Genomic DNA, 57,671 nt, shown 5'->3' with positions numbered 1-57,671 from the left:
CGAAAGTCATCGACGTCGATCCGGAGATCATGCTCACCTATGTCATCCAGCGCCGCGGCCGCACCCAGAACTGGGGCATCGCGGTCTTCGAGCGCATGATCCGCCAAGGACAGGCCACCGGCACGATCCGCGACGGTGACGCCGCCGCGATGGCCCACACCGTCCTCCTGCTCTGCCAGTCGTGGCTTATCTCCGCGCCCATCATGGCAGGCCCACCGACGCTCGACGCCCTCCGCGCCGAGCAGATCGACCTGCTCGCCCGCTACCTCGCCCCCAGCTAGGGCCAAGCCCACGCGCTAGGGCGACCGCAGTCGCGCGTCCAGCACAGGCAAGGCTCCCGGACCCGCGCCGCTATCGCGGCCCGACCGCATGACAGCCTCAAGCCGCGCAAGGCCGATCCCCTGCTCCACCGCATCCGCGATCGCATCGAGCTGGGCCTCCCGGGCCGCGTCCACCGAGGTACTAGCCGACACCCGGAAGCCACGCATCCCGCGGCACCGCGCCACCTCCTGCAGGAACGCGCGGCGGAACTCATCATTGTCGAGCAGGCCATGCCAATGAGTGCCCCAGCAGGCTCCCTTCGCGCTGCCCTCGCCCCCCGCAGCGGTGTCCAGCAGTGGCGCTTCGCTATTGCGCGCTACCCGACCGTGGTGGATCTCGTAGCCACGCACGTCGATGCCCCGCCCTACCGCGCTGCCGCGCCCCTCGGGGCGCTCGAGCACCTTCTCCCGCGCGAACTCGGTCACCACATCGAGCAGTGCTAGCCCCGCCACCGGACCCTGGGTGCCGGACTCCACCGGATCGACGATTGCGCTTCCTAGCATCTGGTAGCCGCCGCAGATGCCCAGGATCGGACCGCCCGCCGCTGCTCGCGCTTGCACAGCACGGTCGAGGCCACGCTCGCGCAGCCAGCGAAGATCATCGACCGTCGCCTTGCTGCCTGGCAGCACCACGAGGTCCGCGGCCAGCACCGAACCGGGATCGTCGACCCACCGCACGACCACGCCCGGCTCGCACGCCAATGCCTCCACATCGGTCGCGTTCGACACCCGCGGCAGCCGGATCGCCGCCACCGATAACCACTCGTCACCGATCGGGGGCAACGCCATGCCCACAACCCGACCGACCTGGCTGCCCAGCGAATCCTCCGCGTCGAGCCACACATCGTTCAGGAACGGCACCGTTCCCAGGACCGGGCGCCCGGTCAGCTGCTCCACCGCCTCGAGGCCGGGCCGCAGCAAGCCCGGATCACCACGGAACTTGTTCACGATGAAGCCCGCCAGGCGTTGCTGGTCAGCAGCGGAGAGTACCGCTAGCGTGCCCACGAAGTGCGCCAGCACTCCACCGCGGTCGATGTCGCCCACCACCACGACGGGCAGGCCGGCCGCCTCGGCGAGGCCCATGTTCGCCACATCGGAATGGCGGAGGTTCATCTCGGCCGGCGAGCCCGCGCCCTCGCACACCACGATGTCGAACTCCTCGCGCAGGCCGCGCAGCGTCTCGGCGGCGACATCGCGCAACCAGGCGCGGCGCGCGACATAGTCACCGGCCATCACCATTCCCTCGGCGCGGCCATGGATGACAAGCTGCGAGCGCCGATCAGACCCCGGCTTGAGCAGGATCGGATTGAACCGCGTGCTGGGCTCGAGACCGCACGCCCGCGCCTGCAGCGCCTGCGCCCGGCCAATCTCGCCGCCGTCGAGGGTGACGAACGAATTGTTCGACATGTTCTGCGCCTTGAACGGCGCCACCGCGACGCCCTGCCGCGCCCAGGCCCGGCACAATCCCGCCACGATCAGGCTCTTGCCCGCATCGGAAGTGGTTCCCGCGACCAGCAGCGCCCCCGAGGGACGCGTGGAGCTCACGCCGAGGGGAGCGTCAGTACCTCGGCCCCGGTATCGGTGACCACCAGCGAGTGTTCGAACTGCGCCGACCACTGGCGATCCTTCGTCACCACGGTCCAGCCGTCGTTCCAGATCTCATGCTCGATGCCGCCGAGGTTGATCATCGGCTCGATCGTGAACGTCATGCCCGGCTCGAGCACGGTCTCCACGGTGGGATCGTCGTAGTGCAGCACCACGAGGCCGTTGTGGAACGTCGGGCCGACGCCGTGACCGGTGAACGCGCGCACCGTCCCGTAGCCGAAGCGGCTCGCGTAGGACTCGATGACCCGCCCCACCACGTTGAGCTGGCGCCCTGGCTTGACCGCCTTGATCGCCCGGTCCAGCGCCGCCTTGGTCCGCTCGACGAGCAGGCGATGCTCCTCGGAGACATTGCCAGCGAAGAACGTGACGCATGTATCGCCGTGCACGTCACCGATGTAGGCGGTCACGTCGATCTTGACGATGTCCCCATCCTCGATCACCGTGGAGTCCGGGATGCCGTGGCAGATCACCTCGTTGAGCGAGGTGCAGCAGGACTTCTGGAATCCCCGGTAGCCCAGCGTCGACGGATAGGCGCCGTGGTCGCACAGGTACTCGTGCACGACGGCATCGAGCGCATCGGTGGTGACGCCGGGCTCGACCAGCTTGCCCGCCTCCACGATCGAATCGGCGGCGATGCGTCCCGCGATCCGCATCTTCTCGATCACCTCGGGCGTCTGCACCCACGGCTCATGGCCTTCCTTGGCTGTCTTCCGCCAGGCGTACTCGGGGCGGGTGATCGAGGCGGGCACCTCACGGATCGGCGAGAGGGTTCCAGGCTGCAAGGCAGTGCGGGTCGACATGCTAACGAGGGTAATGGGCGCGCGGTGCCGATGCGAGGAGCAGGGTGCCTGCTAGTCCACCAGCACCGTCGCGAAAGTGGCGACCTGCTGGAATCCGACCTTCGCGTACATCGTGCGCGCGGCCCGGTTGTAGCTGTTCACATACAGGCTCGCGATGCGCCCGGATCTCGCGATGGACTGCGCGATCGCTGCTGTTCCGGCCGCGCCGAGGCCACATCCGCGATAGTCGGGGTGCACCCATACGCCGTGGATCTGGCCCACCCGGTGCGACATCGAGCCGACCTCGGCCTTGAACACCACTTCATCGCCTTCGAAGCGCACCCATGCCCGGCCTGACTCGATCAGGCCCTGGATGCGGTAGCGATAGGAGCGACCGCCATCGTGGGCCAAGGGATCCACGCCGACCTCTTCGATGAACATGCGCACGGCGGCATCAAGATACGGCTCGAGCTCGTCCTTGCGTGCTCGTCGCGTGAAGGGATCGGACTGGCAGCGCGGGGGGCCGGGCAGGGCCAGCATGGGCTGCTCGTCGCGGATCTCGCGCGGCGCGCCCCACTCGCTCTCGAGCTGCTCCCACAGCGGCAGCACCAGGTCAGCGCGACCCACCAGCGAGGAGCACATGCGTGGGCCCCGGCAGGCGCGGTCCGCGAAGAACCGCATGTCGGTCTCGTCGCCGCGCAGCGGAATCAGGTTGACGCCGGAGAAGCAGAGGGATTCCTCGGGCCGGCCCCGGCTCCAGAGCTCGCCACGCAGGAACCGCGGATCCACCCCGAACTCCTCGATGCGCGCGGCGACCATGCAGCTTGCGATCGGGTCGTTGTCGAGCGCGCGCAGCACCGCTGAGGTATCACGCAACCCCAGGGGACGGGCACCCAGCAACTTCAGCACAACTCAAGATTGCCACGAGAAAGGGGTCCAGCGGTACCCCGTTTGGGGGGCAAGAACGAAAAAAGGGAAACTAGACCGTGCCGGGGCCGTGATGCGCCCGCGATCAGCGGCTCCGTGATCGGCGCCTCAGCTGACCGTCACGACCGGCCCACCGTCGCCGCTCCCCTCGGTTTCCTCGGCGATGCGCATCGCTTCCTCGATCAGGGTCTCCACGATCTTCGCCTCGGGAACAGTCTTGATGACCTTGCCCTTGACAAAGATCTGGCCCTTGCCATTGCCGGAGGCGACACCAAGATCCGCCTCGCGTGCCTCGCCGGGCCCGTTGACCACGCAGCCCATCACCGCGACCCGCAGCGGGATATCCATGCCCTCGAGCCCCGCGGTGACCTCGTCGGCGAGCGTATACACATCCACCTGCGCGCGGCCACACGACGGGCAGGAGACGATCTCGAGCTTGCGCGGCCGCAGGTTCAGCGATTGCAGGATCTGGTTGCCGACCTTGACCTCCTCCACGGGAGGCGCGGACAACGACACGCGGATCGTATCGCCGATGCCCCGCGAGAGCAGCGCACCGAACGCCACCGCCGACTTGATGGTCCCCTGGAAGGCCGGGCCAGCCTCGGTCACCCCGAGATGCAACGGGTAGTCGCACTGCTCGGCGAGCAGCTCGTACGCACGCACCATCACGATGGGGTCATTGTGCTTCACGGAGATCTTGATGTCGCCGAAGCCGTGCTCCTCGAACAGGCCCGCTTCCCACAGGGCCGATTCGACGAGCGCCTCCGGCGTGGCCTTGCCGTACTTGCCGAGAATGCGCGGGTCCAGCGAGCCAGCGTTCACGCCAATGCGGATGGGGATGCCCGCATCGCCAGCAGCCTTCGCTACCTCCTTGACGCGACCATCGAACTCCTTGATGTTGCCCGGGTTCACCCGCACCGCCGCGCAGCCCGCGTCGATCGCGGAGAAGATGTAGCGCGGCTGGAAGTGGATGTCAGCGATCACGGGGATCTGGCTCTTCCGCGCGATCTCGGCGAGCGCGTCCGCATCCTCCTGGCGCGGGCACGCGACCCGCACGATGTCGCATCCCGACGCCGTGAGCTCCGCGATCTGCTGCAGGGTCGCGTTGACGTCATGCGTCTTGGTGGTGGTCATCGACTGCACCGAGACCGGGTGATCGCTGCCGACGCCGACCGAGCCGACCATGAGTTGCCGGGTGCGGCGACGGGTCGCAAGGACCTCGACCGGGCCCGCGGGCATACCGAGGCCGATCGCATTGGTGGTTCCGGCCGAGCTCGTGCCTGTCACAACAAACCTTCCTTCAACGTCTCGCGCCCCTGCTGGGCCTTCATCAGAGGCAGGGGATGTGGCTGAGGTCCTGCCACTAGAACAATCTGATCGGGTTGACGATGTCGGCGGTGATGGTGAGAAGCATAACCGCGCCGCCGAGCAGCATCACGGTGAACGTGATCGGCAACAGCTTGGTGTAGTCGACCGGGGCGCCGTTGGGCTTGCCCATCATGCGCCGGATGCGGTTGCGGATCGACTCGTAGATGGTGACCGCGATATGCCCGCCGTCGAGCGGAAGCAGCGGCAGCAGGTTGAACAGGCCGATGAAGAAGTTCAGGCTCGCGAGCAGCAGGATGAATACTTCCCACAGGCCACGCTCCGCGACCTCCCCGCCGATGCGGCTCGCGCCGACCACGCTGATCGGGGTGTCCGGATCGCGATCCTCCCCCATGATCGACCGCACCACCGCGGGCATGCGCTCGGGGATCCTTAGCATCGCATCCCAGGTGAGCACCGCCATATCGCCGGTGAACGCGACGGAGGCGGGGAACGCCGGCAGCACGCCCAATGGCTCGGGCGGGTCCAAGCGTCCTGCTCCGACACCGATCGCGCTGACTGACTCCGGCCGCGCCTGCTCCACGGACTGGCCTGGCTCGATCACATAGCGCTGCGCGGGCTCCACCTGCACGGGGAAGTCAAGGCGCTGCTCGCCGCGCTCCACCGTCACCGTGATGACGCCCTCCGCGGGCTGCACCAGCCGCACCAGCTCGCCGAAATCGGCCACTGGCTGTCCATCCACCGCGACGATGAGATCCCCCGGCTCGATGCCAGCTTCCTCGGCCGGACCGGTGCCCGAGCATTCCGAGACACCTCCCGGCACCCACCGGCCCTCCGCGTCCTGCCGCGGCGGCTCCTGCGACGACGCCACGCAACCGACCTCGCCCACCACCGCGCTCGACGACAGCATGAGGTTTGGCAGGCCCCAGCCCAGCGCCAGCACCACCACCAGCACGAAGCCGAACACAAAGTTGCCCATCGGGCCGCCCAGCATCACCACCAGGCGCTTCCAAGTGGCTTGCTTGTACATGGCCCGCTCATGCTCGTCCGGCTCCAGCTCATCGAGAGCCGTCATCCCCGCGATGTCGCAGAAGCCGCCTGCCGGGATGGCCTTGAGCCCGTACTCCGTCTCCCCGCGCCTCCACGAGAACACCGTCGGGCCAAATCCGATGAAATACCGGCGCACCTTCATGCCGAACGCCTTGGCAGTGAGGAAATGGCCATACTCGTGCAGCGCGATCGACAAGCCAATGCCGAGCGCGAACAAGGTCACGCCAAACGCAAACATCATGAGCGGGCTACATCCTCCTGGGCGATGAGCTCACGGGCACGGGCACGGGCCCAGCCCTCCGCGGCGAGCACATCCTCGACCGTCAACGGCGCCACCGACCATTCGTCCGCGGCCGCGAGCACCTCCTCCACGATACGGACGATCCGGGGAAAACGCAGACCCGCAGTGAGGAACGCCGCAGCAGCCTCCTCGTTCGCCGCGTTATACACCGCTGTCGAGCAGCCTCCCGCCATCCCGGCCTCGCGCGCGAGACGCACCGCCGGAAAGACCTCATCATCGAGCGGCTCGAACGTCCACGACGAGGCCTCCGCGAAATCAAGCCGCGGCGCAGCGCCCGCCACCCGGTCAGGCCAGCCCAGCGCCAGCGCGATCGGCAGCCGCATGCTCGGCGGGCTCGCTTGCGCGATCGTGGATCCATCGACGAACGTGACCATCGAATGCACGATCGACTGCGGATGCACCACCACGTCGATCTGCTCGTATGGCACGCCGAACAGCAGGTGCGTCTCGATGAGCTCCAGGCCCTTGTTCACCAGGGTCGCCGAGTTCAGCGTGTTCATCGGCCCCATCGACCACGTCGGATGCGCCCCCGCCTGCTCCGGCGTCACCGGCTCGAGCCGCTCGGCCGACCAGCCGCGGAACGGCCCGCCCGATGCGGTCAGCACGATTCGGTCCACCTCGCTGCCCGTGCCCGACCGCAAGCACTGCGCCATTGCTGAATGCTCCGAATCAACCGGTACGAGCTGTCCCGGCGCGGCGGCGCCGAGCACCAGCGATCCACCGGCCACCAGGGATTCCTTGTTGGCCAGCGCGAGCCGCGCGCCCGTGCCCAGCGCCGCCAGCGTCGGCCGCAGGCCCAGCGAGCCCACCAGAGCGTTCACCACTACATCCGCCTCGACGGACTCCACGAGGTCCGTGACAGCCCCCTCGCCGCTCCGCACGCCGTCGACGCCGAGCCTTTCCGCAGCCGCTACCGACGCCACCGCGACCCGGTGCCCCGGCAAGCCCGTCGCCACGATCTGCCGTCGCAGCAGCTCCACGTTGCCGCCCCCCGCCGCGAGGCCCACCACCTCGAACCGCCCCGGGTTCTCCGCGATCACCTCCAGGGCCTGCGTGCCGATCGAGCCAGTGCTGCCAAGGAGAAGAACACGAGTCGGTGAGGTCACCCCGCCATTGTCGCCGATGGCCGTGCTCCCCCGCACCATGCCGTGCCGCGCGTGCCGCGACAGCAACCCCTCCCGGATGGCCCCGCGCGCGATGTGTCACGATAAGCTCAGTGGACCGCGCGTTCCTGGGGCAGGCCCAGGCCGCGTGAGCGTTCAGGCGATCAGGAGGAATCACGGTGGCCAGCACAGAAATCGACCCAGGCCTCGACCGCGCCATCGCGCGATCAAAGGTTGACCCGCAGGACGAGCCCTCCGTGGGCTGGGGCTGGCACGGCGAGTTCCCCGCCGCGTTCCAGGCCGTGGGCTGGCTCTTCACGTTCATGGTGTTCGCCTACCTCATCGGCAACCACGAGGGCGCTGTCGAGAACATCTTCATCATCGGCACCGGCGTCACCATCGCCATCCTGCTCATCAAGTACAACATCGACTCGCGCAAGGCCAAGCGGCGCTAGAGAAGGTCGAGGCCTGCACTCGCGTGCGGGTCCAGGGCGACTGACACCCATAGCGCACCGATCCCACGGATCTCCCATAGCTGCCACCGAAATCTCGGTGGCAGCTATGCGCTTTGCTCACGGGAGCGGACCAAGGGTGGCAGCTATGCGAAGGGCTAGCTGACACTGCCCAAGGGTGGCGCGTCAGTGGCGAACCACCCGGATCCGGGCCTCAGCCTTCCGCAGCGAGCTGTCCGCAGGCCGCCGCGATCTCCTGGCCACGGGTATCGCGCACCGTGCACGGCACGCCCTGCGCCTGCACCCGCCGCACGAACTCGGCCTCGGCCGCCTTCGGGCTCGCATCCCACTTGCTGCCCGGCGTCGGGTTCAGCGGGATGACGTTGACGTGCACGAACTGCCCCAGCGCCTTGTGCAGCTTCTTGCCCAGCAGGTCCGCGCGCCACGGCTGATCGTTGATATCGCGGATCAACGCGTACTCGATCGAGACACGGCGCCCGGTCTGGTCTGCGTAGTACCGGGCAGCCTCGAGCACTTCAGCCACCGACCAGCGGTTGTTCACGGGAACGAGAGTGTCGCGCAGCTCATCGTCAGGCGTGTGCAGCGACACCGCGAGCGTGACGCTGAGGCCCTCGTCGGCAAGCTTGCGGATGGCCGGGGCCAGTCCAACGGTCGAGACCGTCACATTGCGCTGGGAAAGCCCGAGCCCGCGCGGGGCAGGATCAGTGATGCGTCGCACGGCGGCGAGCACGCGCTTGTAGTTCGCGAGCGGCTCCCCCATGCCCATGAAAACGACGTTCGAGAGCCGACCGGGACTGCTGCCGACCTCGCCGTCGCGCATCGCGGCCGCTGCGGCCCGCACCTGATCGACGATCTCGGCAGTGGAGAGGTTCCGATCGAGCCCGGCCTGGCCGGTCGCGCAGAACGGGCAGGCCATCCCGCATCCAGCCTGGCTGGAGATGCACACCGTGGCACGATCGCGATAGCGCATCAGGACGCTCTCGAGGAGCGTGCCGTCGTGGGCCTTCCACAAGGTCTTCCGCGTCTCCCCGCGATCGCACGCGAGGTGCCGGACCGGTTCGAGCAGCGGCGGGAACAGGGCCTCGGCCACGGTCGCGCGGGCCGCGGCGGGAAGATCGGTCATCGCGTGCGGATCCGCATCGAGGCGACCATAGTAGTGGCGCGCGATCTGGTCAGCGCGGAAGGGCGGCAGGCCCAGCTCCGCGATGGCAGACTTGCGCTCCGCGGGATCAAGATCGGCGAAGTGCCGCGGCGGGATCCCGCGGCGCGGTGCGGTAAAGACAAGAGGAATGTTCGCAGGCATGACCAGACCAGTGTCCCACGGATCTCCAGGAACTCCGAACTAGTGCGCTTGCTGGCCAAATCAGCCATGATCAATACATGGCATCAAAATCTACGGACCCGTCACCGCAGGAGCCGGTTTCCCGCTCCCAGGATCCGGTAGCGGAGCCATCATCGCACCGCTCCGGCTCCAAGTCCTCCTCGCCCACCTCGAGCGCTTCGAGTGCTAAGGACACCCCCACCACCACGTCCTCGGCATCGAGCGCTGCGACGTCATCGACCTCGGCGCACCAGGAGAAGCCGGGCAAGAAGCAGCCCAAGCAGGCGCTGCCTCATTCCCGCGCTGGCTCCTGGTGGACCTCGCTGATCATCGGCGCGGCACTGCTGATCGTGCTCCTGGTATTCATCCTGCAGAACCTCGACACGCAGACCATCCACATCCTGGTGTGGCAGATGGACATGCCCGTCGGCGTGGCATTGCTCGGCGCCGCGATCCTGGGCGTATTGATCACCGCCACCATTGGTGGGATCAGGATCATGCAGCTACGACGACAAGCACGCAAGGGCTTGCGCTAGCCGCATCCCCCGGGCACGGGGCTGGCGCGCCTGCACCGGCGCGCCAGCCCCGGGTGCTCCGATCCACTACGGTCCACCGCTCTGGATCCGCGGCTTGCGGAGCGAGTGGACCCGGTATCGCACGGGCATGCGCGTGCCCATGACCTGATGCCGCGCCAGGCTAGCCACGCGGGGGCTGAACTCGATGGCGAGGACCGCCTCGAGGTCCGCGCGTGAACCGAAGGCCCACTCGGTGTCGACCCGCACGAGCTCGAAGCCCTGGCGATCGAAAAACGCCTCCACCGCTTGCGGGTCGTAGCGGGGCAGGTCCGCGCGCATCCATTCGCCGTAGCGACCGGCCGTCGCGTCGAGGTCCACGATGAGCAAGCAACCACCCGGCACAAGGACTCGCAATGCTTCCCTGATGCCGGGCTCGCAGCCTGGACCGAAGAAGTAGGCAGTGCGCGCGTGCACGATGTCGGCACTGGCGTCCGGCAAGGGAAGATCATCGGCCCGGCCGCGGAGAACAGCCACGTTGCCCAGGGCTGAGGCTCGCGCGCGGGCCGCCTCGACGAGCGGAGGGTGCGGCTCGATGCCGGTGACCGCGCGGGCGTGCTCGCTGAACCGGGGCAGGTGGAAGCCTGTGCCGCATCCGATGTCAACGATGTGTGCCCCGTGCCAGCGAGCGTGGCGCTGGAGCTGCGCCTCCAGCGCTCCCGCGTGGTCCTGCGCCTCGTTCTCGATCTCATAGATCTCTGGCCAGTGCCAGATGTTGGGGCTGGGGATCGTGATGGTCCCTTTGCGCCGCCCGCGCCGGAGCATTCCCTGGCTCTCCCCCGCTGCGCTGCTCGACCTGTAGTTGCTCGACACCTGGGCTGGTCTGGGCTGGGCTTGCTAGACCGTCAGCGGGTAGCCGAGGAGCATCACGAACACCCACAGCACGACCGCCGCCACCACAAGCGAGTCGAGCCGATCCATGAGTCCGCCGTGGCCGGGCAGGAGCGTACCCATGTCCTTGATGCCGAGGTCACGCTTGAACTGTGACTCGATAAGGTCTCCGATAGTGCCGAATATCACAAGGGCAGCACCGATGAGCGCGCCGATCAGCGGGTTCTCCCCGAGGATCAACGTGACAGTGAGGATACTGCCGATGATTCCGGCAGCCATCGAGCCGGCGAAGCCTTCCCAGGACTTCTTCGGACTGATCTGCGGCACCATCGGGTGCTTGCCGAAGAGCACTCCGGCGGTGTAGCCGCCCACATCGGAGCAGATCACGCCGATCATCAGCACCCAGATGGGGCCAGCACCCTTCTCGGTGAGGACGAGCATTGCTCCGACGCTGGTGAAGAGGATCACCCAGGTCGCGACGAAAAGAGTGATCGCGGAATCGCGCACGTAGTTCTCGGGCTTGCCCGAGAGACCGTTGCGCAGCAGGCACCACATCATGCATGTGACCGTGGTGATCGCGAAGCCAGTGAAGACACCGGTGATCCCGAAGGGCAGCGCCGCGAGCACGGTTGCCGGTCCCCCCACGACCAGCGGTATGAGCGGGAGGTACACGCCTTGCTGGCGCAGCCGCTTGTACAGTTCCCAGATCGCCAGCCCCACCGCGACGGCGACGATACCGACCCATCCACGCGGAGCGAGGAGCAGCACCGCGACGATGATGGCACCAAGACCGACGCCGACACTGATGGCCGCGGGAAGGTTCCGGCCCGCCCGGGAAGTCTTGATCTCCTCGGCGGCAGCGGCCGATTGCTCCGCTGGCTCGCCAATTGGCTGGTGCGACTCGTGCCCGTCGACCACTACATATCTCCTCGCCCGCCCGGTTTGACTGATCATTCACTCACGGTTGAGGCTAGACCTCCATAAGTTCCGATTCCTTGTGTTTGACCAATTCGTCGATCTGGTTCGTGTACTTCGCAGTGATCTTGTCGATCTCCTTCTCGGCACGCGCCACTTCGTCCTCGCCGGCCTCGCCATCCTTCTGGATGCGACCGAGCTCCTCCATGGCCTTGCGCCGCACGTTGCGGATCGCGACCTTGGAGTCCTCGCCCTTCGAGCGGGCCTGCTTCGACAGTTCCCGGCGCCGCTCCTCGGTGAGCTGCGGGATCGACACACGGATGATGTTGCCATCATTCGTGGGGTTGACGCCGAGATCGGAATTGCGGATAGCGGTCTCGATGTTGTTCAGCTGCGATTGCTCATATGGCTTGATGACGACCATGCGCGCCTCGGGCACAGCGATGCTCGCGAGCTGCGTGATGGGCGTAGGGGCGCCGTAGTAATCAATGGACACGCGGGCGAACATCGACGGGTTGGCACGGCCAGTCCGGATGGACCCGAGCTCATCCTTCGCGACAGTCACCGCCTTCTCCATTTTTTCCTCGGCATCGAACATTGCTTCGTCGATCACGGCACACCTTCCTCGTGGCACTTCGTTGATAACTATTGCACTGCTGCTGCTTCACCGCGCTCGCTTCATCAGCGGGCGCGGCCCCCCGGACCGCGGGCTCGCGTCCCGGCGCTAGTCAGGGCCGGATGCCTAGGGCCGGACCAGCGTGCCGACATGCTCTCCAGCCACAGCACGAGCGATATTGCCATGGCGCAGCAGGTTGAACACGATGATCGGCATGTCATTGTCCATGCAAAGGCTGAACGCGGTCGCATCAGCGACCTTCAGGCCCTTCTCGAGCGCCTCGCGGTGCGTCAACTCGTCAAACATGGTCGCAGTGCTGTCGATCTTGGGATCCGCGGTGTAGACACCATCTACCGCCTTGGCCATCAGCACCACCTCGGCGCCGATCTCCAGGGCACGCTGCGCCGCGGTGGTGTCGGTGGAGAAGTACGGCATCCCCATGCCCGCGCCGAAGATCACCACACGCCCCTTCTCGAGGTGACGGATAGCGCGCAACGGAATGTATGGCTCAGCGACCTGGCCCATCGTGATGGCTGTCTGCACCCGCGTGTCAACTCCTTGCTGCTGCAGGAAGTCCTGGAGCGCGAGGCAGTTCATGACTGTTCCCAGCATGCCCATGTAGTCGGCCCGGGCCCGATCAAGGCCACGCTGCTGCAGCTCAGCACCACGGAAGAAGTTGCCGCCGCCGATGACGAGCGCCACCTGCACGCCCGTCTTGACGATCTCGGCGACCTGCTCGGCGACCAGCTGGACGACGTCCGGATCCACCCCGATGCGCCCGCCCCCGAACATTTCTCCACCAAGCTTGATGAGCACTCGCTTATAGGGGCGGCGCTCTTCGGGTGTCTGGTCGGCCATGGGTCTCCTCGTCACTGGTGCCTATGTGAATGTCGCCTCATACGCGAATGCGGGGTTGCCACGTGGTCATGCCCACGCGGCAACCCCGCATATCTTGCCTCATCGCTGTGGCTCGTGCCTCCGGGACCCCCGGTCAGGACTGTCCGACCTCGAACCGCACGAAACGAGTGATGGTAGCGCCAGCCTCGTCAAGGAGAGCCTTGACCGACTTCTTGCTGTCCTTCACGTATGCCTGCTCGGTGAGCACGACGTCCTTGAAGAAGCCGTTGACGCGGCCTTCCACGATCTTGGGGAGGGCCTGCTCGGGCTTGCCCTCTTCCTTCGCGGTCTGCTCGGCGATGCGCCGCTCGTTCTCGACGATGTCCGCGGGAACGTCGTCGCGCGTGACGTACTTCGCCTTGAGCGCCGCTACCTGCATGGCGGCCTCGCGGGCAGCCTCGGCGGCGGCGTCGCCCTCGCCGGTGTACTCGACAAGCACGCCGACACCGGGAGGCAGATCGCCACTGCGCTTGTGCAGGTAGGTCTGGACCTGTCCGTCGAACGCGACGACCCGGCGCAGCTCGATCTTCTCGCCGATCCGGGCTGCGAGCTCCTGCACGGCAGCGTCGACGGTGCGGCCATTGACCTCGATCGCCTTGAGGGCGTCGAGGTCCGCGGGCTTCGCCTCGGCGGCCGCAGTGACGATCTCGTCGGCGATGGCCTGGAAGTCAGCGTTCTTGGCAACAAAATCGGTCTCGCTGTTGAGCTCGATCATGACGCCGCCAGCCGCTGCGACAAGACCTTCGGCGGTCGCGCGCTCGGCGCGCTTGCCAACGTCCTTGGCGCCCTTGATGCGCAGGATCTCGACGGCCTTGTCGTAATCGCCGTCGGTCTCGCTGAGGGCGTTCTTGCAGTCCATCATGCCGGAGCCGGTGAGCTCACGAAGCCGCTTGACGTCAGCGGCAGTGAAATTCGCCATGGTGGGGCGAGCCTCCTCTAGTGCGTATGCGGGATGCAACGTGTGGTGCTGTGCTGTCCGAGCGAAAGCGCCAGCCACGATCGTAGTCGCGACTGGCGCTTCACCTCAGTTGTCGGACGAGGTGTCAGCGGCCGCTTCCGCGGGCGCCTCCGCAGCGGCGGGCTCGCTCGCCGCAGCTTCCTCGGTTGCCGGAGCCTCAGCCGCGGGGGCCTCGGTCGCCGGAACCTCAGTCGCGGGAGCCTCGGTCGCCGGAGCGTCCTCGGTCGCGGGCGATGCGGACTCGAGGAGTTCCTTCTCCCAGTCGGCGAGCGGCTCGCCCTCGGCCTTCTCCTCCGCACCAGTGTTCACACCGGCGCGGGACTTGAGGCCGTCAGCGGCCGCAGCGGCCACAACGCGGGTGAGCAGAGCCGCGGACCGGATCGCGTCATCGTTGCCCGGGATCGGGTAGTCAACGACATCGGGATCGCAGTTGGTGTCGAGGATCGCCACAACAGGGATGTTGAGCTTGCGCGCCTCGCCGACGGCGATGTGCTCCTTGTTCGTGTCGACGATCCACACCGCGCTCGGCACCTTGGCCATGTCACGGATGCCGCCGAGGGTGCGCTCAAGCTTGGTCTTCTCACGCGTCAGCATGAGGATTTCCTTCTTGGTGCGACCTTCGAAGCCACCGGTCTGCTCCATGCTCTCAAGTTCCTTGAGGCGCTGGAGGCGCTTGTGGACGGTCTGGAAGTTCGTCAGCATTCCGCCGAGCCAGCGGTGGTTGACGTAGGGCATGCCGACGCGGGTGGCCTCGGACGCGATGGACTCCTGCGCCTGCTTCTTGGTGCCGACGAACAGGATGGTGCCACCGTGAGCGACGGTCTCCTTGACGAACTCGTACGCGGTGTCGATGTACGTCAGGGTCTGGCGCAGGTCGATGATGTAGATGCCGTTCCGGTCGGTGAAGATGAATCGCTTCATCTTGGGGTTCCACCGACGGGTCTGGTGACCGAAGTGCACGCCGCTGTCAAGCAGCTGCTTCATTGTTACAACAGCCATGGCGATTCACGGACCCAGGCACTAGGCCTGTAGTCCTCGCTCCTTTTCTCGTGTTCCGGTTTGTGCAGTCACCGGGTTGGTGACCGCCCTGGTCCTCGTCGCGAGCCTCCACCCGCGCAATGCGCGGGACCGGAAGGCCCGGGCTCCTCGAGTGCCGGGCAGGAACAGGCAACGATCGCGCTGCGGTCCGTGAACCACGATTTGCTCGTGCTCGTTCACTGCTCGGATCTAGGTGCGTTCGAGAACGCGAAATTGTGGCACGCAGCAAGCGCGCCGCCATGCAGTGTACTCCCAGCTGGCCGCAAGTACGCAACTGACGCCTTGGTCTTGCTGCGCTCCCTCTATAGCGTCGCGCGCTCATGGCCGAGCCCCCTGTGGATACTCCCCCGTTCTTCCACAGATCCGCGTTCTGATCAGTGCCAGCGCGAGGCTCGCGGCATCGTGGGATCCATGGCTGGACATCCCCTTCTCGCCCGCCGCACCGCCGCTGGCCGGGTCGCGCTGGTTCTCGCGACCGCGGTCGCGCCGCTCGCCGTCCTCGCGGCGACTGCCTCTGGATCGCCCGCCGCTGGGCCACCCGCCGCTGGGCCACCCGTCGCTGGGCCACCCGCCGCTGGGCCACCCGCCGCTGGGCCACCCGTCACGGGGACGCCCGCTACTGGGTCGCTGGAGCGTCACCGCTCCCCCATCCCCAGCCTCGATCGGGACCGCAACGCTGCGCAGGAGCTCGCGGGCCTGGGTTTCACATGGCCCCTCGATCCTCCGATCCGCGTCGCGAAGCACTTCATCGCACCTTCGCATCGCTACGGCCCGGGCCACCGTGGCGTCGATCTTGCTGCCACGCCTGGGGCACGCATCGTTGCTCCGGCGGGCGGGACGGTGTGGTTCGCTGGCACGGTGGCAGAGGCAGGCGTGGTGTCGATCCGGCACGATGGCGGCCTCATCACGACCTACCAGCCGGTCGCGGCGACAGTCAGCACCGGTGACGAGGTCACGGGAGGAAACGTCATCGGAACCGTGGAGCCCGGGCATCCCGGATGCGATGCGGCAGCATGCCTGCAGTGGGGAGCCCGCCGCGCCGAGGACCGGCTGGCATATCTCAACCCCTTGCTCCTCGTTGGAAAGGTTACCGTCAGGCTGAAACCCGTCGCCGGATCGAGCTGAACTCAAGCCCTTGGGACCGGTTCCGTGGGGCCCAAGACCTTTCGGGCTAGAAGCATTGGCGCCCAAAGCTGCACGGGCTCAAGCCCTGGGATGGGCTTGATCGTGGACGGTGCGCAGGCGACGAACCGACACCTGGGTGTAGAGCTGCGTGGTCGAGAGGCTGGCGTGGCCGAGCAGTTCCTGGACAACACGAAGATCCGCGCCACCCTCGAGGAGGTGGGTGGCGGCGGAGTGCCGGAGACCATGGGGCCCGAGGCTGGGCATGCCAGCTTCGGCGAGCAGGGTGTGCACGATCTCGCGAGCCTGCCGGGGATTGAGGCGCCCTCCGCGCGCGCCAAGCAGCAGCGCGCTTCCTGAGCGTGGCACGGCGAGCACGGGCCGTCCGAGGCGCAACCACTCGTCGAGGGCACGCTGGGCTGGCGTCCCATAGGGCACCATCCTTTCCTTCCGTCCCTTGCCCAGCACGCGCACGATACGGCTTCGCTGGTCGATGTCCCGCAGGTCGAGACCGCACAACTCGCTAACGCGTATCCCCGTTGAGTAGAGGATCTCGACGATGAGGCGGTCCCGGCGACGGATAGCGGCCTCGCGCGGTGACGACTGGCCCTGGTTGTCCCCGTCCACGTCACCGTCCGGAGAAGGTTCTGGCAGGCTGCTGGCATCGAGCCGATCGAGCGCGGTCGCGGCCTGGTCCTGTCGCAGGATGTGCGGCAAGGTGCGGTGACGCCGGGGTGATTGCAGGCGGGCGGCCGGGTCGGAATCAAGGTGTCCATGCTTGACAGCCCAGGCGGTGAATGCCTTGATCGAGGAGGCGCGCCGGGCGAGCGTGGATCGGGCCAGTCCGTCTGCTGCTTGTTCCGACTGCCACGCACGAACCGTGGTGAGATCAATATCGCGCAACCTTGTGCAACCGCGAGCCGCCGCGTGGTCGAGAAGCGCGCGAACGTCGGCAAGGTAGGCGCGGACGGTGTGCTCGGACCGGTCCCGCTCCAGGACGAGATGCTCGGCGAACTGGTCCAGCACGACTGCGAAACCTACGGGAGTGGGATCCAGAGAGGGGGGCTCCAGTGAGGGCGAATCCAGTGAACCGGGGGTATCGCTGGCGTCGTCGGCGGCGGTCGCGCGCTCTCCTGGCATGCCGCTAGCGTGCCCGTTGCCGCCTGACTTGGCAATGACTCGCGCACGTGGCGCGTGGCATTCGCGGCTGTGCCGGGAAACGGTCCTCACTGCGAAGTGGGGCGCGTGCCGGATCGTGAGCTGCAACGCTGCCACTCGCCGTCGATGCAGCGGGCTTGGCCGTGCATCTCGAGGACCGCGAGCGCGGCCCGGGTTGTCCTCGCATCCAGACCTGCGTCTGCGCCGATCCGCGCGGTCCCGGCGTGGCCCTTGATAGGCAGCATGTCGAATACCCGCAGCTGCTCAGGGGTGAGGTGATCGGTCGGTCTCGCAAGGTGTGGCGTCGCGGCCGGAGGTCCGGAATCCATCGGCAGCATCGGGGCGCCGAAAACGTCGCGAGCTCTCGTGAGCAGGACCGCCTCCCCGTTCCGGATCATCTCGTGGCATCCCACCGAGGCAGCCGAGCTGACGGGGCCCGGCATAGCGTGAACGGGGGTGTTGTACATCCGTGCCCAGCGGGCGGTATTGCGGGCGCCGCTGCGCGCCCCGGCCTCAGTGATGATGACGTGCTCGGCGAATGCCGCGATGAGCCGGTTGCGTGCGAGGAAGCGGAAGCGGGCAGGCCTCGTCCCCGGCGGGTATTCGCTGATCACTGTGCCGTGTCGGGCGATGCCCTGGAGAAGCCGTGCGTGCCCAGCGGGATAATCCTGATCGATGCCGCACGCGAGGATGGCGACTGTCGGCTGGTGGGCGGCGAGCGCGGCCCGGTGAGCGCATCCATCGATGCCGTAAGCAGCGCCGGAGACGATCGTCGAGCCATTCGTGGCCAGCTCGTGCGCGATATCGCGGGTGCAGTGCTCGCCGTATGCGGTGGGTGCGCGGGTACCGATGACGGCGATTCCCCGGGATAGGAGTGTGCCGACATCCTCTTGGCCGCGTATCCACAGCGCGATGGGCGGCGCGGCACCTGCGTCACGGCGAGCTCGATCATTCTGCATCTGCAACGTATGCCAGGCAGGCCATTGCGGGCTGTCCGCGGTCAGCAGCGTCCCGCCGTGGCTGGCGAGGGCCTCGAGGTCGGCGCCGGAAGTGTCCTTGTCCCGGCGGGCCTGAGTCGGCTTATCAAGCGCAGGGGGCAGCTTGCCCGCGCGTATGGCCTCGGCCGCGTCGATCGGGCCGACGAGGTTGATCAGCTCGTGGAGCGCCCAGCATGGTCCCTCCGCGACACGGGAGAGGTATGCCCAGGCTCGTTCCGGAGTGCGGGTCGTGGTGGCCGCGGGAAGGATCGTCGTGCTGGCGCTTGGTGGAATGTTCAGGGACGGCATGGGTTCTTCTCTCATCGCAGGTGCTGGATGCGGTAGGCGAGCGCTTGGTCCACGTGGGTGCGCGAGGGCACCGTGGCTCCTTCGAGGTCGGCGATGGTCCATGCCACGCGGAGCGCTCGATCCGCGCCACGTGCGCTGAGCAGTCCCTGGCGCATGGCGGTATCGAGGGTTTGGCGGGCTCGTGGGCCGGGGGCCGCGTGCGCGCGCAGGGCGGGGCCTGGCACCTCGCTGTTCGTGGTGCAGCCGAGGTGCTTCCACCGTTCCCGCGCGGCGTTGCGGGCCGCTTGCACCCGCTGCCGCACTTGGTGGGAACTTTCAGGCGTCTCGTGGCTGGGGCTGTGGTGGCCCGCGAGGACGGGCCACATCCTCACGCCGAGGTCGATGCGATCGAGCAGCGGACCGGAAAGCCGCGACCGGTAGCGGCGCAGAGTCGTGGGGGTGCAGGTGCAGTCCGCCTCGTAGCGCGGCGCGCAAGCGCAGGGGTTGGCCGCGAGCACGAGCAGGAACCGTGCCGGATAGCGAGCGACCCCTCCGCGGCGACTGATCCGCACCTCGCCTTCCTCGAGCGGGGTGCGGAGCGTGTCGAGCACCCGGGGCGAGAGTTCCGCGCACTCGTCGAGGAAGAGCACGCCACGGTGGGCTCGGCTGACCGCGCCAGGGCGCGCGATGCCAGCGCCACCTCCGATGAGCGACACCATCGTGGCGGAGTGGTGGGGCGCCACGAACGGAGGGCTGTTCACTAGCGTGCCCCCGGCCGGGATCTCGCCGAGCAGCGAATGGATCGCCGTGACCTCAAGGGCCTCATCGGGCTGCAGTGGCGGAAGGATGCCTGGCAATCGATGGGCGAGCATGGTCTTGCCAGTTCCTGGCGCTCCTTGCAGGAGCAGTGGGTGTGTGCCAGCAGCGGCGACCTCCACGGCGAAGCGGGCTTCGTCCTGTCCCGCGACATCGGCGAGGTCGGGATACTGGGGCGGCGTTGGGCTGCGGGGCGAGCCGGGGCGCTCGAGAACGTCGACGCCGTTGCACCAGCTGATGACCTCATTGAGCGAACCTGCTCCGAGCACCGAGATTCCCGGCACGAGGGATGCCTCGTCGAGGTTTTCCATCGGCACGATGACGGCCTCGCACTTGCTCGAGCGAGCAGTGGTCACTGCGGGCAGCACTCCTCGCACGGGCCGGATGCGACCGTCGAGCGCGAGCTCGCCAATGACGGCGGTCCGCCCCCATGCCGAGGTAGCCGGGATGATCGATGCGGAGGCCAGAATGGCGCAGGCCAGGCCCAGGTCATAGTGGGAGCCGATCTTGGGCAGGTCAGCGGGCGAGAGCGCCAGGGTGGTCCGCCCCACGGGCCAGCTGTGCCCCGAGTTGCGGAGGGCGGCGCGGACACGGTCCCGGGCCTCGTTGAGGGTGGTGTCCGGGAGCCCAACGATGTGCATTCCGGGCAGTCCCCTGCCGATATCGGCCTCGATCTCCACCAAGCGGCCATCAAGCCCCGTCATCGCAACTGTGTGGGCACGTCCGATGGGCATCAGCACACGTCCTTGAGGTGCGTGATGTCGGGAAGCGCGGAATCGCCTGGGTGCGCGATGATCCCGACGATGTCGAAGCGGATCGCTCCTCGCCGCCACTCGTGCGCGACGAGCCAGTGCCGGGCGGCCTCGCGCATGCGCCGGGCCTTGACCGGTGTGACCATCTCGCATGGGTGGCCATGGAGATCAGTGGCACGGGTCTTGACCTCGACCATGACGAGTGAGCCGCCGGTGTCGAGGCAGATGAGATCGAGCTCGCCCTGCACGCAGCGCCAGTTCCGGGCGATGACCTGGTAGCCAAGATTGATGAGGTACGCGGCGGCGAGGTCCTCTCCCGTGCTACCTAGTGCCCGGGCCCCGGCGTGCCGAGCGCGGGCGGGGTGGTCCCCGGATCGTTCGCTCTGTGGGGCCTGGCCCGGATCTGGCCGCCTGGCGATGAGGTTCGCGCCAGCGTGGACCGGGCTGGAATGGGGCTGGTGGGGCATGGATCCGTCCTGCCTTTGCGGGGAGTTCAGGGGCATTGGCGTTGCGCCGCTGTCACTGTGCCCGCATCAGGCAGGAGTTCGCGCCCGTGCAAGAGCTAGCTGTGGAGAGGTCGGTATCTGTGGATAAGCCTGCCCGGAACTGTGGTTCGTGTCAGTCGGGCCTACTATCAATTGGCGGGGGCTACCTGGCTCTCGGAAGGCCAGATTGACCGCTGGGCTTGGGGCTCCCGCAACTCAGCGATCAGCTCCCGGCTGGGTGCCGTCGTCGGGCCGCGCTGGTTCGCGGTTCTCGCGGGAGGATCCGGGCCTGGCCCAGTTGATGCTGAAGGTGCTCACGCCGTGCTTCTCCCCTGCCACGACGTCGAGGTCGATCAGTCCAAGGATTCGTCGGTGGATGCGCATCGTTTGTCCCCTAGCTGAAGTGGCCGCCGCCGGGCGGCAGGTTGATCTCGGGCTTCTCGAGTTCCTCGATGTTGACGTCCTTGAACGTGAAGACACGGACGTGGCTGACGAACCGCGCGGGGCGATACATGTCCCACACCCAGGCGTCGGTCATGCGCACCTCGAAGTAGACCTCGCCCTCGGCGTTGCGCGGGATGAGTTCCACGGCGTTAGCGAGGTAGAAGCGTCGCTCGGTCTCGACCACATAGGCGAACTGGCCCACCACGTCGCGGTACTCGCGGTACAGCGTGAGTTCCATCTCGGTGTCGTACTTCTCGAGATCCTCTGCGCTCATGACGTGGGTCCTCCTTCTCTGTTGCGTCTCTTGGGTCGTTCGCGGCTGCTCGATCGCTCGCGCTCCGGAAGCGTGGTCATGCTTGCCCGTCAGCAGCGCGCACGAGGCGAGACCTAAACATACGGGAAGCCTCGGCGACGTTGGCGTAGGACATCCTGTGGAGTGGCGTGACACCGCGCGCCACGATTTCCTGCATGTGACTGGCGGTGGAGTACCCCTTGTGGCGCGCGAACCCGTACCCCGGGTAGTGCTCGTCCATCTCGGCCATGAGGCGATCACGAGTCACCTTTGCGAGCACGCTCGCCGCCGCGATGCACGCCGCGCTGGCATCGCCACTGATCACCGCGAGCGAGGGCCAAGGAATCCCAGGGACCGGAAAGCCATCGGTGAGCACGTAGCCAGGTGAGGGATCCAGTCCCATGGCGGCCCGGCGCATTCCCTCGATGTTGCACACGTGCACGCCACGCTCGTCGATCTCGCGGGACGGGATGGTGACGATGTGCGTGCTGCGAGCGACGGCGAGAATGCGCGGATAGAGATGCTCGCGGGTCCTCTCGCTGAGGATCTTCGAATCGTCGAGCCCAGGCAGCCTGGTGTGAGCGCGCTCGGGCAGGATGCAGGCCGCGACCACGAGGGGCCCCGCGGAGGCACCCCGACCAGCTTCGTCCACGCCGGCGACTGGTCCGAGCCGACGGCGCAGGGCCCCTTCGAGCGCGCGGTTGCCCGTGTCTCGCCGGATGATGGCGCGAGGAGGCCAGGCAGCCATCAGGCGTTCCGGTTCACCGTGTCGATGCCATGGCAGCTGGCTGGATCTCGGGATCACTGATGCCGCCCCACCTCGACGGCGGAAGGATGATCCAGCGCGCCTTGCCGATGACAGTATCCTCGGGGATCGCGCCGTCGGTCTCGCTGCCGATGTACCAGCGCGAGTCCTTGGAGTTGTTGCGGTTGTCGCCCATCATCCAGAGGTGATCCTCGGGGACGGTCACCGTGGGAAAGCAGCGCCGGGAGGCTGGTGAGGTACCGCAATCCAGCACGCCAGGCTCGAACGGGAAGTCCGACACCACGTAGGGCTCGTCGATCGGCTGGCCATCCACGGTGACGCGCCCCTCTGCGTCGCAGCAGGCCACGGTCTGGCCGCCAGTGGCGATAACGCGCTTGACCAGGTCGTTCTCATCGGGCGGGACGACCCCGATCGCGGAACCGACTTCCTGGAGCCCGCGCACAACGATGTTGTCCGATCGAGTGGAGACAAATCCCTCGGCCCATGGCCCGGTGCCACGGAAAACCAGCACGTCGCCGGGGCGCGGATCGGCAAACCGGTAGGTGATCTTCTCCACGACGATGCGATCCCCGGTGCAGCCCGGGCAACCGTGCAAAGTCGGTTCCATGGATTCCGAGGGGATCACGTATACCCGGGCGACGAAGGTCTGGATGACGAAGCTCAGCGCGAGGGCGATGACCAGCAGGATCGGCAGTTCCCTCCAGAAGGAGCCTTCCTTCTTGGGGGGTTCTTCCTTCTTGCTCACGGGATCCTGCCGATCATCGTCGTCGCTGCTGCGGAACGCGGAGGCGTCACTGCCGGGGTCATGCGGGCGCGGGTCGGTCACGCGACCAGCCTAGCGATGCGCATGCCCCCGGAGCGGCCGACTCTCAGCGCTTCTCCTTGATCTTGGCAGCCTTGCCACGGAGGTCGCGCAGGTAGTAGAGCTTCGCGCGACGCACGGCACCGCGGGTGACGACGTCGATCTTGGCGATGTTGGGGCTGTGCATGGGGAACGTGCGCTCCACGCCACAACCGAAGGAGACCTTGCGGACGGTGAAGGTCTCGCGGATGCCGCCGCCGGAGATGCGGATCACGACGCCCTTGAAGACCTGGACGCGTTCCTTGGATCCTTCGATGACCTTGACGTGTACTTCCAGCGTGTCGCCAGCGCGGAAGGCCGGGATGTCATCGCGCATCGACTTGGCGTCGAGTGAGTCCAGCGTGTTCATAGTGTGTTATTCCTCGCGTATTCGCGTGACGGGTAGAGGAACCGAGTGGCACGCGGGCTCGTCTGGTTCATACCCCTGGGTGATGGCCGCGCGCCGCGGACTGCGACGGGCAACCCTGCAATCATGCCAGACCGGTATCGGCGTTGGAAAACCGGAGCTTCATGCCACGCCCCGGCCCCTGCGCTGAGACTGGCCGGGATCAGTTGCGTCCGGAGTACCCCGCCTTGCGCAAGGCATCCGCGAGGGATCCCCCGGCGGGTGGCGGCGTGCTGCGACCCGCGTTCTGTTGCTTGCCACTGGGCGCGCTCCTGCGGCCCTCGCGTCGCCGTGGCGCGGGACTTTCCCGCGGTGCTGCATCGCTGCTTGGCGCGATGTCGTCGTCGAGTCGCAGCGTGAGGCTGATCCGGTTGCGGGGCACGTCCACGCTGGTGACCTTGACCTTGACGACGTCGCCGGAGCGCACGACTGATCGTGGGTCGGAGACGAACGAGCTGGACATCGCGGAGACGTGGACAAGACCATCCTGGTGCACACCGATGTCAACGAAGGCTCCGAAGGCCGCCACGTTCGTCACGGTTCCCTCGAGCACCATTCCGGGCTTCAGGTCGGAGAGGGTGTTGACGCCCTCGGCGAACCGGGCCGCCTTGAACTCAGGGCGCGGGTCACGGCCGGGCTTCTCGAGCTCGGCAAGGATGTCGGTGATAGTGGGGACGCCGAAGGCATCATCGACGAAGTCCTCCGGGCGCAACGCGGACAGCACCCGGGAATTGCCGAGCAGGCTGCCGATGGCGGTGCCGCTGCTCGCCACGATGCGCCGCACGACGGGGTATGCCTCGGGGTGCACGGCGCTGGCATCGAGCGGGTCGTCGCCGCCGGTGATCCGCAGGAAGCCCGCGCACTGCTCGTAGGCCTTGGGACCAAGCCGGGGCACATCAAGGAGCGCGGAACGGCTGGTGAACGCGCCGCGGTCATCACGATGCGCCACGATATTCTCGGCGAGCGCTGGGGTGATGCCGGAGACACGGGCGAGCAATGGCACGGATGCCGTATTGACGTCCACTCCGACAGCGTTGACGGCATCCTCGACGACAGCGTCGAGCGAACGCGCGAGGAGCGTCTCGGACACATCGTGCTGGTACTGGCCCACCCCGATGGACTTGGGGTCGATCTTGACGAGCTCAGCGAGCGGATCCTGCAGCCGACGGGCGATGGAGACCGCGCCGCGCAACGAGACATCAAGGCCGGGGAGCTCGCGGGTAGCGTAGGCGGAAGCCGAGTAGACGGAGGCCCCGGCCTCGGAGACGACGATCTTGGTGGGCTTGGAGCCCGGTATGCGGGTGATCAGCTCGGTGGCGAGCGCGTCGGTCTCGCGCGAGGCAGTGCCGTTGCCGATCGCGATGAGGTCGACGCCGTGGCGCGAGACAAGCGCGGTGAGCACGCCCAGGGCTTGCTCCCACTGCCCCTGCGGCTTGTGCGGGTAGATGGCGGTGGTCTCGAGGACCTTGCCGGTGTGGTCGATGATCGCGACCTTCACTCCGGTGCGGTAGGCAGGATCGAGGCCCATCGTGGTGCGGGCGCCCGCAGGAGCGGCAAGCAGCAGGTCACGGACGTTCTGGCCGAAAACTTCGACCGCGTCCTGCTCGGCGGAGTGCCGGAGACGATTGCGGATATCGATGCTCGAGCTCACGTAGAGCTTGGTGCGCCAGGCCCAGCGGACCGTGTCGGCAAGCCAGCGATCCGCGGGCCGTCCTTGATCCGCGATGCCCATGCGGGCCGCGATCCGGTTCTCGTAGGCCGTCGTGGCCCGGGGATCCTCCGGATCCGCCGGATGCGGATCGATCGTGAGGGCCAGCGCACCCTCCTTCTCGCCACGCAACAGTGCCAGGACGCGGTGCGAGGGCAAGGTGCGGAAAGGCTCGGAGAAATCGAAGTAATCGGAGAACTTCGAAGCATTCTGGTCCTGCCCTGGCTTGCCCACAGCAGTGATGCGCCCCTGGCTCCACATGAGCTCACGGATCTCGCCCACGAGGTCAGCGTCCTCGGAGATGCGCTCGATCAGGATGGCCCGGGCACCGTCGAGAGCGGCGGCAGCATCGGCAACATTGCGGTCCGGGTCCACATAGCCCTCGGCGATGGCGTGAGGGTCATGGCTGGGGTCATCAAGCAGGGCGGTGGCGAGGGGCTCGAGCCCTGCCTCCCGCGCGATCTGGGCCTTGGTGCGCCGCTTCGTCTTGTAGGGCAGATAGATGTCCTCGAGCCGCGCCTTGGTCGCGGCCTGGTGGATCTGCTCGGAGAGGGTCGCGGTGAGCTTGCCCTGGGCGGCGATCGACTCGAGGATTGCCTCGCGTCGCTGGTCGAGCTCGCGGAGATAGTGCCTGCGCTCGTCGAGCTCGCGCAGCTGGGCATCATCGAGGCCGCCCGTCGCTTCCTTCCGGTAGCGCGCCACGAAGGGGACGGTGGCGCCATCATCGAGCAACGAGATCGCGGCGGCGGCCTGCCAGACGGCGATGCCAAGTTCTTCCGCGATGCGTTCGGGCACGGGCTTCACAGCTGTCTTCACGGCGGGCAGATTACCTGCTCGATCCGACAATGCTGCGGCGCGCTGCTCGCCGGCGGTTCATTCAGCGCGCGGCCCGCCAGCCGCGAGGTCATCGAGAAACTGCTGGTCGGCGGGGGAAAGTTCGACGGAATCAAGCAGTTCCGGGCGGCGCTGCGCGGTGAGGCGCAAGGATTGCTGCCGCTTCCAGGAAGCCACGCGGGCGTGGTCACCCGACAGCAGGATCGGAGGCACATCGAGGCCTCTCCAGGACGCAGGCCGGGTGTAGCTGGGGCCTTCGAGCAGCCCGTCGGAGAACGAATCCTCCTGGTGGGACTGCTGGTTGCCGAGCACTCCGGGCAGGAGCCGCGCGACGGCCTCGACCATCACGAGGACGGCGACCTCGCCGCCGATGAGGATGTAGTCGCCGAGCGACACCTCCTCGACCCGCGCACGCCGGCCCGCATCATCGATGACGCGTTGATCGATGCCTTCGTAACGGCCACAAGCAAAAACGATGCGTGGCTCGCGCGCCCAGCGCTCCGCGGTTCGCTGGGTGAAGGGTTCGCCGGCGGGGGTGGGAAACACGAGCAGGGCGTCATCGGGACACACATCGTCCAGGGCGGGGCCCCAGACGACGGGCTTCATGACCATGCCGGGCCCGCCGCCGTACGGCGAGTCGTCGACCGACTTGTGGACGTCGCTCGTCCAGTCGCGCAGGTCGTGGATGCCCACGTCGATGATCCCCCGCTCGCTAGCCTTGCCGAGCAAGGATTCGCGCAACGGACGGAGGTACTCGGGGAAGATAGTGATGACGTCGAGGCGCACGCGAGCGCTCAGAGCTCCAGCAGTCCATCGGGCGGCGCGATAGTGATGCGGCCCCCGGCGAGGTCGATACCAGGCACGATCTCGGTCACGAACGGAACGAGCACTTCCTTGCCATCCGTGGTGGTGATCGCGAGCAACTCGCCCGCAGCAGTGTGCAGGACCTCGCGGACGGTGCCGAGTTCCTCGCCGCTGGCGGCGAGGAAGGCTCGCAGTCCCTCGAGCTCGTGATCGTAGTAGGAATCGTCATCGGCGGGAGGAATGTCCGCGCTGTCGATCACGAACATCGTGCCGCGCAGCTCATCGGCCATGTCGCGGTCCTGGACACCCTCGAGGCGCACGAGAAGCCGGCCCGAGTGCTCGCGCACCGACTCGATCACGAAGGGGCGTGTCGCGCGCTCGCGTTCCCGCCGCCCGCGCAGCTCGAGGCCCGGCACGAATCGCTCCTCGGGGGCGTCGGTGCGCACCTCGACGACAAGCTCGCCCTTCACGCCGTGGGATCGAGCGACACGACCGATCACAAGTTCCATGACAGCGCGTTCAGTTGTCGGTATCGACGACGTCTACACGAATGCCACGTCCGCCAACCGCCGAGACGAGTGTCCGCAGCGCGGTGGCCGTGCGCCCGTTGCGACCGATCACCTTGCCCAGGTCCTCAGGATGGACATGGACTTCGATGGTGCGGCCGCGACGGTTGGTGATCAAACCGACGCGCACCTCGTCCGGCTGGCCAACAATGCCACGGACGAGGTGCTCGACGGCGTCAACGAGGACGGAGCTCACTTCTGCGCGGCCTCATCAGCCGATGCGTCTGCGGTCGCCTCGGCAGCGGCCTTCTTCAGGGACTTCGCCGGGGCGGGAGCCTCGCCATCAGCCTCGGCAAGCGCGGCCTGGAACAGCTCGAGCTTGGTGGGCTTGGGCTTGGCGGACCGGAGGGTTCCCTCGGTGCCGGGGAGGCCCTTGAACTTCTGCCAGTCGCCAGTGATCTTCAGGATCGCGAGCACCGGCTCGGTCGGGAGTGCGCCGACGCCGAGCCAGTACTGGGCCCGATCGGACTTCACGTCGATGAGGCTGGGCTCTTCCTTCGGGTGGTACTTCCCGATCGTCTCGATCGCGCGGCCATCACGGCGCGTGCGCGAGTCAATGACGATGATGCGGTACTGGGGGTTGCGGATCTTGCCGAGCCGCTGGAGTCGGATCTTAACAGCCACGCTAGTAGCGCTCCTTCATGATGAACACGGTGCAATTCAGCGATGCACCCGGTCGGTGCACCCGGTTTTGCGGTTTCGTGGTCCCGCACGGCACCCGTCCGCATCGGCCTGCGCATCAGCTTATCGCTGGGGAGACAGACCAACCGCGTCGTTGAGCCAAAGGGGAACAGCGCACAATTGTGCCAGATGCCGGGGCGAATGTGGTAATTCCGCTCAGGGCATGATCGCGGGCAGGAAGAGCACGCTCAGCGCGGGCAATGAGTTGTTGACACTGTGCGCCACGATCGGAGCCAGCACGCCCCCGGTGTAGAGGCGCGCGAATCCGAAGACCAGCCCCGCGAAGATCAGGATCCCCGCCCGCCAGGGTTCCGCGTGCCAGGCAGCGAAGAGCAGTGCAGTCAGCACCAGCACACTGATGTTCCCGCTCACGGCCTGGGCCAGCCAGCGCCAGCGCCTCGCATGGCGCTGCTTCTCCAGCGCCCCCCACACGATGCCCCGGAAGATGATCTCCTCGACGATTGGGGCACCGATCCAGATCCACATGGCCAGCACGATCCGCCACCCCAGGGTCTGGTCAGCGAGTTCTTGAAGCGGACCGGTCGGGATGTCGTCGCTGAGCCCGAACAGGGCAAGCGCGAGCAGCAGTCCCCCGAGCACTGCTGCCGCACCGAGCACGAGCCCGACGCCGGCTTGCGCGCCTGCCTCGCGCAGCGACCGGGGCAGGCCAAGGTCGATCATGGGCCCGCTTCCGCGCGCCTTGGTGATGACTACGCCCACCAGAGCTGCGAGCAATGTCGGGATGATCACGGCGATCACGAGCAACGGGCTCGCGGGATCAACGAGGAGCGCCGCGACGGCGAAGCCGGCGAAATTGGTGGCGAGGACAAGGATCGCGGCGCCCATGCCCCAGCGCTGCCCGGGGATGCGCCGCGCGCGTGATTCCCCCGCGCGCTTCCAGCGTTCCGGTGGACCTATGGGCGCTGCTGGGCCTGGCGCGCCGAGCGGCCGGGGCTGGATGGGTTGCCGCTGCCAGAGCTCGCGCGGATCCGAGCTGCCATGCACTGCCGGGGCGGGCCGCTGAATGCTGGTGGGATACCACCAGTCCTTCGGGAGGGGCGGGGTGTGTCCGGAAGCGTCGCGGGAACCGTTGCCGGGACCGCCATGCTCGGGTCCATCGCGCTCGGGTTCATCGTGCTCGGGGCCGCTGGCCTTGGCGTTCCCATCCTCTGTGCCATCATCCTCTGGGCCTGCTCCCCCGGGCCCGCTCATGCCACCACTGTGCCCGCGCAGAGGATGCGGACTGGGTGCCGCAGGACCTGGGGCCGGGATCGTGGATCCTCGAGGTAGACGACGGCGTCAGCGCGTTCTCCGGCGCTGAACGCCGTGTCTGCTCCCAGCCAGTCGCGCGCCGACCAGCTTGCAGCGGCGATGGCCTGCTCGGTAGTCATCGCGTGCTCGCGGAGCTTATCGATCTCGTCGGCGATGCGCCCATGCTCGACCATCCCGCCGGCATCGGTTCCGGTGTAGACGGGGACTCCGGCCTCCACGGCATCGCGAACCGTGTGCCCCACCCGCGCGTGCAGGTCGCGCATGTGTGCCGCGTAGGCGGGGAAGCGCGAGGCGCTGTCGGCGATGCTGGGAAAGTTGTCGATATTGACCATGGTGGGCACGAGGGCTATGCCATCGCGCGCCATCTGGTCGATGGTGCTCGCGGTGAGCCCGGTCCCATGCTCGATGCAGTCGATTCCGGCGTCGAGCAGATCGGGCAGCGCATCCTCGCCGAAGACATGCGCGGTGACGCGAGCGCCTTCCTCATGGGCAGCCGCGATGGCCTCGCGCAGGATCTCCCGGCTCCAGAGGGGCGCGAGGTCACCGGTGCCCCGGTCGATCCAGTCGCCAACGAGCTTGACCCAGCCATCCCCGGCGCGGGCCTGCCGGCGCACCTCATCGGGCAGGTCCTTCTCGTTCTCGACGTCGATGCCGAGGTCGCGGATGTACCGCTTGGGCGCGGCGATGTGCCGGCCCGCTCGGATGATCCGCGGCATCGCTTCCTCGTCGTCGAGGAACCGGGTGGGAATGGGTGATCCCGCGTCACGCGCGAGCAGCACGCCGGCCCGAGCCTCGACGGAGGCTTGCTCACGGGCGCCCTCGGCGGTCTCGTGTCCGCCACCGAATCGGATCCCGATGTGGCAGTGAGCGTCAACCAGCCCCGGGGTGATCCAGCCGTCGGAGACGATGGTGGTGGCCTTGGGCACGGGCTCGCGAACCCACTTGCCGTCGACGATCCACAGGTCGGTGGACTGCTCGTCAGGCAGGGTGATTCCGTGCAGGTGGAGCGCTCCCACGGTCTGCTACCGCTTCTTGCCCTGGTTGGGCAGCTTCAGCTGGGAGAGATCGAGGCCCTCGAGCCCGGGGGGCAGCTCATCGAGGCCCTTGGGCATCGACGACAGGTCGGGCATGCCCGGTGGCATTCCCATTCCGGGCGGCAGGCCACCGCGCACCTTTGGTGGCGTGGGACCGCGGCCCTTGCCCTTGCCCTTCTTGCCCTTGCGGGTCTTCGATCGGCGCTGCTGGTTGCCACCGGGAAGGCCCATTCGCCCAGCCATCGCGGACATCATCTTGCGGGCCTCGAAGAAGCGATCGACGAGCTGGTTGACCTCGGAGACGGAGACGCCCGAGCCGTTGGCGATGCGCAACCGGCGGGAGGCGTTGATGATCTTGGGATTGTCCCGCTCGGCAGGAGTCATGCCGCGAATGATGGCCTGGATGCGGTCGAGGTGCTTCTCGTCGACCTGTTCGAGCGCGTCCTTCATCCCGCCCGCGCCGGGCAGCATGCCCATCAGGTTCGCGATGGGGCCCATCTTGCGGATGGACATGAGCTGATCGAGGAAGTCCTCGAGGGTGAGCTCGCCCGAGCCGATCTTGTGCGCGGTCGCCTCGGCCTGGTCCGCGTCAAAGACCTGCTCGGCCTGCTCGATGAGGCTGAGCACATCACCCATGCCGAGGATGCGGCTGGCCATGCGATCCGGGTGGAAGACATCGAAATCCTCGAGCTTCTCGCCGGAGGAGGCGAACATGATGGGCTTGCCGGTGACATCGCGGACGCTGAGCGCCGCGCCGCCGCGGGCATCGCCATCAAGCTTGGTCAGCACGACGCCGGTGAAGCCCACGCCCTCGGCGAAGGCGTTCGCGGTCATCACCGCGTCCTGGCCGACCATGGAATCGAGCACGAACAGTGTCTCGTCGGGCTGCACGGCATCACGGATGCCGGCGGCCTGCGCCATCAGCTCCTCGTCGATGCCAAGGCGGCCCGCGGTATCGACGATCACGATGTCATGCTGCTTGGCGCGAGCCTCGGCCACGCCCTCGCGCGCAACGTTGATCGGATCGGAGACGGTGACCTCGCGAGCCGCTCCCCCATCGCTGACCGAGGTGCCCGGGTGCGGCGCGAACACCGAGACGCCCGCGCGCTCGCCGACGATCTTCAGCTGGGTGACCGCGCCGGGACGCTGCAGGTCGCAGGCGATCAGCAGCGGCGTGTGGCCCTGCTTGCGCAGGTAGAGCGCGAGCTTGCCCGCGAGGGTGGTCTTGCCGGAGCCCTGGAGGCCCGCGAGCATGATGACGGTCGGCGGGTTCTTCGCCAGCGTCAGGCGCCGGGTCTCGCCGCCGAGGATCCCGACGAGCTCCTCGTTGACGATCTTGACGACTTGCTGCGCGGGGTTGAGGGCACCGTGCACCTCGGCACCCTTGGCGCGCACCTTGATCCGCTTGATGAACTCACGGACTACGGGAAGCGCGACATCGGCCTCGAGCAGGGCGAGCCGGATCTCGCGGCAGGTGGCGTCGATGTCCGCGTCGGTGAGCCGCCCTTTGCCTCGCAACCCCTTGAACGCACCATTCAACCTGTCTGACAGGGAATCGAACACCGACCGCACTCCTTATTCGTCCATCACTGCGCCGCGCTGCTTGCATTGCTGGCCACTCGGGATCGCCGCGCTTCCGGTGGCACTCCCTACAGGGTAACCGCCTAGCCCATGGAGATTACCCGCAGCGCGCGTGCTAGCGCGCAAGCCGTGCCGCGCGGGGCAGGACGGCACGCACCGCCGCGTCCGCGCGGGACCGGGTCCCGGGCCCGTCCGGCAGTGCCACGCAGAACACATCATCCACGTATGCGCCCATCGTGGCCACCTTTGCCCAGCGGATATCAGCACCGCCCCGCTCGAGCGCGCCCGCTACGCGGGAGAGCAGCCCGAGGCTATCGGCGGAACGCACCTCGAGGATGCCCTCGGCAGGGTCTCCCGCCGGCAGCCAGCGGATCACCGGAGGCGCATCGGCATGCTGGGCTGGCACCGCCGCGACCTGGGTACCGAGCACGCCAGTGCCCGGCGGCGTGATGTCATCAGGCAGCGCATCGCAGGAGATATCGGTCCCGAGCGACGGGCCTGCCGTGGTGCGCTCCCGCTCATCGAGCATCGCCTGGATGTCAAGGTCCCCCGCGAGGGCGCGGGCGAGCTCCTGGCGCAGGAATCCCGCATCGGGCGGGCTGCCGAACTTCGGCGACACCATGAACACGTTGAGCGCGGCGCCATCCTGCCCGGCCACCGAGGCCGCGTGCACGCGCAGCGAGTGCAGCGTCAGCAGCCCAGCGGCCTTCGCGAGCAGGCCAGGCGCATCGGGACCGGTGATGGCGAGCTCATACATGTGATTGCGGTCGGTCGGGCGCAAGGACACCCGCAGCGCGACCTTGCCGTCGGCGGCAGGCTCGAGGCGCTCGAGCAGCTCAGGCTGCACCGGATCGGGGGCAGGCAGCTCATCACCGTCCATGGCGTGCTCGCATCGACGCACGAGCTCGCTGATCAGCGTGGCCTTCCACTCGCCCCACACCCCGGGCCCGGTGGCGAGGGAGTCTGCCTCGGCGAGAGCATGGAGCAGCTCGAGCAGTACCCGGGATCCACCCAGCGTCTCGGCCACGAAGCGAGCCACGTCCGGATCAGTGACGTCCCGTCGGGTCGCGGTATGCGGCAGCAGCAGGTGGTGGCGCACCATCGCCCGCAGGGTCGCGATGTCGGCCCTGGGCAGGCCCATGCGGTTGCCGATGTGCTCCGCGATCTCGGCACCGACGACGCTGTGGTCACCGCCCCGGCCCTTGCCGAGATCGTGGAGCAGCGCGCCGAGCAGCAGGAGGTCGGGCCGCGAGACACGGGTGGTGAGCGCATCGGCGTAGGCGACGGTCTCCACGAGGTGGCGATCCACCGTCCAGGTGTGGATGGCATCGCGCGGGGGCAGATCGCGCACGGCGCCCCATTCGGGCAGGATCCTGCCCCACAATCCTGTCCGGTCGAGCGCCTCGATGACGGGGATCATGGCGCGGCCCGAGCCGAGCAGCACCAGCAGGTCATGCACGGCCTCGCGCGGCCAGGGCGCCTTGAGCTCGGGCGCCGTCTCCGACAAGCGTGCCAGCGTGCCCGCGGAGAACGGAAAGCCGCTGGTGGCCGAAGCGGCGGCGGCACGAAGCACCAGTGCCGGGTCACGCTGGGGACGGGCATCGCGGGCGAGCACGACCTCGCCGGACTGCTCGACGACTCCTTCATCGAGGGGATGCCGCGATGGTGATCGCCGCAGCCCGCCGAGCATGCCCTTCGGCAAGGCGTTACGAGCGGTGCGGATGCCGGTCTCGGTGGCAAAGCTGATGGTGCGGGCGCAGTCGCTGAGAGTGCGCGCGAGATCGAACCGATCGCCAATGCCCAGCGCCGCGGCCACCTCATCGGCATCCTGGGCGCGCAGCTGGTCGCGGGCACGGCCAGCGACGCGATGCTGCTCGGTGCGGATATCGAGTAGCTTTCGGTGGGCCTCGTGGACGCCTCCGCGCGGGTCATCGCTGCGGATGCTAGGCGTCACGTTGGTCAACTGCGCCACCGACAGCGCATGCAGCAGCTGAATATCGCGCAGGCCACCACGGCCGTTCTTGAGGTCCGGCTCGGCGCGGTGGGCGATCTCCCCGTGGCGCTGCCACCGCTGCTCGGCCTGCTCGATCAGCTCCCCGAAACGGCCACGGATGCTCGACCGCCACTGGTTGCGCACACCGTCGGAGAGCTGCCTGCTCAGCTCGGGATCGCCCACGATGTGCCGCCCCTCGAGCATGCCGAGCAGCGCGGTCATGTCCTTGCTCGCCACTTCGATCGCCTGGGGCACGGTGCGGACGCTGTGGTCGAGCTTGATGTGCGCGTCCCACAGCGGGTACCACAGGCTGTCGGCGACGGTGGAGAGCGTCGCTGGATCCGCATCCTCATGCAGCAGGATCAGGTCCAGGTCGGAGAACGGCAGCATCTCGCGCCGCCCGAGGCCACCGACGGCAACAACCGCGAACCCGCTATCGGGGGTGATGCCCAGCTCGGCTCCCTTGGTGTGCAGCCAGATCTCGTAGAGATCGACGAACACATCGCGCACAGCGGGCGCGTCGAGCTTGGCTGTCGCTTCGATCAGTTGCTTCCGGGCCCTGGCGAGGTCAGCGGATGGCGCGGTGGTCACGGATGGCACTCCCTTGGAATAGACGTGGCCCCGCTGCCCGCGCTGCATCGCGGGTGCGGGGCCACTGGAGATTGGGGTCGGGTCAGATCGCGTCGGTGCCGCGCTCGCCGGTGCGGACCCGGATAACGGCCTCGACGGGGGTTACCCATACCTTGCCGTCACCGATCTTGCCGGTGCGCGACGCCTCGACGATGATCTCGACGACCTTGTCGACCGAGGTTTCCTCGACAACGACCTCGATCTTCATCTTGGGAACGAAGTCCACCGAGTACTCCGCGCCGCGGTAGACCTCGGTGTGGCCCTTCTGGCGGCCGTAGCCCTGGACCTCGCTGACGGTCATGCCAAGCACTCCGGCCTGCTCGAGGCCTGTCTTGACGTCTTCAAGCGTGAACGGCTTCACGATGGCCGTGATCAGCTTCATGGATTGATCCCTCCGGAAACGATGGGTGGCTTGCTGCGGTTTCGTTGTGGTCGCGGCGGACGGTACCCCGGCCAGGTATTCCCCGGATGGGCCCGCCCGCCGCGCTTGCTACCTCAATTGTGCCTGGATCATGATCATTCCCGGGGGCGGATCATGGTCCATCGGTGACGTTGCTCAGACGAGGTCGTACGCGGACTCCGCGTGCTCGGTCTCATCGATGCCGCGGTGCTCGTCCTCATCGCTGATGCGCCAGCCGAGCGGCTTGAGCAGCATCGCGATCACGAAGGTCACCACTGCGGCGAAGACCACGGCCACCAGCGCGATGAGCGTCTGGACGACCAGCTGGCCGATGCCATTGCCGTAGAAGAGGCCGGTCTCGGTAGCGAGGAAGCCGATCGCGACGGTGCCCCACAGGCCGGCGACAAGGTGCACGCCCACGACATCGAGCGAGTCGTCGTAGCCGAACTTGAACTTCAGGCCGACCGCGAGGGCCGACAGGATGCCAGCGACAGCGCCGAGAGCGATGGAGCCGACCGGGCTGATCGATCCAGCTGCCGGAGTGATCGCGACGAGGCCGGCGACGATGCCGGATGCGGCGCCAAGGCTGGTGGCCTTGCCGTCGCGAATGCGCTCCACCAGCAACCAGCCGAGGATCGCGGCGCAGGTAGCAGTCGTCGTGTTGACCCATGCGAGGCCAGCCATGCCGTCCGCGGCGTAGGCGGAGCCAGCGTTGAAGCCGAACCAGCCGAACCACAGCAGCGCGGCACCGAGCATGACGAACGGCAGGTTGTGCGGACGGAACGCGGTCTTGCCGAAGCCCTTGCGCTTGCCAACGATCAGGGCCAGCACGAATGCCGCCACACCAGCGTTGATGTGCACCACGGTGCCACCGGCGAAGTCGATCGGGCCGATGCCGTCGAACATGTCCGCGAACGGCCCATCATCAGAGAGCAGGCCACCGCCCCACACCATGTGGGCGAGCGGGAAGAACGATGCCGTGACCCACAGCGCCACGAACGCGAGCCAGGTGCTGAACTTGACGCGCTCGGCGAGGGCACCGCTGATCAAGGCCACCGTGATGATCGCGAAGGTGGCCTGGAAGCCCACATCGACGATCACGGGCAGGCCATCGGAGAGGACGAAGCTGCCATCCTCGTTGTAGATGGTCCCGCTCAGCCCGAACTGCTCGAATGGATTTCCGAAGATTCCACCAATGCTGTCGGACGCATAGGACATCGACCAGCCCCACAGCACGTAGATGACACCGACGACACCGAGGGTGCCGAAAGACATCATCATCATGTTGAGAACTGACTTCTCCCGGGACATGCCGCCATAGAAGAAAGCAAGGCCCGGGGTCATCAGCAGGACCAATGATGCGGACACCAGCATCCATGCGGTGGTGCCGTAATTGATCTCGTCCACCTAAATCCTCCTCCTGGCGTACCGGTCTGTACGCCGCCTGAGGTGATACTGCTGATGCGTTGTTTCCGCTGGGGCGCTGACATGTTTCCCTAGCGTGAACGAACACCGGATTTGTGTTACCCGCACGTTGCACCTGGGGTTATTCGCCCGAATTACTCCGTTAGCGGAAGCGCTGAGACAGGCGAGCCGGTGTGTGCTGGATCACTCTGCGGGGCAACGCCATCAGCGAGCAGATCGCCCTGCGCGGGGGTCGCGCCCCCGCCCAACGGTGCTGGCGCGGGGGCTGGCGCTGCCGGCGCTGGGGCGGGCGCTGGGGCAGGCTGTTCGATGACCGGGCTTCCCACGCCGAGCCAGCCAGCCCCCGCTCGACTGCTTCCATCCGCCCCCATCCCGGGGCTGCACACCGCCTCCGTGAGCGCCGGGCAGCCGCCCGGAGGAGCCACGCCATCGGCCACGCCCTGCCCGGCCCAATGCACCCCGCTGCCGCGGTTGAGCAGCATCGCGGACGAACCACCGCTATCGAGCTGCACCCCCATCGTCGCGCCCAGGCCACGCAGCAGATCCCGCAGCTCCGACTGCGTCAACCCGCTCTCCCGATCCATCGAGGAACCCGCCTGCACGAAGAACAAGCGATCCAGCACGGGGCTATAGGCCACCGCGCTGCGCGCCGCCCGCACGCCATCCGGTGCATCCACGGCGCCGCTCGGATGCAGCAGGGACAAGCCCGAGAACGCCGTCACCACCCGGCGCGACTCATGCAGCTCCGCGAGCCGGGATTCGGCCGCGGCATTGTCGAACGGCGACGGCGCCACGATCATCTCGATCGAGCTCGCCGCCGTGCCATCGCCGCTGATGATGAACGTCGCAAGCCGTCCCCAGCCCTGCTCCAGCTCGCCCGTCAGCCCTTTCGGGCCCGAATAGAACTGCGCGTCCGACTCGGGCCCGTGGCCCTGCAACCGTGCCGAGTTATCGAAATACACCCCGAAAGGCACGCTGCATCCGGATTCCCGCCACGTAGCGCCACTCACCTGGGGACGGACATCGAAGAAGTTCGTATTGATGAGGATCGCGGGCCGCTGCAGCGCCTCCCATGCTTCGCCGGCGTCGAGCAGCTCCATGGATTGCTCCGTGCCATCCGCGGTGGCCGCACCGGGGGTGCTCTCGCACCGTCCCGACTCCCCCGGAGCCTCGGTGAGCAACCGTCCGGTGATGGTGCGGCTCGCGTTCGGCACCGCCACGATGCGCGCATCACGCGGCAACGAGTACCGGCTGCGATCCTCCCGCTGCAGCGGCATCGGCGCGTCCGGCCCGGTCTGGTAGGCCAGGACGCTGCCCGCCGCTGCATCGACCGCGTTGTTCCACAACACCCTCGCGTCGTGTGGGCCAGCGGGATCCTGGGCGCCAGCCGAAGGGGCAAGCACGAGCGACATGCTCGCCATCGCGGCGGCAACTGATATGCAGAACCGGGCACGCATGGTCCACCTCCGACGGGGCTGCGCGGGGAAACAACCTCTTCCCGCACCCTGCCCCTTCGTGGCCCGGGCCGTCGACAACGACCCAGCATGCGCGCCCGGTTCGACGCGGAAGCGTTATGGCAGCGACATCACAACAGGGCGTTGACGAATGCCTCCGGCTCGAACGGCGCCAGATCATCCGCGCCCTCGCCGAGGCCCACGAGCTTCACCGGGACACCGAGCTGATGCTGCACCTGGAACACGATGCCGCCCTTCGCGGTGCCATCGAGCTTCGTCAGCACCACACCACTGATGTCCACCACCTCAGCGAACACCTTCGCCTGGTTCAGGCCGTTCTGCCCCACCGTTGCATCAAGCACGAGCAACACCTCATCGACCTTGGCGCGCTTCTCCACGACCCGCTTCACCTTGTCCAGCTCATCCATCAAGCCAGTCTTGGTGTGCAAGCGGCCCGCGGTATCGACCAGCACCACGTCCACCCCGGCCTCGATGCCACGGGAGACAGCGTCGTACGCCACCGATGCCGGATCGGCACCCTCCCTGCCGCGCACCGTCTCCGCGCCCACGCGCTCGCCCCACGTCTGCAACTGATCGGCCGCAGCAGCGCGGAACGTATCCGCAGCGCCCAGCAGCACGCGGCGGCCATCCGCCACGAGCACTCGAGCCAGCTTGCCCGTGGTCGTGGTCTTGCCAGTCCCATTGACACCCACCACGAGCAACACTGACGGCGCATCAGCATGCGGCAGCGCCCTGATCGACCGATCCAGCTCCGGCCGCAACGCCTCCACCAGCACATCCTTGAGCACCGCGCGGGCCTGCGCCTCCGTACGCACCGCGTGCGCCACCATCTGCTCCCGCAGCCGCTCCACGATCATCGTGGTGGTCGCCGACCCCAGATCAGCGATCAGCAGGGTGTCCTCGACCTCCTCCCACGAATCCTCATCGAGGTCGCCACCACCGAGCAGGCCCAGCAAGCTCTTGCCCACTGCGTTCTGCGACCGCGACAAGCGGCCGCGCAGGCGATTCAGGCGCCCCTCGGTCGGCTCGATCTCCTCCAGGACCGGCTCTTCCTCCACCGGTCCCGCGAGCTCCTCGGCAAGCTCCGGCTCGGGCTCCTCGGCCAGCTCGGGCTCCTTGGCTGGCTCTGGCTGGGTCTCGGCGGGTGCTGGGGTCTCGGTATCGCTCTCCTCAGGGAGCTCCACATCCACGATCGGCTTGCGCGGCGCATCGCGCGGCACCGACGCATCATCACCAACCCGCGGCTGGCCGTCATCGTCGGTGCGCTCCCCCGGCTGAACCGGAGGCTCGACTACCCGCGGCCCGTCCGAAGGAGCAGACGGTTCCTTGCGCAGGGGCTCCCTTGGCAGCGGTTCCTTGCTGGGGGGCTCCTTCAGGGCGGTCGATGCGCCCTCGCTGAAGCTGAATCCACCCCGCGCCTGGTAGCCACCAGACTGGTCCTTCTTCTCCAGCTCCGGCGGCGGGGTCAACCGGATCTGTCGACGCTTGTAGAGCACGGTTCCCACGACCAGCAGCACAAGAATGATCGCTGCGATCGCGGCTATGGCAATCCAAAGTTCGGTGGTCACCCCGGCAGTATTCCAAACACACCCGCTTCCCGCCGAAACCCCACCGCCCAGGGCGCTTCCGGCGGCGGGCTTGGGTGCTCGAGCGCGATCGTGAAGACCTGGCCACGCGGGACGTGGCTCGAGTTTCACGATCGGGTGGCGAGCTACTCCCCGGGCAGCAGCATCGTGACCGTCAAGCGGCCGCCTCGTGGAGCAGTCACCGAATGCCGCACCATCGCCTCGAGGTGCACCACGACGCCGGGCCGTAGCTGCACGACCTCCTCCGGCAGCGTGAGCTCGAGCTCGCCCTCGACCCCCTGGATGAGCACGGGATGCCGGGCCGCATGCTCGCGCAGCTCCTGGCCGGGGGAGAACGCGAACGCGACGACCTTCGCCCGGGTTGTCTCCAGCACCACGCCCGCGCCCGGTCCCGATTCGCGCGGCACCGCTGCTCCCATCGCATCCGCCACGATCGTCTCGCTAGGTTCCGCGGCCATCGCGCTGCTCCCTCCGGTTGCTGTGGCCACGGTACCCCGCGGGCCAGCTCACCCCCGGCCCCCGATCGTGAAGACCTGGCCATGTGGGGCGTGGCTGGACTTTCACGATCTGCCGCGGCACCCCCCGAACAGCAAGAAACCCCAGGCCAGAGGTTATCTGACCTGGGGTTACCTGTGTCGGGCTGACAGGATTTGAACCTGCGACCACTTGACCCCCAGTCAAGTGCGCTACCAAGCTGCGCCACAGCCCGCCGCTGACTTCCGAGCTGGTGGGCTCGCTGTCAGCTCAGCCAGAGTACAACACCAGATAGCGCTGGTGCCAATCGCGCGGGGGCCTGGTGTTTCGCGGTCCCGGAGCACTCCTGGCACCCCTCCCCTACTTGCGGGCGCGCTTCTCGCGGACGCGGATGTTGACCCGCACGGGGCTGCCCTCGAAGCCGAAGGATTCGCGGAGCTTGCGCTCGAGGAAGCGCCGGTAGCCCGCCTCGAGGAAGCCGGTGGTGAACAGCACGAACGTAGGCGGCCGGTTGGTGGCCTGGGTGGCGTAGAGGATGCGGGGCAGCCGTCCACCGCGCATGGGCGGCGGGGTGGCGGAGGTTGTCTCGCGGAGCCAGTTGTTGAGCCGTCCGGTGGAGACGCGGGTGTCCCAGGACTCGAGCGCGGTCTCCATGGCGGGCACGAGCTTCTGCACGGCCCGTCCGGTGTGGGCGGAGATGTTGACCCGTTGCGCCCAGGGGAAGCGGATGAGGTCGCGGTCGATCTCCTTGTCGAGCTGGAGCCGGCGCTCCTCCTCGACGAGGTCCCACTTGTTGAAGGCGATGACGAGTGCCCGACCGGTTTCCTCGACCATGGTGAGGATGCGGAGGTCCTGCTCGCTGATGGGCTGGGAGGCGTCGATGAGGATGACGACCACTTCCGCTGATTCGATGGCACCGCGGGTGCGCAGCGAGGCGTAATACTCGGCACCACTGGCGGTGATGACGCGCTTGCGCAGTCCGGCGGTGTCGACGAAGCGCCAGGTCTTTCCACCTAGGTCGACGAGGGAGTCGACGGGATCGACGGTGGTGCCGGCGACGTCGTGGACGACGGAGCGCTCATCGCCGGTGAGCTTGTTGAGGAGGCTGGACTTGCCGACGTTGGGCTTGCCCACGAGGGCGATGCGGCGGGGCCCGCCGGTGCGCTGGATGTCATCACGCGGCTTGGTGGGCAGCGTCTCGATGATGAGGTCGAGGAGATCGGCGACGCCGCGGCCGTGCGTGGCGCTGATCAGGCGTGGCTCGCCGATGCCGAGGCTCCATAGCGCGGCGGCGTCGGATTCGAGCTTGTTGCTGTCGACCTTGTTGGCCACGAGGATGACCGGGGTCTTGGACCGGCGGAGGATGCGCGATACCGCTTCATCGGTGGCGGTGGCACCGACCGTGGCATCGACGACGACGACGATGAGGTCGGCGGTGCGCATGGCAAGCTCGGCCTGCCGGGATACCGACTGGTGGAGGCCCTTGGCAGTGGGTTCCCAGCCGCCGGTGTCCTGGACGGTGAAGGGACGACCGCCCCATTCCGCGTCGTAGGAGATGCGGTCGCGGGTGACGCCGGGGACGTCCTCGACGACTGCCTCGCGGCGGCCAATGATGCGGTTGACGAGGGTGGACTTGCCGACGTTGGGCCGTCCGACGATGGCGACGACCGCGCGCGGCTCCTCGCCTGCAGGGGTGCCGTCCTCGAGGAGGTCGACCTCCCAGTCGCCCTCATCGGTCCAGTGCCCGTCTCCGGGCAGGAACAAGGTGGTGTCTGTGGGTTCGGTCATGCGGTGGATCCTGTTCGTTCCCGGACGATGCCGAGGAGGTTGGTGACGACGTCGTCGAGGGTGAGCTCGCTGGTGTCGACGATGATGGCGTCATCGGCGGGCCGGAGCGGGGATGTGGCGCGCGTGGAGTCGTACTCGTCGCGGCGCTTCACGTCGGCGAGCACGGCCTCGAAGGTGCTCGCGCGCCCCTCGGCGGTGTCCTGGTCGAGGCGGCGCTGCGCGCGGGCCTCGGGTGTGGCGGTGAGGAAGATCTTGACGTCGGCATCCGTGAGGACGACGGTACCGATGTCCCGCCCCTCGACGACGATGCGCCCGGGCTGGGCCGCGAGCCTGCGCTGCAGCTCGACGAGCTGATGGCGGACCTCGGGCACCGCGGCGACCGCGGATACCGCTGCGGTGACCTCGTTGCCGCGGATGTCGCGGGCGACGTCCTCGCCGCTGAGGAGAACCTGCTCGCTCTCGGGATCGTCCCCGATGGCAAGCGGAAGGTTGGCCGTGATGGTGGCGAGCTCGGCCGGATCGTCGATGTTCGCGGCGGTCCGCAGTGCGTGCAGGGTGGCGATCCGGTACATCGCCCCGGTGTCGAGATAGCGGGCGCCGATCTCCTTGGCGACCTTGCGGGAGACGCTGGACTTGCCCGTTCCGGCTGGTCCGTCGATGGCTACGACAAGCTCGCTCACAGCCCTACCTCCTTGTACAGGTTTCCCACTTCTTGCCGGTTGAGCACGCGCATGGTGCCGGGGCGCTGCTCGCCGAGCTGGACGACGCCGATCTGGGTGCGCACGAGCTCGGTGACAGGGTGGCCGACGTGCTCGAGGAGCCGCCGCACGATGTGCTTGCGACCCTCGTGCAGCACGATCTTGACCAGGGAGCTGCCCTCGTTCATGTCGACGGTGGTGATCTCGTCGATCTCGACCGGGCCGTCCTCGAGCTCGATGCCCGCGCGCATCTCCCGCTCGGTGGCACGGCTCATCATTCCCTCGACGTTGGCGAGGTACGTCTTGCGCACCTTGTAGGAGGGGTGCATGAGGCGGTGGGCGAGCTCGCCGTCATTGGTGAGCAGCAGCAGTCCCTCGGTCTCGGCATCGAGGCGCCCGACGTGGAAGAGCCGCTGGCCCGCGGCAATGCGCTCGGCGACGAGGTCTCCGACGCAGGGACGGTTCATCTCGTCCTGCATGGTGGATTGCCAGCCACGGGGCTTGTTCAGCGCGAGATGCACAAGGTCCTCGGTGATCATGACCCGCATGCCGTCAACCTTGACCACCGCGGTGGCCGGATCGATCCGCATGCCCTGCACGTTGACGCGCTTGCCATTGACCTCGATGCGACCCTGGTCGATCATCTGCTCGCAGACTCGGCGGGAACCGACACCAGCACGAGCGAGGACCTTCTGCAGACGCACGCCGTCCTCGCTGAACGTGGCGGTATCGGGCAGCGCGGCACCCTCCAGGGGCGCGCCCTCGGGGGCAGGACGGGCATTGCTGATCGGCGGGGCCGCGCGGCGCGAGGGCTTCGGCCGTGTGCTCGGGGGCCGCCAGTTCGACGATCCGCGATTGCCCTGCCCCTGGCCGCGGGACTCGGCTCCACGCTGGGCGGGACCGCTGCGGAAGCCACCGCGCGCGCCCTCGCTACGCGGTCCGCCGGTGCGCGGACCCTCGCTGCGCGGACCCTCGCTGCGCGGACCTTCATTGCGCGGGCCTTCGCTGCGGCGATCCGCGCCACGCGGGTAGTCCGAGCTGCTGCGGCGATCCGAGCTGCGAGGCTGGTCCGGCCGTCCCTGCCCAGCAGTGGATCGACCAGCAGAGGGGCGTCCTTCGGAGCGACGACCATCGGAGGGGCGACCCGAGCTGGACTGCGGCGCGCGGCCCCAGCTGGTTCGGTCCTGGCTGGTTCGGTCCTGGCTGGTTCGATCCTGGCTCGGGCGACCCTGGCCGGTGCGGCCTTCGGTCGGCCGGCCCTGGCTCGAGCGGCCTTCGTACGAGCGGCCCTGGCCCGTGCGGCCCTCGTTGGTGCGGCTGTCATTCGAGCGGGGGGCGCCATGGCCGCGGCGACCGCGTCCATTGTCCGGTGTGCCATCTCGGCGAGCGGGAGTTCTCATGCTGTGTTCCTATTCAGTGGTTGGCTCGGCGCGAGCACCTTGTCTGCGGCGCTCGGCCTTCGCTATGCGGACGGCGAGCTCATCGTTCAGCTCGTCGCCCAGTTCGTCGATCACATCCACGTCCGGGAGGAGCGGCGCGATCGGCGGGAGCTCGTCGAGCGATGCGATGCCAAGCCGCTCGAGGAACAGTTCCGTCGTCACATAGTGTGTACCGGGAACGTCCAGGATGGGTTCGGCTTCGGCGATGAGACCTCGGGCGAGCAGTGTCCGCATGACACCGTCGACGTTGACGCCGCGGACCGCGCTGACGCGGGATCGCGTGACGGGCTGCCGGTAGGCAACGACGGCGAGGGTCTCGAGGGCAGCCCGGGTCAATTTTGACCGCGCGCCGTCCAGGATTAGTCGTTCGACATAAGAAGAGTATTCGCTCCGGGTATACATGCGCCAACCGTCACCAGCAAACCGCAGGTCAATGCCACTGCGTCGATTCTCGTAGCTCGCCGCGAGACGGATCAGCGCACGCCGCACGCGGTCCTCGGGCAGGTCGAGCGCGTTGGCGAGATCACGGGACGCGACAGGGGTGTCCACCACGAGCAGGAGCGCCTCGAGCGCGGCCTCGACGCGTTCCTCCGGCCAGTGCTCGGGTTCCGGCTCGTGCACATCGGAGCGGTCGTCACGATCATCCATAGTCGTCCCCTGCGTCGGATAGTGCGGGCTCGATGCCGGTCCAGCGCACGCGCAGCGCGCCGAGCGGCTCGTCCTGGTCGATGTCGATGGCTTTTTCCCGGAATAGCTCGAGCAGGCCGAGGAATCTCACCACGATGCGGAGCGTGCTGTCGCAGTCCGCGACGATCTCGTGGAATGTCAGCCAGGTGCCCGGCCCCGCTGTGGCGAACCGGGCGAGGATGGCGCTGGCCTCGCCGGGCACGGTGACGAGCTCGCCGTGCATGTGGGCGATGCTGACCTCGGGGTCGGGGCGGGGCCGGAATGCTGCCGCGGCGAGCTCGGCGAATTGATCAGGCGTGACGCCCAGGACAACGTCGGGGAGCAGGTCGACGTAGCGGTCCTCGAGCGATGCGGCGCGCGGATAGCGGAACCTGGCCTGCTCCTCCATCGCGCTGAACAGCTCGGCGACCTGCCGGTAGGCGCGGTACTCGAGCAGCCGGGCGAACAGGATGTCCTGCGCCTCGAGCAGCGCGAGATCATCCTCATCGTCGACGTCGGCGGAGGGCAGCAGCCTGGCGGCCTTGAGGTCGAGCAGGGTCGCGGCGACGACGAGGAACTCGGTGGTCTGGTCGAGGCCGAGCTCGGCGCCGAGCCGCTTGGTATAGGCGATGAAATCATCGGTCACCGTGTGCAGGGCAACGTGGGTGACGTCGAGCTTCTGCTGGCTGATCAGGTGCAGAAGCAGGTCGAAGGGGCCTTCGAAGTTGCTCAGCCGCACGCTGAACACACGCCCATCGTCCGCGTCGGGGCTTGGCTGGTCGCTCACCGGCCCCTGCCGAACCCCGCGATCAATTCCCGTGCGAGGGCCCGGTAGGCGATCGCGCCCGCGGACTTGGGCGCCCAGCTTGTGATGGGCTCCCCGGCGACGCTGGTCTCGGGGAACCGCACCGTGCGGTTGATGGTGGTGTGGAAGACGAGGTCGCCAAAGACCTCCACGACGCGGGTCATCACATCGCGGGCATGCAGGGTGCGCGCGTCGAACATGGTGACGAGGATGCCTGCCATCTGCAGCCGCGGGTTGAGCCGCTCGCGCACCTTGGCGACGGTGTCGTTGAGCAGCGCGAGCCCGCGGAGGCTGAAGTACTCGCACTCCATCGGGATCATGACGCCGTCGGAGCAGGCGAGCGCGTTGACCGTGAGCAGGCCAAGCGAGGGCTGGCAGTCGACGAGCACATAGTCGTAGCGGTCGAGCACGGGGTGCAGCGCGCGGAACAGGGTTTGCTCGCGCCCCACCTCGTTGACGAGCTGGATCTCGGCTGCCGAGAGGTCGATGTTGCTGGGCAGCAGGTCCATGCCGTCGACGCGGGTGCGCATGATGACATCCTCGGTGGAGGCGCGGGGCTCGACAAGCAGGTTGTACACCGTCTGCTCGAGCTCGTGGTGGGCCACGCCGAGCCCGGCCGAGAGGGCGCCCTGCGGGTCGAGGTCAACGAGCAGGACGCGGCGCCCGTACCCTGCGAGCGCGGCGCCAAGGTTGATGGTGGAGGTCGTCTTGCCGACGCCACCCTTCTGGTTGCAGAGCGAGACAACTTTGGCGGGGCCGTGGCCACGCAGTGGCTGCGGCTCGGGGATCTCGCGCACCGGGCGTCCCGTTGGACCAAGCGTCTCCTCCTGCGGGGCGTCCGTTCCGGCCAAGTGGCCTTCGGGGTGCTCCGTGCTGGAGGTCGCTGGTCGCTCGGACTCCGCGGCGAGATGCTGCGGTGTCTTCACGGTGGTTGGTTCTCCTTCACTGCGCGGACCTGATAGTGGGCTATCCCATGGCTGTGCTCTCGCGGGGCTGGGCCGCATCACGTCCCCGGCTGCGATGTGCTAACGGTACCGTTTGCTGCAGTTCAACATGGCGTTCGACACGGGCCACCCTTGCGGGGAAGGTGGGCGATCCTGCTAGCGGGCACGGGGGTGCGCCTCCGCCCAGACCTCGCGCAGCGCTGTCACCGTCACCGCGGTATACACCTGGGTCGTGGTCACCGAGGCGTGTCCAAGCAGTTCCTGCAGCACGCGCACGTCCGCGCCACCCTCGAGCAGGTGCGTGGCGAACGAGTGCCGGAGGGTGTGCGGGGACACGGTCACCGAGAGCCCTGCCCGTCCCGCCGCGGTCTGCAGGATCTGCCAGGCACTCTGCCGCGAGAGCCGTCCGCCGCGCGCATTGAGGAAGACCGCCGGGGTGGAGCGCCGCACCAGAACGGGCCGTCCCCGCACCAGGTATGCCTCGAGTGCCTCCATGGCCGGGCGGCCCACGGGCACCAATCTCTCCTTGCCGCCCTTGCCGCGCAGCAGCACTGAGCGGGATTCCACGTCAAGATCGTCGATGTCGAGGCTGGTGGCCTCGCTGATGCGTGCCCCGCACGAATAGAGCAGCTCGAGGAGCGCCTTGTCGCGCAGCCCCCGCGGACCATCAGATTCGCTGCCCGCGGAGTCGAGGATCGCGAGGACCTCGTCGACGGGAAGCGCCTTCGGCAGCCGCTTGCTGGGGCTCGGCGGCTTGACCGCGCGCGCCACGTCCGCAGCGATGATGCCCTCAGCGAGGGCGAACCGGTGCAGTCCGCGCGCCGCGATGAGAGCCCGCGCGACCGAGCTGGGCGAGAGCGCGGGCCGCCCCTCCTCGGGATCACCGAGCCGCAGCGCGACGACGAACTGCTCCACGTCGCTCTCGGCAACATCGGCAAGGTTGTTGACATGGCGTCCCTGCAAGTGCCGCGCATAGCGCATCAGGTCCCGCCGGTACGAGCTCAGCGTATTGGGCGATGCGCCCTTCTCGACAGCGAGGTGGTCGAGATATGCGGAGACCTGGTGCACAAGCATGGCGATGGTCAGTCACCGTCCGCGAACCGTCGCCGCGCGAGCCGCGTGGAGCGCAGCGGCCACGGGGCCTGGGCTGGCCGCAGTGCCGAGCCGGAGGCACGTGCCGCTACCAGCGCCATGATGCCCGCGACGGCGGTGGCGTTGACGATGGCGCCGTCAAGCACCTGCCGGACCGCATCGTCAACAGCGATCCACCCGGTATGCATGTCGGCTTCCTCATGCTCGAGCTCGGGCCGGTCGACCGCGGCGATGCCCTGCGCGAGGTAGACGCGTGTCACCTCATCGGACATGCCGGGCGAGACCGCGACGTCGATGAGCACCTGCCAGGTGCTCGCCGCGAGACCGGTCTCCTCGCGGAGCTCCCGCCGGGCCGCGTCCACGGGATCCTCGCCGGGCTCGTCGAGCAACCCGGCCGGCAGCTCCCACAATCGTTCCTGGAGCGGATGCCGGTACTGCTGCACCATCATGAGCTTGTCGTCCTCGTCGAGGGCTAGCACCGCGACCGCCCCGAAATGCTCCACGACCTCCCGCTTCGCGGTCCTTCCCCCGGGCATGGCGACGTCGTCGACGCGCAGGGCCAGCACCGCCCCCTCATAAGCGATGCGGGACTCGATGACCCGGAAATCGTGGCGGTCGCTGCCCGTCATGAGGCCGGGTTGCCAGTTTTCTTGCGGGACTCCGCAATCGTGGACTGCGAAGCCTTGGACTCCCCAGCCTTGGACTCCCCAGCCTTGGATTCCCCGGCATCGCCGTCGGTTCCGGGGATCTCCACGGGCAGCCGCTCCCCCGCCGAGTACCGCATCGAGGCCTTGACGAACGCCGCGAACAGTGGATGCGGACGGGTCGGTCGGCTCTTGAGCTCCGGGTGGGCCTGGGTGGCCACGAAGAACGGATGCGCATCCTTGGGGTACTCGACGAACTCGACGAGCTTGCCGTCGGGCGAGGTGCCGGAGAAGCGCAGGCCACTCTTGGCGATGCGATCCCGGTAGGAGTTGTTGACCTCGAAGCGGTGACGATGGCGCTCCGAGACATCCGACGCCCCATACGCCTGCGCGACGACAGAACCCTTTTCCAGCTTCGCCGGGTAAGCGCCGAGGCGCATGGTGCCGCCCATGTCCGCGTGCCCAGCGACGATATCGAGCTGGTCAGCCATCGTCGAGATCACCGGGTGGGGGGTCTCTGGCTCGAACTCCGCGGAGTTCGCGCCGTCAAGGCCGACCGAGCGGGCTGCCTCGATGACGACGCACTGCAGCCCGAGGCACAGTCCGAGCAGCGGGACCTTCCGGGACCGGGCGTAGCGGATGGCGCCGAGCTTGCCGTCGATGCCGCGGATGCCAAATCCACCCGGGATGAGGATGCCGTCGACATCGTGGAGGGCCGCGGCCGCGCCGGACTCGGTGGCGCAATCATCGGACGGCACCCATTTGATATCGACCTTGGCCCGGTGATGGAAGCCGCCCGCGCGCAGCGCCTCGGTGACGGACAGGTAGGCATCGGGCAGGTCGACGTACTTGCCGACGAGGGCGATGCGAACCGTCTCGCGCGACTTGTGGACCCGATCGAGCAGGTCGCCCCACACGGTCCAGTCCACATCGCGGAATGGCAGTCCGAGCTTGCGGACCACATAGGCATCGAGGCCCTCGCGGTGCAGCACCTTCGGGATGTCGTAGATCGACGGAGCGTCCGCGGTCGATACCACGCCTTCCTCGTCGACATCGCACATCAGGGCGATCTTGCGCTTGAGCGCCTCGGGAACGTTCCGGTCCGCGCGCAGGATCAGCGCATCCGGCTGGATACCGATGTTACGCAGGGCCGCCACCGAATGCTGCGTCGGCTTGGTCTTCAGCTCGCCCGACGGGGCGAGGTACGGGACCAGCGACACATGCAGGAAGAACACATTGCCGCGCCCCACGTCATGCCGGACCTGCCGCGCTGCCTCGAGGAATGGCTGCGACTCGATATCACCGACGGTGCCACCGATCTCGGTGATCACCACGTCCGGCACATGGCCTTGCAGGTCGGGGCCGGACATCGCGAGGATGCGGTTCTTGATCTCGTCGGTGATGTGCGGGATGACCTGCACCGTGTCGCCGAGGTACTCGCCGCGGCGCTCCTTAGCGATGACCGTCGAGTACACCTGGCCAGTCGTGACGTTCGCCGATCCTGGCAGGTCCCGATCGAGGAATCGCTCATAGTGACCGATGTCGAGATCGGTCTCCGCACCGTCCTCGGTGACAAAGACCTCGCCGTGCTGGAACGGATTCATCGTTCCGGGATCGACATTGAGATAGGGGTCGAGCTTCTGCATCGTGACCCGCAGTCCGCGGGCCGTGAGGAGCTGGCCCAGGCTTGAGGCAGTGAGCCCCTTGCCGAGTGATGAAGCGACGCCGCCGCTGACGAAGATGTGCTTCGTCTCGGTCTTCGCGCTATGGCGTGAGAATGGCAAAGAAACTCCCGTGACCTAATCGAGCAGACTACGAATGGGGCCTGCTGACCCACGGGATTTCACGGTAACACCAATCGGCCCGCGATGAGGAAACCTGCACGTCGGACCTGCGATTCTCCCGCGATCCATCCCACGATGAGGGAACATCCCGCTTCCCGGCCCCAGCAACGGCGCTACTGGCGCAGGTTCTGCACCTGGTCCTGCACCCATAGCGCGAACGTGTTCCATTGGTCCACGCCCCACCCGACCGGGTCGTCCACGCCATTGACGATCAGCAGCACCACGATCGCGGCCGCCATCAGCGCGAGCACGAACAATGCGATCGCTGTGGCCGATACCCGGCTCCGGTACAGCGTCGCCAGCGCCCGGCCGTCCACGAGCCGATCCCCCACGCGGACCCGCGTCAGGAATGTCGACGGGGACTCCACGGCGAGATCCCGGTCCAGGAAATCCTCCAGAGATCCCTTCACGCCCACCGTCGCGATCAACGACGCGCCCTGGTGGTACGCGAGCAACAACGCCAGGTCCGCGGGATTCGCCGAGGACGGGAACGTCAGCGCCCCTACCCCGAGATCCTGCACCCGGTCCAGCCCCTTCGCGTGGCCGTCCGGCTCCGCGGGCAGCACGATCATGGCGCCGCACTTCAAGGTCTCCGCGCTCATCGTGTCCGGATCGCCAATGATGAGATCTGGCTTGGTGCCAGACCGGAACAACGCGTCCGCGCCACCATTCACACCGATCAGGATCGGCTGGTACTCCTTGAGGAACGGGCGGACACGGCGCAGGTCCTTCTCGAACCCGGGGCTCGCATCCACCACCACCACCTGCCGATCCCGCAGGTCGAGGTCAAAGGCCGGGATCCCCGCGCCCTCGATGACCAGCGGCCCCTCCTCGTGGAGGAAGTCCGTCATGTTCACCGAGAACTCGTCGATATGCGTCGCGAGGGAGCGCTTCGTCTCCGACAGCAGCTCCATGATCTCGGCCTCGGCTAGCTCGATGCCTTCCCCGACCACCCGCTGCCCGAGGAATACCTCGCCCTCGTGCACGCGCACCTTCGCGCCGTCCTTGACATCGTCAAGGATCGCCTCGCCCACACCATCGACGAGCACTACGCCCGCCTGGACGAGGTGCAGCGGCCCCAGGCTCGGATACCGGCCCGAGATCGAGGTGCCGGTGTTGACCACCGCGGCGACCTGCGCGCGGATCAGCGCTTCACAAGTCTTCCCGTCGAGATCCGGCTGGCTCAGGACGACCACATCGCCACGGCCAGCACGGCGCGCGGCCCTCGCGACATCGCGGTCGACCCGGGCGCTACCGATCACGCCAGGCAGGGTGGAGCTATTGCGCGACAGCAGTGACGGCATCTTCATGTCCCGATAATGAACCCCTCCGGGTCCGAGCGGTCGGAGGCGCGCCGAGATCAAAAAGTTACGCAACGGTTCTCGCATCGCGCCCGGAGCCCGGGCAGCACCTCAGTCCGCGAGCCGGGCCCGCTCGGTGATCGCTGCGGCACGCAGTTCCTCGGCGTGGGCGCGCGCGGTATCCGACTCCCCCATGCCTGCGAGCATGCGGGCCAGCTCGGCTACACGATCCCTGTCATCGACCGCGTGGACGCCGCTCACCAATCCCGAATCCCCCGAGTCCTGCTTGTCCACGACCAAGTGCGTATCCGCATAGGCCGCGACCTGCGGAAGGTGCGTCACCACGATCACCTGATGCGTGCGAGCGAGCCGCGCCAGGCAACGGCCGATCTCGATCGCGGCACGCCCGCCCACACCAGCATCGACCTCGTCGAACACGAGCGTCGCGGTGCCGTCGCCGCCGGCGAGCACCACCTCGAGAGCCAGCATCACCCGCGAGAGCTCGCCTCCCGAGGCACTCCGCGCCAGTGGCATCGCGGTCGCGCCATCATGCGCGGCCAGCCGGAACTCCACGGCATCGATGCCCACCGGGCCCGCCTGGCACCAGCCGCCCGCCACCTCGATGGCCAACTCGGAGCCCGGCTCAGCAGGTGGTTGCTCGACGACGATATCCAGGGAAGCCCGCCCCATCGCCAGCGAGGACAGCTCTGCCGTGACGGCACGAGCAAGCTCGGTCGCTGCCTTGCGCCGCGCGCGCGATAGCTCCAGGGCATACCGCGCCACATCCTTCGCAGCGGCCCGTGCCCGTACTGCGAGCTCCTCGAGCGCCCCGGAGGACACGTCGATGCGCTGCAGCCGCTCGCGGGCCTCCTCCGCCCACGCCAGCACACCATCGATGTCGGCGGCGTACTTGCGGGTGAGGGCCTTCAGCTCCGCCTGGCGACCCAGCATCGAATCGAGCGCCCCCGGATCGCTGGGCAGATCGGAGAGGTAGCCGCTCAGCTCCGCGCCCAGGTCATTCACGAGCAGCACAGCCTCGTCGGCGCGCGCCGCGAGGCCCTGCAGCGCCGGGTCATCGGCGGACTCCAGCGCCTGGCGAGCCTGTCCGAGCAGCGCGAGCGCGTCACCGCCCTCCATCGCATCGGGAACGTGCTCCCCAGGTCCCATCACCGCCGCGAGCGCGGTCACCGCCTTCTCCCGCAGCGAATCGAGATCGCTCATCCGTCGAATATCGCGGGCGAGCTCGACATCCTCGCCTGGCGATGCCTCGGATTCCTCGATCTCCTTGATCCCGAACGCCAGGCGATCAGCCTCCTGCGCCAGCTCGCGCGAGCGCGAAGTACGCTCGTCCAGCTCCCGGGCGAGGGATCGCCATTCCTTGCGCGCTGCCCGGTACCGCTCCAGCAACGACGCCACGGAATCACCGGCGAACCGGTCGAGCGCGTGACGCTGCTGGTCCGGCTTGAGCAGGCGCAGTTGGTCATTCTGGCCATGGACGGTCAGCAAGGCCCCGGTGAAACGTCCTAGCGATGCCGCGGGAACGCTGCGTCCACCGAGATAGGCGCGGGAACGTCCCTCAGCACTGACGGTGCGCACCGCGATCACTGTCTCGTCGCTGTCGGCCTCGGCGCCGGTCGAGTCGAGGATCTCCGCGACCTCATCGCGCGTTGCCCCACCGGCGTGATCCAGGGAGAAGCGGCCCTCCACCACCGCCCGCTCCGCGCCGGCACGGACACGCCGGGCATCCGCCCGCACGCCACCAAGGAGGTGCAGGCTCGTCACCACCATCGTCTTGCCCGCGCCTGTTTCTCCCGTCAGCACGGTCAAGCCTGGGTGCAGCTCCGCCGCGGCGGACTCGATCACACCGAGGTTGCTGATGCGGATCTCGGCGAGCATGGTCATCCTTCCTCTCGGATCGTCCGGCCGCGCCAGCCTTGCACAGGCAGCTCGAACTTGCGCACCAGCCGATCCGCGAACGGGGCCGAGTCCAGCCGCGTCCACAGCACCGGGCGGTCATCCTTGCGGAACTCGACGCGCCCTCCGGCTGGCACCTGGGTGATCCGGCGCCCATCGCAGAACACCAGCGCATCATGGCCCTGCGGGTCGATTTCTACTGCCACCACTGATTCGGGGCTCGTGACCATGGGCCGCGCGAACAACGCATGAGCGTTGCTCGGAACCACGAGCAACGCCTCGAGCTCGGGCCATACGATCGGCCCGCCCGCGGAGAACGCGTATGCGGTGGAGCCGGTGGGGGTCGATACCAGTACCCCATCGCAGCCAAACGCTGATACCGGCCTGCCATCGACCTCGAGAACGACCTCCAGCACACCAAGCCGTGGCGCCTTCTCGATGCTGGCCTCGTTCAAGGCCCAGCCCTCGGCAATGACCTCCCCCTTGGACCACGCCCGCATGTGCAACGTCATCCGGTGCTCGACACTGTATTCGCGCCGCACCACCTGCCCGAGGGCGTCCTCGAGATGATCCGCCTCGGTCTCCGCGAGGAAACCGATGCGGCCAAGGTTGATGCCGAGGACCGGGATTCCGGCGTTGCGAGCGAACTCGGCCGCGCGCAGCATCGAGCCGTCCCCGCCAAGGACCAGCACCATCTCGCAGCCCATGGCGGCATCCGGCCCGGCCTCGATGACTGTCTCGTAGCCGGGCAATCCATCGGCGGCCACATGCGTGCTCGCCGCCTCGTGCGCCAGGACGCGCAAGCCGATCCCGTAGTGCGCCAGTATCCGTGCGACATGCTGGATCGTGGAGACGATCTCGGGCCGACCGGTGTGCGCGACAAGCAGGATCTCCCTGCTGCCGCCCGTCGCCAGGCCCGCGCTCTCGGTCCCGATCACTGGGGCCCCTCCGCGACAGCGGTCTCCACCATCATGCGGATCTCCTCGGCCGACACCTGGCCCGCGCTGCCCTTGCGCAACCATAGGAAGTACTCGACGTTGCCCGAGGGACCAGGGAGCGGGCTTGCCACCACGCCGCGCACCCCGAGGCCCAGTGCCTCGGACCGCATCGCGATCCGCTCCACCGACTCGGCGCGCAATGCTGGGTCGCGGACCACTCCGCCGGAGCCGAGCCGGTCCTTGCCGACCTCGAACTGCGGCTTGACCATTGGCAGCAGATCGGCATCGTCCGCAGCGCACGCCGCAAACGCGGGCAGTACTAGGTCGAGGGAGATGAACGACAAGTCCGCGACGATCAGCCCGACCGTGCCCCCGATCATGGCGGCGTCGAGCGTGCGGACATTGGTCCGATCATGGACCAGCACGCGCGGATCGTTCTGCAAGCGCCACACCAACTGCCCGTAGCCAACATCGACAGCGACTACCTCGCGTGCTCCGCGAGCGAGCAGCACATCGGTGAAGCCTCCCGTGGACGCCCCTGCATCAAGGCAGCGTCGGCCCTCCACTCGCAGCCCGCGGGTCTCCCATGCCTCGAGCGCGCCGAGGAGCTTCCGCGCGCCCCGCGAGGCCCAGTTCTCCTCCTCGTCAGCAGCGAGGATATGCAAGGGTGCGTGCTGCTCGATCGCGGTAGCTGGCTTGGCGATCGTCGCTCCAGCGGACTGCACACGGCCGGCCGACACCAGCTCGACCGCGTGCTCGCGCGACCGGGCGAGGCCACGCCGCACCAGCTCGGCGTCCACTCGGACTCTTCGGGGCATTGCCAGTCACTTCCTAGACATCGTCGATGGCACCGAGCGCCTCGACCAGGATTGAGTGTGCTTGCTCGAATAGCGCGACCTGCGCAGCCATGCCTGCCTGCCCGGCGCCAGCTTCGACCGAAGTAGCATCGATCTGATCGAGAAGCTGCTGGATCTCGTGCTCGACATCGCCAGGCGCAACTGGCTGGTCGGCCGCAGGGCGCTGGCCGGGCGGCGGCCCCGGGATCGGCGTGGGTCTAGTCATCGTCACTCACGCTAGCCGATATCCGCCCGCACGCGCTGCTGCGCGCTCGCGCCGTCCACTGGCGAAGCACAGCCTTTGCCGCCGCCCCCTCGGGCCGCACGGTCACAGGCTCTCCGAAGCGATCCAGCAAGTCCCAGGCGAGCGGCGCGACAGCGCGCAGCGCAACGATCGGGTCGATAACCTCCTCCGACACAGCGACTGTCAGCATGGCACCGTCGGTGGCGGTCGCCGTGATAGGCGCTGGGGCACCCACCCTCGTCGTCGCGGCACGCTCGAGGAGCGCACCCAGATCAGCACCGAGGTGGTCGGGACGCGAGTCCACTGGCGCGGCGAGGACATCGAGCGGCTGCGACACCCCGGTCCACACGTACAAGCTCGGCAGCCCGAGGGCCCGCGCGCCAGCAATGTCGGTATCAAGGCGGTCCCCCACCACGAGCGGGGAGCGGAAAGCGCCCCGGTCTAGCGCATCGTGGAAGATCGCCTTTTCTGGTTTTCCCGCTACCAACGGGGTCTCCGAGGTAGCAGCCTCGAGGGCAGCCACCATCGCACCATTCCCGGGAAGCAGCCCGCGATCACTGGGCAGCGTCGTGTCCCGGTTGGCAGCGACCCACAGCGCGCCGCCACGGATCGCCAGTGCCGCCTCGGCCAGGATGTGCCAATTGGTATCGGGCGAGTGGCCCTGTATCACCGCATCGGGTTGCGCGGATGCATCCCGTACCGGGATGAGCCCGGCCTGCGCCACCTGCTCAGCCAGGGCATCGGTTCCGACGACAAGGACCCTCGCGCCCGTTGGCACACGGCTAGCGAGGAGTCGTGCGGCTGCCTGTGCACTGGTGACCACATCTGCGGGATCCGCGGCAAAGCCGAACTGGGCGAGGTGCGCCGCAACGTCAGCGGGCGCTCGGCTCGCATTGTTGGTGACAAACAGAACTCGCGGAGCTGGACTCTCGCCCGCCCGAGCTTCGATGGATCGCAGCGCCTCTACCGCATGCGGCACCGCGGTGGCACCGGTGTACAGGGTGCCATCGAGGTCGAGCAGCAATACATCGTGGGCGAGGCCCAACGAGTCCGGCATGAGTAAGGGCTTCCGGATGACTAGTCGTCGATTGGTCGTTCGGCGGCGATCTCGATGGCGCGTTCCTCGGCGTCAGTCTCCTCGGGATCTGATTCCGCGGACTTCATGAACCATTGGATCGCTTCATCGACCCGCTCCGCGGCGAGCAGCGCCTCTGCGTAGGCGTAGCGCAGCCGCGCGGCGGATGGACCGTCAACGAGAGTATCGAGCACCCGTCCCTGGAGAGACACGACCGCAGCCTCATGCTGGCCCAGGTCCATTCGTGCACCGGAGACGACCATCATGAGCTCGACCGCCGCATCGGTGTCGAGGGACCTTGCCTCCGCTGTGCGCGCGAGCTCGATGGCGCGCTCTGGGCGCCCCAGGCCACGCTCGCAATCAGCCATCATGGGCAGCAACGCGTTGCTGCCACCGATTCGACGAGCGGTCCGCAGCTCGTTGAGAGCCTCGGCATACTCGCCCGCCGTGTAAGCAGCGACTCCGGCTGCCTCGCGAACCACCGCGATCCGGGAGGCACGGCGCCTGGCCGCGCGCGCATGCTCGAGGGCGAGCTGCGGATCCTCGTCCACTAGCTGCGTCGCTCGCACGAGGTGCCGGGCCACGAGCTCTGCCGACGGCTTGTCCAGTGCTGAAAGATCCCGTCGAATCTCGATGGGGAGCTCCGCTGCATCAACTGTCGCTGGAACAAACGGATCCCTCGGCCGATCCGGGCGCCCCGCGCCCGGTCCATGGGTCCGTGACCGGTCCTGGCTACCCGTGAAACGGCTCCCGCCGGATCGCTCGCGCTCGACGCGACCGCCGCTACGTGCGGCATCGCCCCGGGGTCCGCCGCTACGGGGGCCACCGCCGCGGGGATCCTTGCCCTCGAATCGAGAGGCGCCATCGCGCGAGGCTCCTGCCGGCCGCCCGCCGGTAGCGGGCCTGCCGCCACTAGGGCGCCTGTCTCCGGACGGGGAACCGCCCCTTCGATCGTTGCTGCTATCGCGATTCCAGTTGGATGACCGGTCGCTTCCATCACGACGGTCGTTGCGATCATTCACGCCAGGGTCCTTCCAGACTGGGTAACGCGCTTATCCGTGCACCTGTGATTATCGCAGGAGTTCCGTGTGGAATGCGATGACAGGTGCACATAGCAGGAGGGGGCGGGGGGCCCTTGGGCTCCCCGCCCCCTCCTGCGTGTTCACATGTGTTTGCCCGGCGGTGTCCTACTCTCCCGCACCCTGTCGGGTGCAGTACCATCGGCGCTGGAGGGCTTAGCTTCCGGGTTCGGAATGGGACCGGGCGTTTCCCGCTCCGCCAAGACCACCGAGGCAAAGCATCACGAGGCGCGGCCACCACCCTGATCGCCCCTCCCGGCAGGGAGGAACGATCAGGGCGGGGCGTGCTGCCTCAGGCAGCCGGATAGTGGTGCAGCCACCCCCCGACGGGGGGCGATGTGCTGGTGCGCGATGCATGCTCGTCGAGAAAAGAAGAGCGCCAAATGCTCGTCGGGCCGTGCAGGCCGAACGCGAAGCGCGGTCAAGCCACTCGGCCTGTTAGTACCGGTCACCTCCACCCATTGCTGGGCTTCCAGTTCCGGCCTATCAACCCCATGGTCTGTGGGGGGCCTTACCCCGCCC

Annotated in this window: 56 protein-coding genes, 1 tRNA gene and 2 rRNA genes (1 of these 59 running past the window's edge); 4 read left to right on the top strand and 55 right to left on the bottom strand. The window is 67.7% G+C overall.

The features are described from left to right. Positions 1-281: the 3' end of a TetR/AcrR family transcriptional regulator gene (locus QC765_RS02425; RefSeq protein ID WP_278312833.1), read on the top strand. The gene continues 319 nt to the left of window position 1, outside the view; the window shows 281 of its 600 coding nt (coding positions 320-600); its start codon lies off the left edge, out of view; it ends in the stop codon at positions 279-281. Positions 282-296: 15 nt separating this feature from the next. Here QC765_RS02425 and QC765_RS02420 read toward each other — a convergent pair whose 3' ends face one another. The 6 genes from QC765_RS02420 to dxr all read right to left on the bottom strand — a co-directional run bounded on the left by QC765_RS02420 (position 297) and on the right by dxr (position 7,453). Then, on the bottom strand, positions 297-1,865 hold the full coding sequence (locus QC765_RS02420) for a cobyric acid synthase (RefSeq protein WP_278312832.1): 1,569 nt from the start codon (positions 1,863-1,865) through the stop codon (positions 297-299). Beyond that, a complete protein-coding gene (gene map / locus QC765_RS02415; protein WP_278312831.1) occupies positions 1,862-2,725 on the bottom strand; it encodes a type I methionyl aminopeptidase in 864 nt (287 codons plus the stop codon). Before map ends, QC765_RS02420 begins: the two co-directional genes overlap by 4 nt. A 51-nt stretch (positions 2,726-2,776) precedes the next feature. Then, a complete protein-coding gene (locus QC765_RS02410; RefSeq protein WP_278312830.1) occupies positions 2,777-3,613 on the bottom strand; it encodes a GNAT family N-acetyltransferase in 837 nt (278 codons plus the stop codon). 126 nt (positions 3,614-3,739) lie between these two features. After that, positions 3,740-4,870: a flavodoxin-dependent (E)-4-hydroxy-3-methylbut-2-enyl-diphosphate synthase gene (gene ispG, locus QC765_RS02405; RefSeq protein ID WP_278313113.1), complete on the bottom strand. Its 1,131-nt coding sequence runs from the start codon at positions 4,868-4,870 to the stop codon at positions 3,740-3,742. 124 nt (positions 4,871-4,994) lie between these two features. After that, positions 4,995-6,248, bottom strand: coding sequence for a M50 family metallopeptidase (locus tag QC765_RS02400; protein WP_278312829.1), 1,254 nt, complete (start codon positions 6,246-6,248; stop codon positions 4,995-4,997). Continuing rightward, complete coding sequence (dxr, locus tag QC765_RS02395) at positions 6,245-7,453, bottom strand: 1-deoxy-D-xylulose-5-phosphate reductoisomerase (protein ID WP_278313112.1); 1,209 nt, start codon at positions 7,451-7,453, stop codon at positions 6,245-6,247. Before dxr ends, QC765_RS02400 begins: the two co-directional genes overlap by 4 nt. Before the next feature lie 137 nt (positions 7,454-7,590). Between dxr and QC765_RS02390 the strand changes: the two genes are divergently transcribed. Further along, on the top strand, positions 7,591-7,866 hold the full coding sequence (locus tag QC765_RS02390) for a DUF2631 domain-containing protein (protein WP_278312828.1): 276 nt from the start codon (positions 7,591-7,593) through the stop codon (positions 7,864-7,866). Positions 7,867-8,077: 211 nt separating this feature from the next. Here QC765_RS02390 and rlmN read toward each other — a convergent pair whose 3' ends face one another. Next, positions 8,078-9,187 carry a dual-specificity RNA methyltransferase RlmN gene (gene rlmN, locus QC765_RS02385; RefSeq protein WP_278312827.1) on the bottom strand — a complete coding sequence of 370 codons (1,110 nt, stop codon included), beginning with the start codon at positions 9,185-9,187 and terminating at the stop codon, positions 8,078-8,080. Between the two features lie 77 nt (positions 9,188-9,264). On the opposite strand from rlmN, the gene QC765_RS02380 reads away from it, so the two are divergent. Beyond that, the gene (locus tag QC765_RS02380) at positions 9,265-9,741 is read left to right on the top strand and encodes a LapA family protein (protein WP_278312826.1); all 477 of its coding nucleotides are present in this window, start codon (positions 9,265-9,267) and stop codon (positions 9,739-9,741) included. A gap of 66 nt (positions 9,742-9,807) precedes the next feature. Here the strand turns inward: QC765_RS02380 and QC765_RS02375 are convergent, their stop codons facing one another. The 6 genes from QC765_RS02375 to rpsB all read right to left on the bottom strand — a co-directional run bounded on the left by QC765_RS02375 (position 9,808) and on the right by rpsB (position 14,993). Then, positions 9,808-10,542 (bottom strand): class I SAM-dependent methyltransferase, encoded by a 735-nt coding sequence (locus QC765_RS02375; protein ID WP_278313111.1) that lies wholly within the window; start codon positions 10,540-10,542, stop codon positions 9,808-9,810. A gap of 72 nt (positions 10,543-10,614) precedes the next feature. Continuing rightward, positions 10,615-11,526: a phosphatidate cytidylyltransferase gene (locus tag QC765_RS02370; RefSeq protein ID WP_278312825.1), complete on the bottom strand. Its 912-nt coding sequence runs from the start codon at positions 11,524-11,526 to the stop codon at positions 10,615-10,617. Between the two features lie 52 nt (positions 11,527-11,578). Then, the gene (gene frr / locus QC765_RS02365; protein WP_278312824.1) at positions 11,579-12,136 is read right to left on the bottom strand and encodes a ribosome recycling factor; all 558 of its coding nucleotides are present in this window, start codon (positions 12,134-12,136) and stop codon (positions 11,579-11,581) included. Positions 12,137-12,265: 129 nt separating this feature from the next. After that, positions 12,266-12,997: a UMP kinase gene (gene pyrH, locus QC765_RS02360; protein ID WP_278312823.1), complete on the bottom strand. Its 732-nt coding sequence runs from the start codon at positions 12,995-12,997 to the stop codon at positions 12,266-12,268. Between the two features lie 133 nt (positions 12,998-13,130). Continuing rightward, positions 13,131-13,955, bottom strand: coding sequence for a translation elongation factor Ts (gene tsf, locus QC765_RS02355; protein WP_278312822.1), 825 nt, complete (start codon positions 13,953-13,955; stop codon positions 13,131-13,133). Between the two features lie 105 nt (positions 13,956-14,060). Then, positions 14,061-14,993, bottom strand: a complete 933-nt coding sequence (gene rpsB / locus QC765_RS02350) for a 30S ribosomal protein S2 (protein ID WP_278312821.1) — start codon at positions 14,991-14,993, stop codon at positions 14,061-14,063. A 450-nt stretch (positions 14,994-15,443) separates the two neighbouring features. Here rpsB and QC765_RS02345 point away from each other — a divergent pair, with 450 nt between their 5' ends. After that, positions 15,444-16,157 (top strand): M23 family metallopeptidase, encoded by a 714-nt coding sequence (locus QC765_RS02345; RefSeq protein WP_278312820.1) that lies wholly within the window; start codon positions 15,444-15,446, stop codon positions 16,155-16,157. Positions 16,158-16,235: 78 nt separating this feature from the next. Here QC765_RS02345 and QC765_RS02340 read toward each other — a convergent pair whose 3' ends face one another. The 42 genes from QC765_RS02340 to QC765_RS02135 form a co-directional block, all read right to left on the bottom strand. Continuing rightward, positions 16,236-17,294, bottom strand: coding sequence for a tyrosine recombinase XerC (locus QC765_RS02340; RefSeq protein WP_278312819.1), 1,059 nt, complete (start codon positions 17,292-17,294; stop codon positions 16,236-16,238). Positions 17,295-17,380: 86 nt separating this feature from the next. Continuing rightward, on the bottom strand, positions 17,381-18,598 hold the full coding sequence (gene dprA / locus QC765_RS02335) for a DNA-processing protein DprA (protein ID WP_278312818.1): 1,218 nt from the start codon (positions 18,596-18,598) through the stop codon (positions 17,381-17,383). A gap of 11 nt (positions 18,599-18,609) precedes the next feature. Next, on the bottom strand, positions 18,610-20,127 hold the full coding sequence (locus tag QC765_RS02330; protein WP_278312817.1) for a YifB family Mg chelatase-like AAA ATPase: 1,518 nt from the start codon (positions 20,125-20,127) through the stop codon (positions 18,610-18,612). Continuing rightward, complete coding sequence (locus QC765_RS02325; protein WP_278312816.1) at positions 20,127-20,612, bottom strand: YraN family protein; 486 nt, start codon at positions 20,610-20,612, stop codon at positions 20,127-20,129. The genes QC765_RS02330 and QC765_RS02325 overlap by 1 nt, the downstream gene beginning before the upstream one ends. Before the next feature lie 234 nt (positions 20,613-20,846). Further along, on the bottom strand, positions 20,847-21,014 hold the full coding sequence (locus QC765_RS02320) for a hypothetical protein (protein WP_278312815.1): 168 nt from the start codon (positions 21,012-21,014) through the stop codon (positions 20,847-20,849). Positions 21,015-21,024: 10 nt separating this feature from the next. Beyond that, positions 21,025-21,348, bottom strand: coding sequence for a DUF2469 domain-containing protein (locus QC765_RS02315; RefSeq protein ID WP_149359976.1), 324 nt, complete (start codon positions 21,346-21,348; stop codon positions 21,025-21,027). A 76-nt stretch (positions 21,349-21,424) separates the two neighbouring features. After that, positions 21,425-22,114, bottom strand: a complete 690-nt coding sequence (locus QC765_RS02310; RefSeq protein ID WP_278312814.1) for a ribonuclease HII — start codon at positions 22,112-22,114, stop codon at positions 21,425-21,427. Positions 22,115-22,127: 13 nt separating this feature from the next. Beyond that, positions 22,128-22,958 carry a signal peptidase I gene (gene lepB / locus QC765_RS02305; RefSeq protein ID WP_373876642.1) on the bottom strand — a complete coding sequence of 277 codons (831 nt, stop codon included), beginning with the start codon at positions 22,956-22,958 and terminating at the stop codon, positions 22,128-22,130. Positions 22,959-23,001: 43 nt separating this feature from the next. After that, positions 23,002-23,343, bottom strand: a complete 342-nt coding sequence (gene rplS, locus QC765_RS02300; protein ID WP_278312813.1) for a 50S ribosomal protein L19 — start codon at positions 23,341-23,343, stop codon at positions 23,002-23,004. Between the two features lie 199 nt (positions 23,344-23,542). Next, positions 23,543-25,903, bottom strand: a complete 2,361-nt coding sequence (locus QC765_RS02295) for a Tex family protein (RefSeq protein ID WP_278312812.1) — start codon at positions 25,901-25,903, stop codon at positions 23,543-23,545. Positions 25,904-25,960: 57 nt separating this feature from the next. Continuing rightward, positions 25,961-26,707: a tRNA (guanosine(37)-N1)-methyltransferase TrmD gene (gene trmD, locus QC765_RS02290; protein ID WP_278312811.1), complete on the bottom strand. Its 747-nt coding sequence runs from the start codon at positions 26,705-26,707 to the stop codon at positions 25,961-25,963. A gap of 8 nt (positions 26,708-26,715) precedes the next feature. Then, on the bottom strand, positions 26,716-27,234 hold the full coding sequence (gene rimM / locus QC765_RS02285) for a ribosome maturation factor RimM (protein WP_278312809.1): 519 nt from the start codon (positions 27,232-27,234) through the stop codon (positions 26,716-26,718). Between the two features lie 10 nt (positions 27,235-27,244). Then, positions 27,245-27,487 carry an RNA-binding protein gene (locus QC765_RS02280; protein ID WP_278312808.1) on the bottom strand — a complete coding sequence of 81 codons (243 nt, stop codon included), beginning with the start codon at positions 27,485-27,487 and terminating at the stop codon, positions 27,245-27,247. Next, positions 27,484-27,915 (bottom strand): 30S ribosomal protein S16, encoded by a 432-nt coding sequence (gene rpsP / locus QC765_RS02275; RefSeq protein ID WP_278312807.1) that lies wholly within the window; start codon positions 27,913-27,915, stop codon positions 27,484-27,486. The genes QC765_RS02280 and rpsP overlap by 4 nt, the downstream gene beginning before the upstream one ends. A gap of 213 nt (positions 27,916-28,128) precedes the next feature. Next, positions 28,129-29,184, bottom strand: coding sequence for a CPBP family intramembrane glutamic endopeptidase (locus QC765_RS02270; protein ID WP_278312806.1), 1,056 nt, complete (start codon positions 29,182-29,184; stop codon positions 28,129-28,131). Continuing rightward, the gene (locus QC765_RS02265; protein WP_278312805.1) at positions 29,181-30,260 is read right to left on the bottom strand and encodes an amidohydrolase family protein; all 1,080 of its coding nucleotides are present in this window, start codon (positions 30,258-30,260) and stop codon (positions 29,181-29,183) included. The genes QC765_RS02270 and QC765_RS02265 overlap by 4 nt, the downstream gene beginning before the upstream one ends. Before the next feature lie 6 nt (positions 30,261-30,266). Continuing rightward, a complete protein-coding gene (ffh, locus tag QC765_RS02260) occupies positions 30,267-31,841 on the bottom strand; it encodes a signal recognition particle protein (RefSeq protein WP_278312804.1) in 1,575 nt (524 codons plus the stop codon). A 133-nt stretch (positions 31,842-31,974) separates the two neighbouring features. Continuing rightward, positions 31,975-34,491: a [protein-PII] uridylyltransferase gene (locus QC765_RS02255; RefSeq protein WP_373876641.1), complete on the bottom strand. Its 2,517-nt coding sequence runs from the start codon at positions 34,489-34,491 to the stop codon at positions 31,975-31,977. A 34-nt stretch (positions 34,492-34,525) separates the two neighbouring features. Then, positions 34,526-34,864 (bottom strand): P-II family nitrogen regulator, encoded by a 339-nt coding sequence (locus QC765_RS02250; RefSeq protein WP_278312802.1) that lies wholly within the window; start codon positions 34,862-34,864, stop codon positions 34,526-34,528. Positions 34,865-35,038: 174 nt separating this feature from the next. Next, positions 35,039-36,256, bottom strand: a complete 1,218-nt coding sequence (locus QC765_RS02245) for an ammonium transporter (protein WP_373876652.1) — start codon at positions 36,254-36,256, stop codon at positions 35,039-35,041. 185 nt (positions 36,257-36,441) lie between these two features. Beyond that, entirely contained in the window at positions 36,442-37,710 is a 1,269-nt protein-coding gene (locus QC765_RS02240) for a phosphodiester glycosidase family protein (RefSeq protein WP_278312800.1), read from the bottom strand. 182 nt (positions 37,711-37,892) lie between these two features. After that, positions 37,893-39,350 carry a signal recognition particle-docking protein FtsY gene (gene ftsY, locus QC765_RS02235; RefSeq protein WP_278312799.1) on the bottom strand — a complete coding sequence of 486 codons (1,458 nt, stop codon included), beginning with the start codon at positions 39,348-39,350 and terminating at the stop codon, positions 37,893-37,895. 143 nt (positions 39,351-39,493) lie between these two features. Then, a complete protein-coding gene (locus QC765_RS02230) occupies positions 39,494-39,826 on the bottom strand; it encodes a cupin domain-containing protein (RefSeq protein ID WP_278312798.1) in 333 nt (110 codons plus the stop codon). Positions 39,827-40,003: 177 nt separating this feature from the next. Then, positions 40,004-40,077, bottom strand: a tRNA-Pro gene (locus QC765_RS02225). Positions 40,078-40,202: 125 nt separating this feature from the next. Then, a complete protein-coding gene (gene der / locus QC765_RS02220) occupies positions 40,203-41,630 on the bottom strand; it encodes a ribosome biogenesis GTPase Der (protein WP_278312797.1) in 1,428 nt (475 codons plus the stop codon). Continuing rightward, positions 41,627-42,310 (bottom strand): (d)CMP kinase, encoded by a 684-nt coding sequence (gene cmk, locus QC765_RS02215; protein WP_278312796.1) that lies wholly within the window; start codon positions 42,308-42,310, stop codon positions 41,627-41,629. The genes der and cmk overlap by 4 nt, the downstream gene beginning before the upstream one ends. Then, on the bottom strand, positions 42,307-43,728 hold the full coding sequence (locus tag QC765_RS02210; protein WP_278312795.1) for a pseudouridine synthase: 1,422 nt from the start codon (positions 43,726-43,728) through the stop codon (positions 42,307-42,309). Before QC765_RS02210 ends, cmk begins: the two co-directional genes overlap by 4 nt. Positions 43,729-43,737: 9 nt before the next feature. Further along, entirely contained in the window at positions 43,738-44,415 is a 678-nt protein-coding gene (scpB, locus tag QC765_RS02205; protein ID WP_278312794.1) for an SMC-Scp complex subunit ScpB, read from the bottom strand. Further along, complete coding sequence (locus tag QC765_RS02200) at positions 44,408-45,220, bottom strand: segregation and condensation protein A (protein WP_278312793.1); 813 nt, start codon at positions 45,218-45,220, stop codon at positions 44,408-44,410. The genes scpB and QC765_RS02200 overlap by 8 nt, the downstream gene beginning before the upstream one ends. Then, positions 45,217-46,164 carry a ParA family protein gene (locus tag QC765_RS02195; protein ID WP_373876640.1) on the bottom strand — a complete coding sequence of 316 codons (948 nt, stop codon included), beginning with the start codon at positions 46,162-46,164 and terminating at the stop codon, positions 45,217-45,219. The genes QC765_RS02200 and QC765_RS02195 overlap by 4 nt, the downstream gene beginning before the upstream one ends. A gap of 174 nt (positions 46,165-46,338) precedes the next feature. After that, positions 46,339-47,256: a site-specific tyrosine recombinase XerD gene (gene xerD, locus QC765_RS02190; RefSeq protein WP_278312792.1), complete on the bottom strand. Its 918-nt coding sequence runs from the start codon at positions 47,254-47,256 to the stop codon at positions 46,339-46,341. 8 nt (positions 47,257-47,264) lie between these two features. Next, positions 47,265-47,903: an NUDIX domain-containing protein gene (locus tag QC765_RS02185; protein ID WP_278312791.1), complete on the bottom strand. Its 639-nt coding sequence runs from the start codon at positions 47,901-47,903 to the stop codon at positions 47,265-47,267. After that, the gene (gene pyrG, locus QC765_RS02180; RefSeq protein WP_278312790.1) at positions 47,900-49,702 is read right to left on the bottom strand and encodes a CTP synthase; all 1,803 of its coding nucleotides are present in this window, start codon (positions 49,700-49,702) and stop codon (positions 47,900-47,902) included. Before pyrG ends, QC765_RS02185 begins: the two co-directional genes overlap by 4 nt. 173 nt (positions 49,703-49,875) lie before the next feature. Next, positions 49,876-51,072 carry a putative cytokinetic ring protein SteA gene (steA, locus tag QC765_RS02175; RefSeq protein WP_278312788.1) on the bottom strand — a complete coding sequence of 399 codons (1,197 nt, stop codon included), beginning with the start codon at positions 51,070-51,072 and terminating at the stop codon, positions 49,876-49,878. A 102-nt stretch (positions 51,073-51,174) separates the two neighbouring features. After that, the gene (recN, locus tag QC765_RS02170) at positions 51,175-52,959 is read right to left on the bottom strand and encodes a DNA repair protein RecN (protein ID WP_278313108.1); all 1,785 of its coding nucleotides are present in this window, start codon (positions 52,957-52,959) and stop codon (positions 51,175-51,177) included. Positions 52,960-52,961: 2 nt separating this feature from the next. Beyond that, the gene (locus QC765_RS02165; protein ID WP_373876651.1) at positions 52,962-53,891 is read right to left on the bottom strand and encodes an NAD kinase; all 930 of its coding nucleotides are present in this window, start codon (positions 53,889-53,891) and stop codon (positions 52,962-52,964) included. Positions 53,892-53,911: 20 nt separating this feature from the next. Next, a complete protein-coding gene (locus tag QC765_RS02160; protein WP_278312787.1) occupies positions 53,912-54,733 on the bottom strand; it encodes a TlyA family RNA methyltransferase in 822 nt (273 codons plus the stop codon). 13 nt (positions 54,734-54,746) lie between these two features. Further along, positions 54,747-54,977: a hypothetical protein gene (locus QC765_RS02155; protein ID WP_278312786.1), complete on the bottom strand. Its 231-nt coding sequence runs from the start codon at positions 54,975-54,977 to the stop codon at positions 54,747-54,749. Beyond that, positions 54,970-56,052 (bottom strand): HAD-IIA family hydrolase, encoded by a 1,083-nt coding sequence (locus QC765_RS02150; protein WP_278312785.1) that lies wholly within the window; start codon positions 56,050-56,052, stop codon positions 54,970-54,972. Before QC765_RS02150 ends, QC765_RS02155 begins: the two co-directional genes overlap by 8 nt. A 20-nt stretch (positions 56,053-56,072) precedes the next feature. After that, the gene (locus QC765_RS16455) at positions 56,073-56,654 is read right to left on the bottom strand and encodes a tetratricopeptide repeat protein (RefSeq protein ID WP_309297287.1); all 582 of its coding nucleotides are present in this window, start codon (positions 56,652-56,654) and stop codon (positions 56,073-56,075) included. A gap of 590 nt (positions 56,655-57,244) precedes the next feature. Further along, positions 57,245-57,362 (bottom strand): 5S ribosomal RNA (gene rrf / locus QC765_RS02140). A 204-nt stretch (positions 57,363-57,566) separates the two neighbouring features. Further along, positions 57,567-57,671 (bottom strand): 23S ribosomal RNA (locus QC765_RS02135); the annotation flags it as partial.

It is taken from the genome of Hoyosella levis, from assembly GCF_026008515.1.
In the GTDB taxonomy this organism is placed as follows: Bacteria; Actinomycetota; Actinomycetes; order Mycobacteriales; family Mycobacteriaceae; genus Lolliginicoccus; species Lolliginicoccus levis.
This window is presented reverse-complemented; position numbering and strand designations above follow the sequence as displayed.

Excerpts from the sequence above, each read along its gene's own strand:
- QC765_RS02345 (WP_278312820.1), top strand. The coding sequence starts at position 15,444 with ATGGCTGGACATCCCCTTCTCGCCCGCCGCACCGCCGCTGGCCGGGTC.
- QC765_RS02375 (WP_278313111.1), bottom strand. The coding sequence starts at position 10,542 with ATGCTCCGGCGCGGGCGGCGCAAAGGGACCATCACGATCCCCAGCCCC.
- rplS (WP_278312813.1), bottom strand. The coding sequence starts at position 23,343 with ATGAACACGCTGGACTCACTCGACGCCAAGTCGATGCGCGATGACATC.
- QC765_RS02315 (WP_149359976.1), bottom strand. The coding sequence starts at position 21,348 with ATGAGCGCAGAGGATCTCGAGAAGTACGACACCGAGATGGAACTCACG.
- QC765_RS02325 (WP_278312816.1), bottom strand. The coding sequence starts at position 20,612 with ATGCCCCACCAGCCCCATTCCAGCCCGGTCCACGCTGGCGCGAACCTC.
- dprA (WP_278312818.1), bottom strand. The coding sequence starts at position 18,598 with ATGCCGTCCCTGAACATTCCACCAAGCGCCAGCACGACGATCCTTCCC.
- QC765_RS02230 (WP_278312798.1), bottom strand. The coding sequence starts at position 39,826 with ATGGCCGCGGAACCTAGCGAGACGATCGTGGCGGATGCGATGGGAGCA.
- QC765_RS02310 (WP_278312814.1), bottom strand. The coding sequence starts at position 22,114 with ATGGCTGCCTGGCCTCCTCGCGCCATCATCCGGCGAGACACGGGCAAC.
- QC765_RS02330 (WP_278312817.1), bottom strand. The coding sequence starts at position 20,127 with ATGCCCATCGGACGTGCCCACACAGTTGCGATGACGGGGCTTGATGGC.
- QC765_RS02250 (WP_278312802.1), bottom strand. The coding sequence starts at position 34,864 with ATGAAGCTGATCACGGCCATCGTGAAGCCGTTCACGCTTGAAGACGTC.
- scpB (WP_278312794.1), bottom strand. The coding sequence starts at position 44,415 with ATGGATGATCGTGACGACCGCTCCGATGTGCACGAGCCGGAACCCGAG.
- pyrH (WP_278312823.1), bottom strand. The coding sequence starts at position 12,997 with ATGGCCGACCAGACACCCGAAGAGCGCCGCCCCTATAAGCGAGTGCTC.
- der (WP_278312797.1), bottom strand. The coding sequence starts at position 41,630 with ATGACCGAACCCACAGACACCACCTTGTTCCTGCCCGGAGACGGGCAC.
- QC765_RS02245 (WP_373876652.1), bottom strand. The coding sequence starts at position 36,256 with ATGCTGGTGTCCGCATCATTGGTCCTGCTGATGACCCCGGGCCTTGCT.
- rlmN (WP_278312827.1), bottom strand. The coding sequence starts at position 9,187 with ATGCCTGCGAACATTCCTCTTGTCTTTACCGCACCGCGCCGCGGGATC.
- QC765_RS02400 (WP_278312829.1), bottom strand. The coding sequence starts at position 6,248 with ATGATGTTTGCGTTTGGCGTGACCTTGTTCGCGCTCGGCATTGGCTTG.
- QC765_RS02270 (WP_278312806.1), bottom strand. The coding sequence starts at position 29,184 with ATGAGCGGGCCCGGGGGAGCAGGCCCAGAGGATGATGGCACAGAGGAT.
- recN (WP_278313108.1), bottom strand. The coding sequence starts at position 52,959 with ATGCTCGCCGAGATCCGCATCAGCAACCTCGGTGTGATCGAGTCCGCC.
- QC765_RS02320 (WP_278312815.1), bottom strand. The coding sequence starts at position 21,014 with ATGCGCATCCACCGACGAATCCTTGGACTGATCGACCTCGACGTCGTG.
- steA (WP_278312788.1), bottom strand. The coding sequence starts at position 51,072 with ATGAAGATGCCGTCACTGCTGTCGCGCAATAGCTCCACCCTGCCTGGC.
- QC765_RS02185 (WP_278312791.1), bottom strand. The coding sequence starts at position 47,903 with ATGACGGGCAGCGACCGCCACGATTTCCGGGTCATCGAGTCCCGCATC.
- QC765_RS02160 (WP_278312787.1), bottom strand. The coding sequence starts at position 54,733 with ATGCCCCGAAGAGTCCGAGTGGACGCCGAGCTGGTGCGGCGTGGCCTC.
- QC765_RS02255 (WP_373876641.1), bottom strand. The coding sequence starts at position 34,491 with ATGCAGCGCGGGCAGCGGGGCCACGTCTATTCCAAGGGAGTGCCATCC.
- QC765_RS02150 (WP_278312785.1), bottom strand. The coding sequence starts at position 56,052 with ATGCCGGACTCGTTGGGCCTCGCCCACGATGTATTGCTGCTCGACCTC.
- xerD (WP_278312792.1), bottom strand. The coding sequence starts at position 47,256 with ATGCTTGTGCACCAGGTCTCCGCATATCTCGACCACCTCGCTGTCGAG.
- ispG (WP_278313113.1), bottom strand. The coding sequence starts at position 4,870 with ATGCCCGCGGGCCCGGTCGAGGTCCTTGCGACCCGTCGCCGCACCCGG.
- QC765_RS02210 (WP_278312795.1), bottom strand. The coding sequence starts at position 43,728 with ATGAGAACTCCCGCTCGCCGAGATGGCACACCGGACAATGGACGCGGT.
- QC765_RS02380 (WP_278312826.1), top strand. The coding sequence starts at position 9,265 with ATGGCATCAAAATCTACGGACCCGTCACCGCAGGAGCCGGTTTCCCGC.
- tsf (WP_278312822.1), bottom strand. The coding sequence starts at position 13,955 with ATGGCGAATTTCACTGCCGCTGACGTCAAGCGGCTTCGTGAGCTCACC.
- map (WP_278312831.1), bottom strand. The coding sequence starts at position 2,725 with ATGTCGACCCGCACTGCCTTGCAGCCTGGAACCCTCTCGCCGATCCGT.
- dxr (WP_278313112.1), bottom strand. The coding sequence starts at position 7,453 with ATGGTGCGGGGGAGCACGGCCATCGGCGACAATGGCGGGGTGACCTCA.
- QC765_RS02155 (WP_278312786.1), bottom strand. The coding sequence starts at position 54,977 with ATGACTAGACCCACGCCGATCCCGGGGCCGCCGCCCGGCCAGCGCCCT.
- rimM (WP_278312809.1), bottom strand. The coding sequence starts at position 27,234 with ATGGAACTTGTGATCGGTCGTGTCGCTCGATCCCACGGCGTGAAGGGC.
- QC765_RS02340 (WP_278312819.1), bottom strand. The coding sequence starts at position 17,294 with ATGCCAGGAGAGCGCGCGACCGCCGCCGACGACGCCAGCGATACCCCC.
- rpsB (WP_278312821.1), bottom strand. The coding sequence starts at position 14,993 with ATGGCTGTTGTAACAATGAAGCAGCTGCTTGACAGCGGCGTGCACTTC.